Origin of the sequence: Algoriphagus sp. (assembly GCF_029254265.1) — a bacterium.
Lineage (GTDB): Bacteria > Bacteroidota > Bacteroidia > Cytophagales > Cyclobacteriaceae > Algoriphagus.
This window is the reverse complement of the sequence record NZ_JAQWXX010000051.1, coordinates 1-57,671: the sequence shown is the minus strand read 5'-3', so window position 1 is coordinate 57,671 and position 57,671 is coordinate 1. Positions and strand designations below refer to the sequence as shown.

Sequence of the window (57,671 nt, the reverse complement as noted above, 5' to 3'; positions counted from 1 at the left end):
TTAACACCTTTCCATCTGAATGAATTTTACCGATCAAATCCATAGGTTTTTCCACTCCATGAATTTTCATCAAACCAGTGGCTTTTACAGAGTAATCTCCAGGCAAAGAAAAATCATCATTACCAATGATTTTACCTCTAAATGATGCCGTTGGATACTTCTCACTTTCCAAATAATTTTCGTTGAAATGCTCTTGCATCAATTTATTGGGAAATGAAAAATCAGTGATTCGCATTTGAACTGCAACTTCACGCGTATCTGAATTGATGATACTGCCGACTTTTTTATTCACAGCGCTGATATCTTCCACTGGGGTAGAAGAATAAAAAGAGATCTCACCTGTTGAGGTTGAAAAGAGCGTTTGTGCAACAGCACTTCCAATAACAAATTGAGAGCAATAAAGGAATACGAAGAAGAATAGCTTTTTCATATGATTATATTTTTTTTTAGATGTCATATAGCCTGTCCCGAGAATCGGAAAAATACCCTAATCCCGATATTTATCGGGACATTGCCCTGTGTGAGAACTTTTTTTAGGGGCATTTCATTTGATCTTCTTTTTAGCCGACTTATCCAGACTGAATGTTCTGGCAATATTAAATCCATAGAAAATATCCTTGTTTTCCCAAGTACCGATCGTCTGTCCTATAAACTGCTTCTCAATCATTCCTTTTGAATTAGTGAAATGAAGCTGGAATACGTGTCCACCAGTCTCAATATCCACACCCAAAGAAAGGGAGTTGTGAAAAGGATAGGGAAGTCCTGTTTCACTTTGGTATTGGTTTTTATCCACCAAGTTGTAGTAGTATTCTGCCGAAAGCGTAATTCTGTTTGAAAGTTTGTATCTACCCCCACCACCCATGGAAAGCATTGTGTTTTCAATTGAAGCACTTTCCACTCGATTCTGATGTAGAACGGTTGGCATTAGTTGAAGAGAAAGTTTTTCATTGAATTTACGAGCAATTAGTAACTGCCCATGATAGGAGTAGCGCTCAAGGTTATTGAAAAACTTCATTTCAGCACCTGTTTCAGTGATATATCCCGTATTCATGGTATTGATAGCCCAGCCACCCATTGCTGTTACCGTAACCGGAATTTTGTTTGATTGGCGTAGGACTTTATACTTCGAATAGAAATCATAAGTCTTTTCCATTGAACTTCTTCCGGCACCTATTAGCCATTGGTCTGTTATACCATATTCTAATCCCAAGCGGATTTTTGCTTCATCCAGCCCAAAGAAATTATTTATGAATCCACTATTCACAGCTCCGAAACGGTGGGAAATCCAGAAGTTGAGGTGCTTTTTGGAAATAGTTTCTACTGTCTGACCATTGATTAGTCGGGTAGCTTTGAAAGTAGCATATGTATAAACCGGTTCTTTGGAAAGATCCTCATCCAACATTGCCATCAAATCATCTTGAGCAAATGCTCGACCTATTAATCCAAAAAAAAGGATAAATACCAAGAGCGATATAATTTTAATACGCATTGTCGATTATTAAGAGAAAACCCGAAGTAGACTTCCATCAAAAGCTGTCATATAAACCGTCAAGCCATTTTTCCCATTGGAATTAAGTCCTCGACCGTTTACATCATACTTTGCACCATGCTCTGGGCAATAAAACTCAGCATTTCGATAGATTACTTTTGCTTTGTTCTCATGCGAACAAACCTGAGTCACAGCAGCAAAGGTGGTCGAAGAGATTCTTGCGATCACTATTCTATTGGCAATGACATATTTCCCAACAGTTTTTAGCGCAGAATAGGCTGAATCATTAAGATCAAGTGTGAAATCTGTAGTGGAACCACTTCCTCCTGGATCGTTTGGAGAAGGTTCATTGATACAACTGCTTAAAGCAGGTACAGCACAATAGACGGCTAGGAGGGAAGCGCCTTTAAATCCAAGGGATTTTAAGAATGCGTTTCTGGATAGTTTTTCTTCCATTTCTTTAGGGTAGTTAATTCGTGAAACAAGCTAGGAATTTGATTTAGGAGGTTTCCTTAAGCGATTCTTAAGATTTGTTTAAATTATTTCTAACTGAAACAAATTTCACTAAATAAGAACTTGGCCTTTTGTTTATAACTACCTAAAGGTCAAAAAATTGTACTACCATTAATTCCAAACTTTTTAAGGGATTGAATTAAAAAAGTTGATCTGAAAGAAAAGCAACAACAAGCTTTCCAAGTTCAGTATAGCCTTTTTCCGAATAATGGACATCTGCGTTTCCCTGGCCATGTTCTTTGTGAATATCTACTGAGGCGGTATAAATATCATTTACCAAGACTCCATGCCTTTTCATAACTTCTTTTGCAGCAGAATTATATATTTCTACATCAGAACTAACTCGGCCAACCTCTTGTAGAGGGACATAAGTTGTAGTGACAAATACCAATTTGGCATCACTAATTTTTTTGATTTTGGTGATTAATCGATCGAGATTGGCAGCATATTCTTCGACCGTAAATGTGATTTTTCCATTTACTTTATCGCGGTTTCCATATACTTTTGAGTCAGGATGACGATAAGCCAAATCCCATAATCCCCAATTTATTTGAATTAAATCCCAATCCTCATCACCAATCCATTCTTCTATCTTTTCTAGTCCAGTACCAGTATGCTGTCCATTGCCGGGGTTATGGGTCACTAATGCTTTGCCCTGAAAAGACTTCCATACATAAGGTGTGTAGCCCATAGAAATAGAATCTCCAATAATTAGGATTTTCTTTTGCTTCCAGATAAAAGATGATAATCCTATCGAAATCAGTAGTAAAATTGGAATCAGAAACCGTTTCATAAAATAGATTTTAAGGAAAAGGGGGGTACTAGACTTTATTGTAATGAAGTTGAACTAGTCCCTTGTCAAAAGACTTTGAATTGATTAATCGAAGTGATTGCTCAGGTCTACCTCCTTTGAAAAGTGAAACTCCATCTCCAAGAAGAATAGGAATCACAGAAATAATAAATTCATCAATTAAGTTGTTTCTCATCAACTCATTTGCGATTTCGGCACCTCCATCACAATAAATATTTCCTCCGGGTTTTGACTTAAGAATGGCTATCAATTCACTGAGATCTCCAGTATAAAAGTTAAAACTACCAATAGACGCCCTTTTTCTTCTAGTAATGATGAATACATCTTTATCTACATGTGGGTATTCATAACCCATAGAAAGTACTTTCTCGTAGGTTTTTCTACCAATTATTACTGTATCAACAGAAGAAACAAAGTTCGTATAACCATAATCTTCACCTTCCTGAGCAACTGAAGAAAGGAAATCCAAACTATCATCTAGGCTTGCGATATAACCGTCCAAGCTCATGGAGATATATAAAATTATTTTACGATTGTAAGGCATGTAGTTTTAACCAGTTTTGAAGACTAGACCAACCAAACTATTTTTTATCTAAATTTTTTCAATATTATTTGAATAAAGACTGAAAGTTTAGGTTTAAGACTATTCTTAAGATATCACTGCAACTTCGAGGTAATTGGGGGAGGACCATCAGGAATAATTCCCTTGTATACATAGTCTCCTTTTTTAGTCTTGAATTCTGTTTGTATTGATTCAACTAATGCAGGATCTTGATAAAGATCCACCATTGTCATTGCCAATGCCTTTGCAGCATATCCCATTCCTTTGTGCCCGATTGACATACCACCGCATGCTACAACTGCCCAAGAATGCCAAGGAGTACCATTTGGAGCGGTAGTTGCACTCAAACTGATCACCGGAACATTCCAGCTCACATCACCCACATCTGTGCTACCACCCATAGAGTGTTCCAAGGTCTCTTCCAAGGGTTTAATTTCTGATACTAATCCTATTTGAGGCTTATTGACACTTTCTTGAATCTTCTTTGCAAAAACCTGTTCCTCTTCAGTGTAGCTAATTGGACCAAGGGATTCTAAGTTTTTTTGAAGCACTTCAGAACCTTTACGATTGATCAGCATTTCATGAACACCTGAGATTAAGCTCACTTCATAATCTACATTAGCGAGAATCGCTGCGCCCTCAGCCATAGCTTCAACGCGCTCCCAAACCGGTATTAACCCTTCTCGACTGCTATCTCGTACTCGTACCCAAATTCTACTATAATCCGGAACCACATTGACCACTTGACCCGCATCTTGAATATGGTAGTGAATTCTTACCGTAGGCTTGATGTGTTCACGGTAATAGTTGATGCCATTAGCATAAAGCTCCAAGGCATCCGATGCACTTCGACCATTCCAAGGATCCGCTGAAGCATGAGCTGCTTGACCTCTGAATTCGACTTGAAAATCAACTAAAGCCAATCCTTTTTGAGCATTTACTTTGGTCTCATCTGCAGGATGCCAATCCATCATCACATCCACATCATTGAAGAGGCCTGCACGAATCATCCAGAGTTTCCCGAAGAATTTCTCTTCAGCTGGAGTTCCATAGAAACGAATAGTACCTTTTATTTCACCTTTCTCGATTAAATCTTTGATTGAAGCTGCAGCACCTAATGAGGCTACACCAAAAAGATTGTGTCCACATCCATGACCCGGTGCGTCAACGTGTAGTGGATCTTTGTAAGGGACTTTATTTTGCGATAGGCCAGGAAGAGCATCAAATTCTCCCATAATCCCGATGATAGGCTTTCCAGATCCATATTCTGCAACAAATGCTGTGGGTATCTCACCAACGCCTCTCGTCACTTTGAAACCCAATGATTCTGCATAATCGGATAACGCTGCGGCAGATTGAGTTTCTTGGAAAGCGATTTCCTCAAAAGACCAAATTTTATCACTCAAGTCTGTCAAATCCGCATAACGTGTATCAATAGCTTGTTGAACCTCGGTCTTTAGAGGATTTGGTTTGGCTTTTTTTTGAGAAAAAGAAATCGTAGCAAAACATGAGAATAGCACAAAAAACAAAAATCCTTTTTTTGAATATCCTGTGTTTAGGGAATTTGATCTGATCATCTAAGTGTTTTTAAGTTATTTCGTATTTATATTTTTTTGAGATGTTTTATAATTTTAAGCAATCTGCTGCCTAGATCTTGCTTGCAAACTTTATAGAAAAAAAACCTCAAAGATTACCAACCCAAGCTAAAAAGCCATCCTACCAAGCAATTCCATAGTCTTCCCCATAATTGCTTGATCCACCCCAGAAACTTCCGTGTTTCCAGTCAAACCAAATGGCATTAATAGGACCAGAAGTTCTAGGCCAAAAATCCATTAGATATCCTTTTTTAGTCAATTCAGCCCGAATCCAATTTGGGGTGTCTTCTCTCAATGTCATAGCACCTGGTTTTATCTCATGCGCACCAAAGGAGCTTTGCATTTGATAGGAATTCATATTAGCCGCCTCAGCAGCCTGTTGGACGTTCATGTCGAATTCAACCACATTGAGGAAAAACTGAAGTAGGTTTTGATCCTGTGAATCTCCGCCTTGTACCGCGAAGGCCAAGAATGGTTTTCCATCTTTTAGCGCCAAGCTAGGAGTCAAAGTAACTCGTGGTCGTTTGCCAGGCTCCGGTAGATTGTAAGGGTTCAATTTTTCATCCAAAACAAAACTTTGCATTCGTTGACTCAGACCAACTCCAGTGTTTCCAGCGATTACCGCTGGGATCCATCCGCCACTAGGAGTGACAGATACTACCCAGCCCTCAGCATCTGCAGCCTCTATAGAAGTAGTACCGCGCTGGAATTGCTCCAAAAATGGATCATCAAGTCCGCTCAATGGCTGGCCCGGGTTATTAATGGCTACAGCTTTGTTGTTTTGTTCCAATAGATTTTTGAAAGGATTGGTACCGCCTTGGTAAGGGTATGGATCTCCAGGGCCCATGGTAGGATCATTTTTGTCTTTGATCAGTTTGGCTCTGTCTTTGGCATATTCTTTTGAAAGCAACCCCTTAATTGGACTTACAGGATCAAAGGCAGGATCAGAATAGTAAAAATCACGATCTGCAAAGGCCAAATTCATCGCTTGGTAAATAGTGTGTATATAATTCGCAGAGTTATAACCCATGCTTTTCAAATCGAAGTTCTCGAGAATATTCAAGGACTGAAGTAGGGCAGGACCTTGAGTCCATTCCTGAAGTTTGTAAACATCAATACCTTTATAATTTACTGATAGAGGCTCCTCGATTTTGACTTTCCAATTAGCCAAATCTGCTTCCGTAAATAATCCGCCTTGCTCACGGGTACCTCTGACAATCTCTTTTGCAATATCACCTTTATAAAATCGCTCATAAGCAGCATAGATAGCTTCCTTTCGGTTTTTTCCAGCATTTAGGGATGCTTTTTCAGTTTCTACAAGCTTAGATAGTGTTTGATATAAATCCTCCTGAACAAAGATTTCACCAGCCTCAGGAGCTTCTCTTTCCTGACCTAGATGAGGGAGAAATACTTTCTTTGAGTAAGGCCATCCTTTGATTTGATCTTTTCCTTTTTCAATGTTGTTGGCAGTCATTTCCTCAATAGGATATCCCTTGGCAAGTTGCATCGCCGGCGCCAAAACCTGTGCTAAACTCATGGTTCCATACTCAGCCAGCATAGTCATCAATCCACCCGGAGTTCCAGGAGTAGTTGCTGCCAATGGCCCAAAAGCAGGAGGATAGTCCATGTTTTGAGATTTGTAAAAATCTACCGTCGCACCAGTAGGAGCATAGCCCATGGCATTAATTGCAATAACTTTTTTAGTGTTAGGGTTGTAAATCAAGGCTTGCGTTTCTCCTCCCCATGAAAGCACATCCCACATCGTCGCAGTAGCAGCTAGCATTCCGCATGCAGCGTCTACAGCATTGCCTCCTTGTTGAAAAATCTGAGATCCAGCAGTGGCTGCGAGAGGTTTTCCTGTAATTGCAACCCAATTTTTCCCATGGAGTACTGGCTTTTGGGTTTGCTGTGCAAAAGTCAATAGCGGTAAGAACAGTAAAGCAATAAATGTAAATTTCTTAAGCATATAATTAGTTGTTTATTTTTTACTTTTGATCAAGTAACTGACTCATAATTGGTTGGAAGCCATCAAACTGCGAGTTGAAATGTGTGAATATTTGAAACAAGGCGCTAGGTTCTCGAGTAGGGAGGCTGTTTTGATTGACAAATTGTTCCATTTCTTCTGCTTTATCACCAAAAAGAGCAAATAGTTTTTTACGATTAGTTGGAACTTCTATTACATTTTTTCCTTCCAAATAGTAATAGGTATTCCTTTTGAGAATCTGGTGATTTCTATTCCCAACCATCAATGCAGTATTGTAATTGGATTCTTTAAATATGGCCTCAGTTCTTCGCATCAAGGGTAATTCTCCGTCCACCAAGACCTCAAAAAATCCTGATATTGGACTTCCTTCATCCAAAAAATCCATTCCGTTCACAAAATACCTAGGCACTTTGTATGCGGAATCTACCCAAACAAAATTTTGAACCCGAAGTCCCATCATAATCGATATCAGGTTAGACTCAGGTTCCATCAACTCAAACTGATTAGCGACAATATTGTATCGGGCTCTAAAACCCTCCAAAAGTTTCTGATCTCTGTATAGTAGGAGAGAAGCGGTATTCCATTTTTTATCCAGGTAATAATTCCCTTCAACTTTAGCTGGCTCAGGGGCTATCCCATAAACCATATTACCCCCTAACATATTCGGACGATCATTAAAGAGGTTGGTGATATTTGTAGCTCGGATTGTTTTTTGTAATGCTGCACCAGATCCTTCTGCACCATATTTTACAAGATAAATATCTCCAAGATTTATGTTTTTATTAAGTTTAACTACCTGTTCATAAGAATTATAACCTTCAAGATTTAAAGAAAGAATGTATTTGCCTTCAATTACATTTTCAAGTGAAAAATTTCCCCCAGCTACTGATTTCACCCCAAAAGCAGTTCCTCTTAAAGTCACACTTACATCTTCTAAATATTCCTGAGTTTCAGAATCTACAATTCTACCTTTAATTTCAAATACCTGAGCAAACAGCTGATTAGAACCAAGGAAAATTGTGATATAAAGAAAGATGCATAGTCTTAAGTAAAATTTAAAATTCATCGAGTTTTAGGTTGGCTTAGATAAAGATGAAATATAACCTAATTGATGGATTCTTGCCAATTTTGAATACAAATTGGACTTTTAGCAGATTAGAATTTCTATCCAGTTAGCTATAGATTTGGCTTTCTGTTGATTTCGGAGGTATATTTGAGAAGACAAAGTTTTTTTTGTTCTTTACAGAATTTAACAATCCCTTTAATTTTGGAATTCGCAGCATTTAATTTCGAACCTTCGCTTCAGGATGGACTGGACGCCATGGGTTATGAAAAACCTACACCAATTCAGGAAAAAGCAATTCCTGTTATACTTCAAAACAAAGATTTAATCGCCTGTGCCCAAACTGGTACAGGAAAGACAGCAGCTTTTATTCTCCCGATATTAAATAAGATATGCAAATCAGGTTCAAACAGACTCAATACCTTGATTTTAGCACCAACTCGGGAGCTTGCAATTCAAATAGATCAACAGATTCAAGGGTTTTCTTATTTCCTTGGGGTTAGTTCCATTCCAATTTATGGAGGAGGAGATGGGATTGTGTGGGAACAGCAAAAGAAAGCTCTGGAAACAGGAGCGGATATAGTTGTTGCAACACCGGGCAGATTGATCGCGCTATTAGCTGGAGGAAAAATCAATCTTAGCACCCTAGAGCATTTGATTCTAGATGAAGCAGATCGGATGATGGATATGGGATTTTCGGATGATATCCTTAAGATCGTTAATTATCTTCCAAAGGATCGTCAGACAATTCTTTTTTCGGCGACTATGCCTCCGAAGATTCGTCAGTTTAGCATGAAATTTCTAAATAAACCTGAGGAAATTTCCATCGCACTTGGTAAAACAGCAGAAGGAGTTACCCAATCAATGTATTCGGTTTACGATACTCAAAAGGAGGAACTTGTAAAGCATATACTTTCACAGAAGGCTTATGAAGCAGTTATCATTTTTGCATCAACCAAGGAAAAAGTAAAATCATTATTTAAAATCCTTCGAAAGCATTTTGATGTGGAAGCATTTCACTCAGACCTGGAACAGGTAGAGCGGGAAAAAATCATGTCAGCTTTTAAAAATAAAGCTGTAAAAATTCTTGTTGGAACTGATATTATTTCCCGTGGAATCGATGTGGTAGGTATAGAATTGGTGATCAACTATGATACCCCTTCCGATCCGGAGGATTATGTGCATCGTGTGGGACGTACAGCCCGTGCAGATAAAGAAGGGGAAGCTATTACTTTTGTCAATCCAAAAGATCAACACAAATTCGTTCGAATTGAAAAGTTGATTGGCATGAACATAACTCATAATCCCTTACCAGAAGGATTTGAAAAAGGTCCAACCTATACTGGAGAACCAGAAAAAGCGGGAAAATCCAATGCTGGGAAAAAGCCAAACTTTAAAAAAAGGGAAGGGGGACAATCTAAGAATCAGTCAAGACCCAAAACCGACAATTTTAAACAATCAAAAAGCCCTAAAACAAACGAATCAAACATCACTAAGTCTGAGCAAAAACCAGCCTCAATCGAAAAAAAGCCAGGTAAATTTGGTCCTCGAAGGAATGTGATTGATCCAGAATAAGGTTATCAAAGCATTGCATATTTAAAGTACTTCAACTAAATTGAAGTACTTTTTATTTTTAAAGCAGATATTATGCAATACATTAAATTAAGGTCTCGAGGTTCTTCGGTGGCATTTTTACAGGAATTGTTGTTGAAATTGGGTTATCAGATTCCAATCACTTCTTATTTTGGGACTTTGACCGAAGCCGCTGTCAAAGACTTTCAGTCTAAAAACAAATTAGTGATTGACGGAGAGGTTGGGATTAAGACTTGGACCATTCTACTTGAAAAAACCAAACCAGCAGAATCTTTTGGTGACAAATTTTTGGATGAACAGGATCTCATAGATTTCTCTAAAAAGTATGGACTGGAATTAGCTGCAGTGAAAGCAGTAAATGAAGTTGAGAGTTCCGGAAAAGGCTTTTTTATTGATGGTAGACCAAAGATTTTATTTGAGGGCCACATATTTTGGAGGCAATTGAAGGAAAGAGGGATTGATCCTTCCAGTCTATCCAATCCTTCAAATGAAACTGTACTTTACAAAAGTTTCACTCGAAAGCATTATTTAGGTGGAACAAATGAATACCTCCGAATGGAGAAAGCAGCATCTATATCCCCTGATCCAAGGTTTAAAGAAGCCGCACTTGCTTCAGCTTCTTGGGGCAGTTACCAAATTATGGGTTTTCACGCTTTAAAGCTTGGTTATCCCTCCGTACAAAATTTTGTAGATGAGATGTATATCCACGAAAGCAATCAGTTAGATGCCTTTGGAAGATATATCTCCACTTTTGGATGCCTTTCTCATTTGAAAAATAAAGACTGGGCAAAATTTGCAAAGTGCTACAATGGACCAGCTTATGCGCAAAATAAGTACGATATAAAAATGGCGAAGGCTTATCAAAAATACTCTTAATTTTTTTTGATGTTTTAATTTTCATTTATGATTTTAAAAAATTTTATCATGCTTTTTGGGCGTGATTTAGACAGACTTACTCAAGAAATAAAAAGCTATTCTGATGAAAAAAACCTTTGGCTGATAGATGATACTATTAGTAACTCAGCCGGTAATCTAACCTTACATTTGATTGGAAATCTGAATAATTTTATAGGAAAAGAAATTGGTGGATTCGATTATAAAAGGAATCGAGAATTTGAATTTGGAGCAAAAAATGTTCCGAGAGAGGAGCTGATAAATGAACTCAGTAATTGCAAACATAAGCTTATTGTCAGCTTAGAAGGTATGGACATTTCTTTGATTAATAAGGATTACCCACTTGAAATCTTTGGCGAAAAAATGACTCATTGCTTTTTCTTAACACATCTTTATGGCCATCTCAATTATCATCTTGGCCAGATAAATTACCATAGAAGATTTTTAGATATATGATTTTCAGCAAATAAGCCATTGCAAAGAAGGGATTTAAAAGATTAAACATTTTGGTTGCTCTAGAGTTGACAAAGTATGTTTAAAGAGATTTTTTTTAATGTTTCCTTATTTCTTGGAATATTACTTTTAATCAATGTCCCTGCACCATTTTTAGGGATAAAGTTTGAGGGTAATTCTTTGAGGAAAAGACTTTGGTTTGAGCCAGCGGGCTTTGTTATTCCGATTGTTTGGGTGGGTTTGTTTTTGTTTCTGGCATATTTGAGGTATCAACTCATACTTTTAAACGCTTTAGACTTGGCAAGAATGGTAATTGTACTAGCTGTGGTATGTGCTACCTACACTTATTACACTTTAGGCTTAGAAAAATTAACAGGTGTATCAGCGCTTAAATTTGGGCTAATCGGAAATGGATTGATAATTATAAGTGCGATAAAAATAGGAGTGGAAGTGGCAGAAGTTTCCAAATCTCTTTCTTACCTGATTTATCCAATAGTAGTTTGGACATTTTTTGCAAGTATGATTCTGGTTGGACAGCTTAGAATTCAAAAAGCATAAAAAAGCCTCGTTTTCACGAGGCTTGTATCAAATCAATATAACATTCTAAATCTGATTGTTCCTTTAATTGATTTAAGTTCATCAATTGCATCTGGTGAATATGCCTTATCAATATCAGTGATCACATATCCTATTCGTTCGTTTGTCTTCAGATACTGACCAACAATATTGATTTCATAATTAGCCAAAATCTGATTGATTTTTGCCAAGACGCCAGGCTCATTTTGGTGTAAATGGATCAAACGATGCGCATCCTTAAGGAAAGGAAGTTGAATATTTGGAAAATTAACTGAATTATAAGTATTACCTGTATTGATATATTCCATGATTTTACCTGGAACAAATCGGGCGATATTTTCCTGAGCTTCGAGCGTACTACCGCCGATGTGTGGTGTTAGAATCGTATTAGGTAGTCCGATCAATTCAGAGACAAAAGGCTCTGAATTGTTTTTTGGCTCCTCTGGAAAAACATCTACAGCACATCCTGCCAAGTGTCCTGAAAGAATAGCATCCTTAAGTGCAGGGATTTCGACTACATGTCCACGGCTGAGGTTAACCAATATTGCGCCTTTTTTCATTGCAGCAATTTCCTTTTTGCCAATGATATTCTTATTGTCTTTTCTACCATCAACATGAAGAGAAATAATATCACAGGTATTCAATAATTCCTCGAGAGAATTCAGCTTTGTAGCATTTCCCAAAGCTAATTTCTCTATGACGTCGTAGTAAAAAACATTCATCCCCATATTTTCAGCCAATACCGAAAGCTGGGCTCCAATATTGCCATAGCCGATGATACCAAGCTTTTTGCCTCTGATTTCAAAGCTACCAGTTGCAGACTTATCCCATTTTCCCTGATGCATCGCCACAGATTTGTCGGCAAAACTTCTCATCAGAAAAATAATTTCAGCAATGGCCATTTCCACTACTGAGCGAGTATTGCTAAATGGTGCATTAAAGACGGCAATTCCTTTTTCCTGGCAAGTATCCAAATCAATTTGATTAGTACCTATGCAAAAAGCGCCAATCGAAAGTAGACGATTTGCATTATCAAGAACTTTTTTAGTCACATTGGTTTTTGAACGAATCCCGAGAATCGAAATGTTCTTTATTTTCTCGCAGAGTTCCTCTTCACTCATTGCAGAGCTGATTACCTCAACCTCATATCCTTCTTCCTTAAAAAGATCCACTCCGATTTGATGGACATTTTCCAAAAGCAAAACTTTAATCCTGCTTTTCGGATAGCTAAACTTCTTATTCAAATTATTAACGTATAAAATTTCGTCCAAACTAGGCGCAATATGATCTGCTTGCGAGGTGACTCTAGGTCTACTTACATTTTCTGTAAAAGCATAAAATTTATTTGCCAATCCTGAAGCTTTGATTTCATAATCGGTGTAACCGTCACCTATGACATAAATATCTCCCTCAAGATTGATTTGCTTTATTGTTTCTGCTTTTCCGTTATTCTTGGAAAGTGGGTTTTCCCTGTTGAAATCAACAATTCGATCCAACTGATCATAGATAAATTCATTGGCAAACACATTATCCTTTTGAATTCCATAATCTGCCACAATCGGAATAATAAAGTCTTTGAATCCATTCGAAATGATGTAAATATCATTCGAGTTCTCTTGCAAAAACTCCTTGTTACGCTCAAAGGATTTTGAGACTTTCTTTTTTAATGCTTCAATAAGGTCAGAAATTTGGTCTTTGGAAGCATTTAAAATCTCCAATCGCAACTCTAAACTTTCTCTAAAAGTCAGCGAGCCATCCATTCCTTTATCTGTAATATCGACGATTGCTTTGAGTTTTTGGTCTCTTTGAGGATCATTGGCCAAGCTAATTTCTCCAAGTATATCCAAAGCTTCTACTTGTGTGAAAGTACTATCAAAATCAATGATAAATTTTGTGGATTGAGGCATAATTAGGTTTGAAATATAAATTCTTTGGTAAAATTACAGTATTGTTAAAAGATTGGAAGTTTTATTGTGAAAATTGTTTAAAATCTTTTAGCCAATATTTTTTTTTCAACAAATGCTTTTAAAAGTTGAATGAAATTGCTTTTAACTTCTCGGGATAAACTTCAATCAAATTCTTTTTACTTGTGATTCTTAGTCTTATTTTTGAGAGTTAAAATTAACTAAGCTTATGAAAAAGTCCTTACTATTTATCCTTGCTGCTGGTTTTGGTTTATTGGTTTCTTGCCAAGAATCTCCAAAGAAAGAGATGGAAGCTGAAAAAACCACTGACATCATTGCTGGCAATTATGGTGCTTCCGTTTCTGATCAAGAAGTTGTAAATCCTGCAGAGATGGTTTCTTTAGTAATGGAGAACGGTACTTTCGAAGGGAAAATTGAAGGCAAAATCAACGAGGTATGTACCAAAAAAGGCTGTTGGCTTACAATGAATCTTCCTAATGGTGAAAGCATGCGAGTTACCTTTAAGGACTATGGTTTCTTTGTCCCAACTAATTCTCAAGGATTTCCAATCGTTCTTGATGGCGTTGCAACATTGACTACTACTGATGTAGAAACTTTGAGACATTTTGCTGAAGATCAAGGAAAAAGTGACGAAGAAATTGCTGCTATCACCGAACCAAAGAGAGAAATTACTTTTGAGGCTACAGGTGTGATTATTAAGGATAAAGCCTAATGCCTATCGCATTGGATAACCTTCGTGTAGGTAGGAAATATTTACTTGTCAACCAAGGAGAAGTCCGTAAACTGGAAATTGTTTCAAGATTGAGAGGAGCAAATTTTAAAGTAAAAGATCTTGATACATTAGAACTTTACACCATTGAAGAGTTACTGCAGTGGGGGATAGGCAAAGATTATGATCTTGATGAATTATACTTTTGACATAAAGATTCTCCTTCTGTTTGAATAAGTAATTTAAGTCACTAAGAATATACCAAAAGAAGTTTTACTTCGCAGCAAAAATCAAGAATGTCTAAAATCAGCAAGACTCAAGCCATCCTGACGGCCAAATGTCCTAATTGTCGGGAAGGGAATCTTTTCGAAGGCTCTAAAATGAGTTTTAAAAATCTTACCGCCATAAATCATTCTTGCCCTGTTTGTAACGCTAATTTGATGCCTGAACCTGGTTTTTATGATGGTGCTTTATATATCAGCTATGCTTTTTCGGTGGCTTTAGTTATTACAGTTTTAGTCGCCTTGAACGTTTTATTTAAAAGACCTGAGCTTTGGATGTACCTCACCACTATATTTGTAGGAAACGTCTTGTTATTACCATTAATGCTTAGATACTCTAAAGTTCTTTATCTATATCTAGTTAGTAAACTGAAATACAGAGGGTATTGAGATCTCAAGGCAAATGTTTCTTAGGATTTATGAGTAATAATACCAAGCTATAAGTTGCTAGAATAATTAGAAAAAGCGCCGGAAGCCCGCCAATTACAGAGAGCATTCGAACTCCATCTACCCCCGCAAACGTAATCATCACCCAAGCAAGACTTGCCATTAAGGTTCCCCAAAGTACTTTGAGGTTTACATCTGTCTTGAATACATCCTTACCGGCTTTCTTCATACTTATGCTGGCAAGTGCATCTGTACTGGAATCGGCAGCTGTGACAAAGGAAATAAACATAGCCAAAATAAAAAGTTGCGAAAAAAGCTTAAAGTGTCCCATGTCTTTGGAAACCTGGTAAATAATTGACTCTGGACCAGATACTTCTAATAGGTTTTTATAAAAATCAGGGGCTTGTGCTGCAAATTTTAATGTAGCCCCACCAAAAATACTCATCCAAAATGTACAAAATATTGCAGGCAGAAAAAGATTGAAAATCAAGAATTCCCTAACTGTTCGACCAACTGCAATTTTACCAAGAAAAAGAGCTGTAATGGGAGCCCAGGCTGTCCAAATAGCTAAATTAAAAGTAGTCCAATCAAATGTCCATTGATTTCCAGCCCCTGAAATTTGTAAACCCAAATCCAAGAAATAGTGAATATAAGTTTTCAAATTGTCTGCAAATGCCGGAAAAATAGCTAGACCCTGCCCTAGAACAACAAATAATACTAGAAGCAAAACGAAGAATCCGAGGTTGAAAAGTGAGAGACTCCGTATTCCTTTTTCAATTCCAGAAGAGGCGGAAATCAAAAAAGTAAGAAGTATTAAAAGTGTTACTGCAGGCTGAATTATCACAGGACTCCAATCCGGAAAAAAAAATAAAATCCCTCCGGAGAGGCTTAGAATACCAGCTCCTAGCGATGCTGCCATGCCAGTAACTAAAGCAAAAAGACAAATTGAATCTAAAACCCCTGACCAATTTTTACCACTTTTTCTACCTATTATTGGCTTAATGATATTTACCAAAGAATATCTTGGCTTGTCTGAATATAAGATTAAACCGAATACTAGTGCAGGTACAGCATAAATCGCGTAAGGGATAAAACCCCAATGAAAAAATAAGGCACCGAGCGCAAAACTTTTGGCTTCGGTGGATCGTGGTTTCAGATCAAAGAATTCTGGTGGAAAAAAGAAATGGTTTAAAGGCTCGGCACTTCCCCAAAACAAAATTCCTACAGCTATAGTGGTACAAAGTATGATTGCAAACCAGCTTAATTTTGTAAGTCTAGGTTTAGCTTTAGTTCCACCTATTCGGTACTTTCCCAACGGAGAGAAAAACACGATAACCACCAAAAACAGCATCAAAAATGAAATCCAACTGAAACCAATCGAGAAATTAGTTAAAATTGCTTTCTGTAGATTTCTGATCTGATTGGAGAAAACTTCTGGAAAAAAAATACTAGAAATTACAGCAGAAATTAGAAGAATAAATGGTGGCCAAAAAACAAACGGTCTTACGTTGAGCCTAAAAAAAGAGGAATATCTGGACATCGAGCAAACAATATAAAGGCTAAAATCTTTTGAAAAAAGAACGAAAAGAATTTGTTGAGATTCAACGAACTCAATGAATTCTTAAAACAAACAACAAATGAAAAAACAATTACTAAGGGAAATTGGGAAATACCTAATGGCTGCATTCTATTTTTTAGGTGGGATAAATCACTTTTTGCAACCCGAGTTTTATCTCCCATTGATTCCTGAATACTTGCCAGATAAGAACCTTCTAAATGCCCTAGCTGGAATAGCAGAAGTAGTAGGAGCTATCGGTCTTCTAATTCCACAAACAAGAAAGATTGCGGCTTGGGGAATAGTTGCCATGCTTGTCGCCTTTATTCCTTCCCATGTCTATTTTATTCAGATCGGATCCTGTTTAGAGGAGGGGCTTTGCGTTTCAGAATGGATAGGATGGATTCGATTAGTTCTAATTCATCCTTTATTAATATGGTGGGCTTACATTTATACTAAACAAAACTGATCATGGATGGAATAAATCTATTTGGAGAAAAAATTGAACTCTGTAGCAAATCTCCAATGACCGGATATTATAGAACAGGTTGCTGTGAGACTGGACCGGAAGATCTCGGTACACATACAGTTTGTGCAATGATGACAGAAGAGTTTTTAGAGTTTTCAAAATCCAAAGGAAACGATTTAATGACTCCAATCCCCGTCTATGGTTTTCCTGGTCTGAAATCAGGAGACAGATGGTGTCTTTGTGCATTGAGATGGCTAGAAGCATATCGAGCCGGTCTTGCACCTTTAGTGATTCTCGAGGCCACGAATGAAAAGACACTGAAAATCATACCATTAGATATTTTAATAGGCAAGGCTTTTAAACTATAAGTAAGTAAAAGTATTTTTTTTGTTAATATTACTAACAAAAACTGGAGTTTTACTAAACCTAATTCTATTCCTTCCGTTGTATTCTTGTTTTTGAAGGTATATTATGGAAAGTATATTGAGTAAATCTAAAGTAGAAGTCAATGGCAACCTTTATTTAAAGGAACCATTTTCATCAGATTTAGGTGCTGAAATCGTCAGAAAGGGTTGTAAACTTATTCAGGAACTTGGGGTGGAGCAATTCACTTTTAAGAAGCTTGCCACTGAAATTGGAAGTACTGAAGCAGCGATTTACCGCTATTTTGAAAATAAGCATAAGCTATTACTCTATTTGACAGCTTGGTACTGGGGTTGGATGGAGATTAATTTAGTTTATGCTACGGCAAACCTTACTGATCCCGGAGAGCGACTTGGCGTGGCACTCAAATTAATGGTTGATGGTCCCATTTTTACCAAAAATGAATACCTTAATCCCCTAGTCCTTCGATCTTTGGTGGTAAATGAATCGCTTAAGGGCTATTTGACTAAAGCAGTCGACGATGAACATGAGAGTGGGATTTTTGCTCAGGTTTACAAATTTGGAGAGCGTATTTCCTCCATTATTCAAGAGATCAATCCGTATTATGAATATCCTAAAACACTGGTTTCTACTGTGATGGAGTCAAGTCTATTACAATCATTTAATTCACTTCATCTCCCTGGAATGACCGAGCGATCAATAGATTCCTTAGGGAGATATCAATTCTTTCACCAACTCGTAATCAACGCGATCACTAATGAAAAGTAGTAATGGAATGACTCCAGTAGCTAGGCTATTTAGCCTACTGAGGGAGGAGAAAAATCAAGTCTACGCAATTTATTTCTATGCGATTTTGAATGGTATTGTTACCCTTTCATTGCCGCTCGGGATTCAGGCTATTCTGAATTTTATTTTGGGAGGAAGAATATCCACGTCATGGGTCATTCTAGTGATAATTGTTGCTCTTGGTGTAGCTTTTGGGGGTTTTCTTCAGATCTCTCAACTTCAAATTTCGGAAAAATTGCAGCAAAGAATTTTCTCAAAAGCTGGATTAGCTATGGCATATCGGCTTCCAAAAGTAAAATCTGAAATCCTTCATGGAGAATATGCTCCTGAGATTGTCAATCGTTTTTTCGATATAGTTAACCTCCAAAAGGGACTATCCAAAATTTTGATTGATTTTTCCACTGCCTTTCTTCAAGTCTTTTTTGGCCTGCTTTTATTATCCTTCTATCACCCGACTTTCATTCTGTTTGGTTTAGGATTGGTAGGTATATTGACTTTAATATTCTATTTCACCAGTCCAAAAGGAATGGAGACTGCCTTGAAGGAATCAACCTATAAATACCAGACTGCATATTGGTTAGAGGAAGTAGGGCGGACTTTGAATACTTTCAAACTGGTTGGAAATACTCGACTACCCATACTTCGAGCGGATAAATTAATCCAGAAATACGTGGATTTTAGGACGAAGCACTTCTCTGTTTTGATCTTTCAGTACAAGATCATGATTGTATTTAAAGTGCTTATTGTTACGAGCTTACTTCTTGCAGGTAGTTTATTATTGATAAACGATCAGATTAGTATTGGACAATTTGTAGCCGCAGAAGTAATTATTATTCTAGTAGTGAATGCCGTTGAAAAGTTAATTCTTTCTTTGGAAACGGTTTATGACACTTTGGTTTCTGTCGAAAAGATTGGTCACGTGATGGATATGGAATTGGAACATAGATCAGATTCCGAAAAAGTGATTGTATCAAAACCTGAAGGTTTACAATTTGGACTAGAAAATGTGACTTTTCAACCTCAAGATGCTACTGACCCTATACTACAAAACGTTTCTTTATCGATAGATCCTGGGGCTAAGGTAGTTCTGAATGGGAAAAGTGGTAGCGGGAAAAGTGCACTTTTGGCTTTACTCTCGGGATTATATGAAGAGTACGAAGGTGAAGTTAAAGTAAACAATCTCTCTATAGAGATGATCAATCTTGAGAAGTATCGTGGAATGGTTGGTGACTGTCTTGAGACAGAGCAAATTTTTCATGGATCAATCAAGGAAAACATCTTGGTAGGTAGAGATTTTGATGTGGACCAATTGGAGTATATCCTGGACTTGGTTAACCTCAAAGATTATATCTATCAATTACCATCCGATTTGGACACTATACTTCAGCCAGAGGGAAAGGGTCTTTCAAGAAGGCTTGCACAAAGTATTTTACTTGCAAGGGCATTCCTAGGGGAGCCTAAGGCAATAATTATGGAAGATTCTTTGACCCACATAGATGCAAAAACTAAGGCTAGAATCACAGATTTCCTTTTTAACGGGAATTGGACATTGGTATTAATATCTAATGAAGCAGAAATCCTTGCTAGAGCTTCTCAGATCGTTCAATTGGAAAAAGGGAAACTAGTCTTTAATGGAGACCATCAAAGTTATAATTCATTCATAGCTAAGAATTTATAAATACTATGTTAGATATTTCTAATGTTAAAATAAAAGAGTCAATTCCTTTTAGCGGAGCTAAAAGTCTGGTAATGACTTTACCTATCAAGGAAAGTAAGCGAAGAGTAAGAATTCTTACCGGCATTTTGATAGTGATGTTTATCATGCTCTTTTTGCCTTGGACTCAAAATATACGATCCAAAGGGTATGTTACTGCCTTGAAACAAGAGCAGAGACCTCAGACCATACATTCTGTGATAGCAGGGAGAATTGAGAAATGGTATGTTCGTGAAGGTGCATTTGTGCAAAAAGGAGATACAATTTTGCAAATTTCCGAAATCAAAGATGAATACTTTGACTCGATGCTATTGCCAAGAACTCAACTTCAGGTAGATGCAAAATTGTTGTCTGCAGACTCCTATAAAGAGAAAGTGGGACAACTTCAATCACAAATCAAGGCAATCGAGGCGAATAATATTTTGAAGCTAAAGCAAGCTCAGAATAAGCTAAATATGGCTAATCTAAAAGTTCAGTCAGATAGTATATATTTCGAGCAGGCTAAAGTGAATTTTAAGATCGGTGTAGAGCAGCTTACAAGAGCAGAAAAACTATATGAGGAAGGATTAAGATCTTTGACAGACTTGGAGACCCGAAGACTTAAATTTCAAGATGTGCAAGCAAAGTTACTTGCAGCAGAAAATGACTATCTGAGCAGTCAGAATTCCCAGATTACAGCTTTGATTGATCTCGATGCAATCGAAAATGATTTTCGTGACAAATTAGCCAAATCGAGATCTGAGATGTATACAGCTATGTCTTCTCAATACGATGCGGAGGCCACTGCCACAAAGCTTGAAAATCAATACTCCAATTATGAAGCGCGTACAGGTTTCAGACATATCTTAGCTCCACAGGACGGCTATTTGGCTCAGGCTATTCAAGTAGGAATCGGAGAAACGATTAAAGAGGGAGACCAAATTCTCAATATTGTACCATCTAATGCGGAACTCGCTGTAGAAATGTATGTACAGCCAGTTGATTTACCATTGATTAAAGTTGGAAATAGGGTGAGATTCATTTTCGATGGATGGCCTGCGATCGTCTTCTCAGGATGGCCACAGCTTTCTAATGGTACCTTTGGAGGACAGGTAGTTGCGATTGACCAATTTGCAGGGCCAAATAATCAGTATCGTGTGGTGGTTGCAGAAGATCCAGAGGAAGAACCATGGCCTGATTTACTTCGAATGGGTTCCGGTGCTGATGGCATTGCATTGTTGAATGATGTTCCTGTATGGTATGAAATATGGCGGCAGCTCAATGGATTCCCGGCAGATTATTACACACAAGAAGAAAAAGACGGCCTAGCCAAAAATAAAAAATGAAGAAGTTTTCGTTAAGCTTTACCTTTTTTCTTGTTTATCTTATAGGATGGTCCCAGTCACTGGATACGCTTGATTTTGATTCATTTCAGACTTGGGTGAGGTCTTATCATCCAATCGCAGCTCAGGCAGATATCAATCTGAGAATGGGAGATATGGAAGTCCGACAAGCCAGGGGAGGTTTCGACCCTCTATTGTTTGGGACATTGGATAAGAAAGAATTTAAAGAGAATACCTATTACGACAAGCAAGAGGCAGGAATCAGTATTCCTACCTGGGCTGGAATTGAGTTAAATGGTACCTTTGAAAGGAATACAGGACAATTTCTTAATCCTGAAGGATCAGTGCCTATTGATGGGTTATTTGCTGCCGGAGCTTCTGTAAACCTTGGACAAGGATTGATTTTGGATGAGCGAAGAGCCGCCTTACGGCAAGCACAGATTTATCAGGAATCCACCGTTTCTCAACGTGAGCAATTACTTAATGAACTCTATTTTAATGCTTCAGAATCCTATTGGAAATGGGCAGTAGCCCATGAAAATGTTAAGGTTTTGAATGAAGGTGTTGAACTTGCAAAAATTAGATTCGATGCAATCAAAATTGCCTACCAACAAGGTGATTTGCCTGCAATCGATACGGTAGAAGCGTTTGCTATTTTACTCAATAGACAATATAGTCTTCAATCTGCAGAAAATGCATTCTTTGGCGCATCTCAACTTTTGAATACCTTTCTTTGGGATGAAGATGGTAATCCAATGTTGTTGGAGAACGATGTAATTCCTCAAGGCTTATATGATGAATTTGCTCCAATTTTAGAAAAAGAAGATCTTAGGGTGGCTGTTTCGTCCCATCCTTTATTACAAATTGCAGACTTTGAATTGGCTAGTTTAGGGGTGGAGCGTAAGTTAAAAGGTCAACAAATACTCCCTGTAGTAAAACTTAAATACAACTTTCTAACAGAGAATCTGGGGGAGTTTAACTCTCCATTCTTTGAAAACAATTATAAATGGGGTGTATCAGTGTACACACCATTACTTTGGAGAAAAAGTAGAGGAGCTCTTGGTTTGGCAAATGCTAAAATTGATTTCAAACAAAATTCTCGAGATTTAAAAGAGGTAGAACTCCGAACCAAATTGGAGGCAGAGATCAATAGTTTTGAAGTTATAAATACTCAGATAGTCACCTTTTCCCAGAATGTCACTAGTTTGGAATCTTTACTTCAAGGAGAAATTAGAAGATTTGAGATAGGTGAAAGCAGTTTATTCTTAATAAACGCTCGTGAAGTTTCCCTTTTTAGTTCGAAACTGACGCTCAATGACTTAGTGTCTAAGCGGAGGATAAATTTCGCAAAAAGCCGCTTTGCAGCAGGACTAGGTTTTGATGAATAACTTATGGGAGCAATTGTATTAGTACAAGTAGATATCCACGATTACGAATTATACGAAGAGTATAAAAAACTAACACCTGCAACCGTGGCAGCTTTTGGTGGAAAATTTCTGGTTCGTGGTGCCGAAGTTTTGGTGTTGGAAGGGGAGTGGAATCATGATAGGTTAGTAATGCTGGAATTTCCGGATAAAGATTCTGCAATGAAATGGTACTATTCTAAGGATTATGAAAAAGCACGTATGATTCGTTCAAAAGCTGCAAAAGCAAAATTTTTTATTCTAGAATTTTAATAATTGGCACTTTTATTGGTTTGAAAAGCAAATTAATCGGTATGTATTTTTCCGTATCGGTTAGTTATATTTGTAACCTAAAAAAACATTATTAAAAAAAAACAATCATCCTTAAAATTATTTAAATGAAAAAAACACTAATTACCAACCGCTTAGCAATTCTTGGAATAGCTTTTACATTTCTTTGGTCATGTTCGCAAGATCTGACTCAAGAACAAATAATTCCAGAGCAGGAACTCGCAGATCCAACTTTAGAACAGGCCTTAAGTGCTTGGGAAAAACTTGATATTGATGCAGGATATTCAATAAATTCAAGAAAAAAAGTTGATTACAATTACTTTGAAGTCTTTAAAAACAAACTCTTTTTTGTACCGGCTGAAGGTTATATAGGAGGTCCTGCTCCTGCATTTTATCCAGGTACTGGAGAAGGTATAGCCACGAAAATGAGTAAACCAACCTCTTTTATAAATCAGTTAGCTCAAATTCAAAACAACGAATTAATAACTTTAGGTGCGCCAGTATCAATGTTTTTTGCAAATGAATTGAGTGCATTTGGTATTTCTGGACTTCCAGAAAATGTGAGTTCAATTACTGTTGATAGAAAAGGAAATTCTATTTGGTATAAGAATGTTAAAAATATCGTTACATCCGTGAACGAGACTTTATCTTCTTTTACTGCTGAAATTGAAATAATCGGCGGAACAGGCAAATTTAAAGGCGCAACTGGATCTGGAGTTGTGAGAGGTAATTTCAACCCTTTAAGTGGAGATGGATCATCTGTAACTATGGCTACTATTGACAAGAAGGATGATCGAGATGACGACGACGACGATCGAAAAGACAAAAAGGATAAAAAAGATAAAGACAAAAAGGATAGGGATTAAATTCTATTCCTTCTACATATCAAAAGAGCGGTCTGTTAATCAGAACCGCTCTTTTTTTATAAGGAAACTCCTCTTTTCCATGGAATAAAATCAAAATTCCTTTTTTGATCTGCTTTTACAATCATTTCTCCACTAGCTACTTTTAGGACAAGTTCAAGTAAATCATCTCCGCATTCTTCGATCGTCTGATCGCCTGAAATAACACTTCCTGCATCAAAATCAATAATATCAGACATTCTTGAAGTCAACTTATGATTTGTAGCAACTTTAATTACAGGACAAATTGGATTTCCTGTTGGGGTACCAAGACCAGTCGTGAAGAGAATGATATTTGCTCCACTACCGGCAAGACCTGTAGTACTTTCGACATCATTTCCTGGAGTGCACAATAGATTTAATCCTGGAGAAGTCAAATATTCGGTATAATCCAAGACTCCTGAAATAGGAGCAGTACCTCCTTTTTTTGCCGCTCCACAGGATTTTATCGCATCTGTTAGTAGTCCGTCCTTGATATTTCCAGGGCTTGGATTCATATCAAATCCAGATCCTACTCGATCAGCGGCGGCAGCATATTCTTCCATCAATCGAATGAATTTTTGAGCGATCTCCGGTGTCTTACAGCGATCAATGAGGTTCTGCTCTGCTCCACAAAGTTCAGGAAACTCTGAAAGTATAGCACTTCCTCCGCTAGTCACCACTAAATCAGAAACTCTACCAAGTGCTGGATTTGCCGAAATACCGGAGAAACCATCAGATCCACCACACTCTAGACCGATAACTAGTTTACTGATTGGCTGAGGAGATCTTTTACTTTTATTTGCCACCTTCAAACCTTCCCAAGTTTGGGCAATCACTTTAGTGATATAATCATCTGTAGTTCCTTCCTGCTGTTGATCAAAAATAATCACAGGCTTTGGATTCCCCTTTTGAAGATCCTGAAGTTTTCGTTCCAAAATTTTTGCTTCCGCATTTTGACAACCAAGCGATAGGACGGTGGCTCCTGCTACGTTGGGATGATGAATGTATCCAGCCAATAGTGCACATAGTGTTTCAGCATCATTTCTAGTGCCACCGCATCCACCATTATGAGTTAAAAATCGAATCCCATCTAGATTTTCAAATACCCGATTGTCTTTTTCATTTATTTCTAGCGTAACCGTTTCCGTACTTTTTTGTACCACATCATTACCCAAGCCAGAAATAAGATTTCTAATTTGACGCTCGTAAGGATTGACCTTGGCAAATCCTAAAGCATTTTCGAAAGCCTCTTGTAATAATTTTATATTGGTATTCTCACAAAAAACCAGTGGAAGCACCAACCAATAATTTGCTGTTCCCACTTGACCATCTTCCCTTAAGTAACCTTGGAAAGTCTTGTATTTCCAGTAATTAATATCAGGAGGATTCCAGGAATAGGTTTGAGAAGTAGTTCGATACTTATGGGTTTTATGACGAATATTAGCCAGAGTAATAGCTCCTCCAGCTGGTATGGATCGCGTAGCTTCTCCTACAATGGTTCCATACATCAGGATGTCATCGCCAGCAGAAAAGTTTTTCAGCGCATATTTATGCTTTGCAGAGATATCGTCTTGAATCTTAACTGTATTTTCAGAATCTTTGATAAGTTCTCCAATTGATAAATCTGTCAAGGCAACTCCGACATTATCATGAGGATGGAGGACCAAAGTTTTATTTCGCATAAAATAGGGCGTGAGCAGACATAAATTTGATTCAAATTAGAAAAAAAACAGTGACTGATGAAAAAAATTGTGACACTTGGTGAAGTAATGCTCAGACTTTCCCCTCCTGGAAATGAGCGATTTTTTCAAACCAATTCCTATGATGTGGAATTTGGTGGTTCTGAAGCCAATGTAGGGGCTTCTTTAGCTTTTTGGGGAAATGACGTATACCACTTAACTGCATTTCCAGATCAAGAAATTGGTTGGGCAGCTTCCGCAAGACTACGAAGAAATGGAATCAAAACTGATTTTGTGAAATATTATCCAGGGAGAATGGGGATTTACTTTCTGGAGCAAGGAGCAATGCAGCGGAGTTCACAAGTGATCTACGACCGCACTGATTCTGTATTTGCAAACTTTGATGGAAATGATCTAAACTGGGATAATGTATTTGCTGATGCAGATTGGTTTCATTGGTCGGGGATAAGTCCAGCGATATCTAAAGAGTCTGCAACTTTAACTTTAAAGGCTCTCCAAGAGGCTAAACAAAGAGGTGTTCCAACTAGCGGTGATTTGAACTACCGCAGCAATTTGTGGCAATTTGGAAAAAAACCTCATGAAGTGATGCCTGAGTTGATGGAACTCACCCAAGTCATGATCGCTGGGAAACGTGATTTTTCAGCTTGCTTGAATATGGAATTTGATGATTTTGAACATGCAAAAGGCTACATGTTTAATAAATTTCCAAATCTGAAATACATTTCTAAGACAGAACGAACTTCCCATAGCTCTTCACATAATACTCTAATCGGAGATTTGATCAGTGCTGATGAGTGGTTTACTTCTAAAAGCTACGACCTGACCCATATCGTGGATCGCGTAGGCACTGGAGATGCGTTTGCCGGTGGACTAATTCAAGGATTGTTGTATTTAGCTCCTCAGGATTCGATAAATTTTGCAGTAGCAGCTGGAGCAATTAAACACAGTGTTCCGGGTGATGTCTTACTTTGCAGTTTGGCTGAAGTTCATGAGTTAGTAGTTGGAGAGTCTATAGGTAAAATCAAAAGATAATGAGAAACCCCACCCCATTTATCCAGAAAATGGATCAAGCTGGCATAATGCCAATTTTTTTTAATCCAGATGAAACAATTTGTCTTAAACTTTTGGAAGCTGCTTATGAAGGTGGAATCCGAGTAATAGAAATGGTGAACCGAGGTAAAGAAGCTCCTTCTATTTTTCCAGCTCTTCGAAAATTGGCTGATCAAATGCCTGGACTTTCTTTAGGAATTGGTACAATTTATCATCCTTGGGAAGCGGAGATTTTTTTGGATATGGGAACAGAGTTTATTGTTGCGCCTGTGATGAATCCCAAGCTCGGTGAATATTGCCAAAAAACCGAGACACCATGGATTCCAGGTTGCGGAACAGTTTCTGAGGTATTTTTCGCTCAAGAACTTGGAGCAGAGTTAGTAAAAATATATCCTGCAAATGTCTTGACACCTGAATTTGTAAAGGCTGTCCATGCGGTTCTTCCAAAAGTTGAAATCATCCCAACAGGAGGAGTCGAACCAACTGCAGAAAGTATTAAAACTTGGTTTGGTTCAGGGGTTCTTTGTGTAGGGATGGGCTCTCAACTTTTTAAAAAAGAGCTAATCGCAAAAGGTGCATATGTAGAAATCAAAGAAACTATTGCTGATGCTCTGGCAATAATCAAGTCTCTTAAAAAATAAAAAAGGCTCCTAATGGAGCCTTTACTGGTCTGAAAGCAATCTTATAAATCTGGTTGAGGAGTTGTTCTCAAATACGGCTTGATCACTTTATGACCTTTGGGAAATTTAGCTGGTATGTCTTCTGTTTTGATTGAAGGAGACACTACCACGTCTTCACCTTGTTTCCAATTAGCAGGAGTGGCCACCGAATAGTTAGCAGTAAGCTGCAAAGAGTCGATCACCCGTAAGAGCTCATCGAAGTTTCTACCAGTACTAGCTGGATAGGTAATCATAAGCTTAATTTTTTTATCGTTACCAATCACAAAAACTGACCGGACGGTAAAGTTTTCATTGGAATTAGGATGTATCATATCATAGAGCTCAGATACTTTTTTGTCCTTATCAGCAATGATTGGAAAATTCACCTCAGTTCCTTGTGTCTCATTGATATCTGCTATCCAACCTTTGTGGCTTTCCAATCCATCCACACTTAGAGCCATAACTTTAGTATTTCGTTTTGCAAATTCTTCCTTGAGCTTTGCAACGGCTCCAAGTTCGGTAGTACAAACTGGGGTATAATCAGCGGGATGCGAAAAAAGAATCCCCCAACCATCTCCTAAATACTCATAGAAATCAATTTTTCCCATTGAGGTTTCTGCTTGGAAATTGGGCGCAATATCGCCTAAACGTAGTGACATAATTTATAAGGATTAAAGTCTATAGATTTAATAGAGTAATGTACGAATCCTTTAACATAGAGTTTGGTTTAAAATCATTTTTTAGATGAAAAGGGAGAAATTATAAAAATTTGTCTTCTTATTTAAGATTCTAAAAAGTTGAAAACGATTCTATATTTTCAAGAAATGAATAAAAACGCATTAATTATTTTTCAAAAGAATGAAATTCCTGGAAAAGTTAAAACCAGATTGGCAGCTTCAATTGGTGATGAAAGCGCCCTAAAAATTTACAGAATTCTTATTCAACATACCCATTCAATTCTAAAGGAAATTGTTGCAGACCAATTTATTTTTTATTCCGATTTCATCCCAGAAATAAGAATTGAAAGTGGAAGAATAGTACATGAAAGAATACAAACTGGTAAAGATCTTGGTGAACGAATGCGAAATGCATTTGAGACCGTATTCTCAGAAGGTTATGATCATGTTGTAATTATCGGAACAGACTGTGTTGATCTTAAGCCTGCTCATATTCAAAAAGCATTCAAAAAATTAAGTCAAAACGATGCAGTTTTAGGTCCAGCCTTGGATGGAGGGTATTATTTACTTGGATTAAAAAAGTTGATCCCCGAAATTTTCGAAGAGATTGATTGGAGTACTAACCAAGTATTAAATCAAACTAAATCAAAACTCCAGGAGTTAAACTTTTCGATAGGAATTATTGATACTTTATCAGATATAGACAACATAGCTGATTGGGAAAAAGTGAAGGGTAGGTTTGATTCTGAACTTAATTCAAAACATTGAACAATGTCATTTTTCCTTTAGAAATGAAACTCTTCAATTCTACATCAAGAATTAATACCTATTATGCATGATGAAATTTATTTCAAAAAGGACTTTTGAAATCCGACTGTTTTTAATCCTTACAGGAATCATCATTTTCGGAAGTGTCACTGCTCAAACAACAACAAAATCTTACTCTATTGAATTGGCTGGTTTTCAGATCGGCGATATGAAAGTTGAGGAAATCAAAAGGAATGAGATAATCGAATACAACCTTAAAAGTTTGGTGAGTTTCTGGTTTTTTGGAAAGATCAATGTCGAATTGACTATTAATTCGATTTACAAAAATGGAAAGTTGATTAGTTCGGATTCAAAATCCATTTCAAATCGGGGGTCGTTTTACAGTAAAATTAAGTGGAATGGAACATCTTATTTGGTTGATTCACATTCTTATAAGTTTGATAATAAAACCTCTATTCAGAATCTAGTCCCATTTTCAATTGTCAAATTTTATTTTCAGGAACCAAATCCTCAACAAATGATGATTTCTGAAACTTTTGGATTGACTAGTTTAATATCCAAAAAGGAGCAAGGAGTTTACCAAATTGAAATCAATGGCAATCGTAACAAGTTTGTATTTAAAAATGGGGACCTCGATCATGCATTGATCCAAAATCCCATTAAAAACTATATGATAAAGCGAATTTATTGAGTTCGGCAAACACCATATCGATAATTATTCCTGTTTGGAATGAAGCAAATAATTTAGAAGAACTCCTTCCAATTCTTCTTGAATCAAAAAGGCAAAAAGTCTTAGAAGTTTTAGTGGTCGATGGAGGAAGTGTAGATGATTCAATAGATATCGCAAAGCGATCAAATGCCAGGGTAATTTCAAGCCCATTGAAATCCCGAGCGGTACAGCTAAATCTCGGAGCACAACATGCCAACGGGGATATCCTATACTTTATTCATGCAGATACTCGTCCATTAATGAGTTTTGATGAAGATATTCTTCAAGAAGTTTCCTACGGAATTGAAGCAGGCTGTTATCGTTATAAATTTGATTCTACCAGTAGATTGCTCAAGATCAACAGTTGGTTCACTCGATTCAATGGGATATTTGCCGGTGGGGGAGATCAAACACTTTTTATATCCAAGTCATTGATCAATCATCTTGGAGGCTATAATGAGCGATTTACAATAATGGAAGATTTTGAACTTGTTAAGCGAATCAGAAAAATCACCAAATTCAAAGTTATTCAAAAGTCTATTTTAGTTTCTGCCAGAAAATATGAAACCAATAGTTGGCTTTCAGTTCAATGGGCCAACTTTTTAGCGATCATGGCTTTTAGAATTGGAGTTCATCCAGAAACAATAAAAACTTTATATTCAAATAGATTGAATAAGAACTTAAATCAAAAAAAGTAAATGAATCAGGTTCAAATTAATGGAATCCAACAAGTTGGGATAGGAGTTTCAAATGCAAATGAAGCATGGAAATGGTATAGAAAAGCATTCAAATTTGATGTTCCAATCTTTCAAGACAGCGCCGAAGCAAAATTAATGACTCGATATACATCAAATAAAGTCGAAAGCCGTCATGCGATTCTAGCTATGAATATGCAAGGGGGAGGAGGCTTTGAAATTTGGCAATACACCTCCAAAAAACCTTTAGCATCCAAAGAAAAATTAAAATGGACTGATCTTGGAATCTTGGCAGTGAAAATCCGAAGTAAAGATATTTACAAAACATATGATCACTTAAAGACATTTGGAGCTACTATTCTTGGAAAACCAGAGCCAAACCCAGTGGGAGTGATGCACTTTTTCATTAAAGATCCCGACGGAAATATTTTTGAAATTATTGAAAACGATTCTTGGTGTTTCAAGAATAAAGATCTCACCGGAGGAGTATTAGGCGTAGTAATGGGGGTAAGCTCAATTGATAAAGTGCTTCCAATCTATCAACAACATTTCCAACAAGTTGAAATATTGGCAGATGAAAAACAAAGCTGGGCGGATTTTAAACAGGTTGGAAATGAAAAAACTGAATTCCGAAGAGTAATTCTACAAGCATCTGAAAAAGCTACAGGAGCATTTGGAAAGCTACTTTGTCAAACACAAATAGAATTAATCGAAACTGACTATCCTTCAAGGAATGTGATATTTAAAGATCGAAATTGGGGGGATTTAGGATTTATCCATGTGTGTTTTGATGTCAATGGAATGCATGAATTAAAACGCAACCTCAAAGAGATTGGCGTAGAATTTACAGTGGATAGCGAAAATGAATTTGACATGGGAAAGGCTGCCGGGAGATTCGCTTATATTGAAGATCCGGATGGAACCTTGATAGAAATGGTAGAAACCTACAAAATCCCCATTATTGAAAAGATTGGCTGGAATTTGAATCTTCGTAACCGAAACCCTCAATCAACATTACCTGATCTGGTTTTAAAGGCTTTAACTCTGAACCGTGTCAAGGATTAGTTTTTGCTTATTTTCTTAGCAAGATCGACAAGTCGGTTTGCGTACCCGGCTTCATTGTCATACCAGCCTACCAATTTGACCATTTTACCTTTGGCAGAGGTTAAAGCAGCATCAATTATACAAGAATGAGGATTTCCAATGATATCAATAGAAACAATTGGCTCATCTTCTACTTCCAAAAATCCCTTTAAATCTTTATTGCTCGCTTTTCTGAATGCATCATTTATCATTTCAACAGTTACTTCCTGTTCAAGTTCTACGATCAAATCTGTCAAAGATCCATCAGGAACTGGTACACGCATCGCAGAAGCCTCAATTTTCCCAGCTAATTTAGGAACCACGATATCCAAGGCTTTTCCTGCGTTGGTGGTAGTAGGAATGATTGAATATGCCGCTGCTCGTGCTCTTCTCAGATCCCGATGTGGTGCATCATGAAGGTTTTGATCGTTGGTATAAGAATGGACTGTAGAGGCAAAACCTTTTACAACTCCAAAGTTTTTATCCAAGACTGCTACCATTGGAGCAAGGCAATTTGTAGTACAAGAAGCATTTGAAACAATTTTTTCATTGCCCGATAGAATTTTATCGTTGACACCCAAGACAACCATCTTAATGGTAGGGTCTAGCGAAGGAGCGGAGATTATTACTTTTTTTGCTCCAGCACTTAAATGTTTTTCAGCTCCGGAACGCTCAGTAAATCTACCGGTACATTCAATCACAAGATCAATATCCAATTCCTTCCATGGAAGAAGTTCCGGATCTGAAATGCCAAATAATTTGATTGATTGATCATTATAAGTCAATTCATTTGAATTTAAGGCAATATTCTTCTCTAATTTCCCATGGATTGAGTCATATTTCAATAAATGCGCAATCGCTTTTGGCTCAGCTAAATCATTGATTGCCACAAGTTTTAAATCCTTATTTTCCAATATTAATTTGGCAGTATATCTTCCTATTCTTCCAAATCCATTAATAGCAATTCGGATTTCTTTAGTTGGTTTCATTCGCTCTTTTCTAATTCAACTCAAAAATAGATAATTCATCTTCAATCTCTTCAAAGAATATTTTCTTCCTTTAATTCAGCATTTTAAATGTTAAACCAAATAAATTTTGGTAGCCTAATTGGTATTATAATCTTAACCCTCTATATTTGCACAACCTTTCAGAAAAGCACGTTTTCAAGGGTAGTAATGGTCGGTTCGTCTAGGGGTTAGGACGTATCCCTTTCACGGATAAAACACGGGTTCGATTCCCGTACCGACTACATATTTTACTGATAATCAATCTATTAAAAGTAAAATTTTGAAATTTTTAGAATATGGTCGGTTCGTCTAGGGGTTAGGACGTATCCCTTTCACGGATAAAACACGGGTTCGATTCCCGTACCGACTACTAAACTCATATTTTGAGTTTTATTTATTTTTGTTTTATGGTTGTTAGTGGTTAAAGTGAACAAAATCCCGATCTATGGTCGGGATTTTTGTTTTTATACCAGCTTTTTACCAAAGGCAATTAGATAGAAATCATTTTATTTATCTTAAGGTTTGATTTTAACAATTAAACCTATGCCCAAAATCTTTTCACTATCAAACTCTTCGCTTTTTCTGATTGCTTCTTTTGCTTTTTCTTGTCAAAAAAGTACTGAAGACCTTCGGATGAAAAGCTTGACCAAAGAGGAAGTTCAGATTCAAGTCAAAGCAATCGAAGCTCAAGTTACACCTGTCCTGGAAGATGGATTAAAATTATCCCTATGGGGTGTGGATTCCCTGGTCTATGATCCTATTTCTATACAGGTTCTTGATAATGGTGATCTAATTTATTCAAGAACAAACCGTCAAAAAGATTCGGAATTTGACATTAGAGGTCATCAGGATTGGGAGATCAGGTCGATATCTCTTCAGAATATAGAAGACAAACGTGCTTTCCTCAGATCAGAACTTTCGCCGGAACGATCTTCTGAAAACACCTGGCTCGCAGATTTAAACGGAGACGGTTCCCATGATTGGCGAGATATGACAGTTCAAAAAGAGGAAATATATTCCTTGAAAGATACTGATGGAGATGGATATGCTGACCAATCTCAAATAATCGTACAAGATTTCAATGATGAAGTCACTGATGTAGCAGGGGCAGTGATGATGGGGGAAGATGCACTTTTTGTAGGAGTCGGGCCAGATATGTGGCGATTAGTTGATAAAAATGGGGACGGATTGATGGATGAAAAAACATCTATCTCACACGGTTATGGAATTCATATTGGTTTTGGTGCTCATGGAATGTCAGGTTTGGAAATGGGGCCTGATGGACGTGTGTATTGGGGAATAGGGGACATTGGATTTAATGGAACAGGTCCTGATGGAAAAGAATGGAAGTACCCGAACAGAGGTGTAATAGCAAGGGCAAATCCTGATGGAAGTGATTTTGAAATTTATGCGATGGGTGTTAGAAATACCCATGAATTCGTTTTTGATGCTTACAACAATTTGATTTCTGTTGACAATGATGGTGATCATCCAGGTGAAAAAGAGCGCTTGGTTTACCTCACCAATGGATCAGACTCCGGTTGGAGAACTAATTGGCAATTTGGGAAATACCGCGACCCTGATAATAATCCATACAAGGTATGGATGGATGAAAAACTCTTTCTCCCAAGGTGGGAGGGACAAGCTGCATTTATTACTCCATGTATTCAAAACTATATTTCAGGGCCAACTGGTATGGTTTATAACCCAGGTACAGCCTTAGGATCTAAATGGAAAGACAGTTTTTTTGTAGTTGAATTTGTAGGCAATCCTTCTCAATCAGGAATTCATGCATTCCAACTTCAACAGAAAGGGGCAAGTTTTGAAATGACAAAAACCGAAAGAATTCTATCTGGTGTTTTGCCAACAGGATTAGATTTTGGACCGGATGGTGCATTGTATATAGCTGATTGGATTGACGGATGGGGAACAAAAAATTATGGGAGAATCTGGAAATTAGAAGAAGAGAATAGTGATTTGAAAGATATTCAAGCAGAGACGGAACAGAAGTTAAAATCGGACTTCAAAAAGTTAAGTTCTGCTAGTCTAAAGAAAGAACTTTATCACCCTGATCTTAGAATCAGAAGAAAAGCTCAATTCGAGCTTGCCAAAAGAGGAAATGATGGAATGGAAATCTTTCAAGAGGTCATTGTTGATAAAAGTAATCAACTCGCAAGGATACACGCAATTGTAGGGATCAGTCAATTAGCGAGAATGGATGATATGAGTCATGCTGATGCATTGGTGCCATTATTGGAAGACTCAGATCCGGAGATCAAAGCACAAGCCGCAAAATGGCTTGGAGATATCAGATATGCCAATGCCTCAGAAAAATTAATTAAGAATCTTAGTGATGCAAACTCAAGAGTTCAATTTTTTGCAGCTGAGGCTTTGGGCAGAACGGAAGACTCAAAAGCCATACAACCTTTAATTTCTTTAATTGAATCAAATAATGATGAAGATGCTTATATCCGACATGCTGCTACACTGGCTTTGGCACGAATCGGAAAAGTCGAGCCTCTTGCAAACTTGTCTAATCATCCTTCAAAGGCAGTTAGACTTGGGGCAGTTATCGCATTAAGAAGATTGGAATCTCCTGAATTAGCCCGTTTTTTATCCGACTCTGATGAGTTTATTGTAACTGAAGCTGCTCGAGCTATTCATGACGATTTTTCAGTTCCTGAAGCCTTACCTGAATTAGCGAAATTAATTGGAACGACCACTTTTAGAAATGAACCTTTGGTCAGAAGAATAATCAGTGCAAATCAAAGAATAGGCAATGAAGAGAATTTAACAGGTTTATTACAGTTTATAAACAAAGCTGATGTCCCATTGGCACTTCAGGAAGAAGCTATTGCTGCTGTAGGAACCTGGTCCAAGCCATCTTTGGTAGATCGAGTAGATGGAAGATATCGTGGAGAAGTCACCAGAGAGCCTGCGCTGATTCGCGAAATTTCAAAAAATGATCTAGTTGCCCAGCTCAATTCAAAAGAGCCAAGTATTCGGCTTGAATCTGCAAAAGCACTTGGTAAACTTAAAGTCTTGGATGCAGATCAAGCACTATTTACCAAGTTGAAAAATGATCCTTCTTCTATAGTAAAGGTGGAATCGCTTAACTCGCTTAAGGCTATGAATTCTCCAATCTTAGGACAGGCGATCACGCAGGCAATGAAAGACTCTGAACAGTCCGTTCGAGTGGCGGGGCTTTCTTATTTATCAGAGACGGACTTACCAAAAGACCAAAAGGTGGCTCTATTGAATGAAATAATAAATAAACGTACTATCCCCGAAAAACAAACTGCGCTATTAACTTTAGGAGGATTGGATGGAAGTGGATCACTGAAAGAATGGAATACAATCTTAAGTGATTTCGAAAGTGGGAAACTACCTGATGGCACATGGGTAGAATTGGAAGAGGCAATCAAGAGTACAGATTCAAATACATTGACAGAAAGATTCACTACAATTTTAAACGCTAAGGCAAATGGAGAGGAATGGAAAAAATACTCTGGAGCGTTAGCCGAAGGTAGCGTAAGGCTTGGAAGGGGGATATTTTTTGAAAATCAAACCGCACAATGTATTCGATGTCATGCTTATGATGATATGGGTGGAAATGCTGGTCCGAGGCTTTCAGGGATAGCTAATACCTTGAGTAGAGAGGACCTTTTGATCGCGCTTGTTGAACCCAGCAAGCGTCTTGCACCAGGTTATGGTACAATTGCGTTAGAGCTCAATTCAGGAGAAAAAGTGAGTGGAATGCTTATGGAAGATTCTGAAGAAGCTGTCGTAGTAAAAATAGGTTCTGAACCCGAACGCAAAATCCAAAAGTCAGAGGTCAAAGAATCAAAAATGGCTATGTCTAGTATGCCTCCGATGGGAACTCTTTTGTCAAAAAGAGAACTGCGAGACTTAGTCAGTTTCTTAAGTACTTTAACAAGAGAATAAGAATGAAAAAATTCTTTTTTTGGGTGATCGGTATCATGTTTTTGATGCTGATCACCCTTCCTTTTGTCTTAATCCTGATCGGAAAAGACAAGCTTCATGATTCTGATATTCCTCAGAAAAATAGCTTATTCATTAGTGAACAACCTCAAAAGATACTGGCATTTTTTCCACATCCAGATGATGAAGTGACAGTTTCAGGAACACTTATGAATCTTTTGGAAAATGGAAATGAGGTTTATTTAGTCACCTTGACAAAAGGAGAAGCGGGAAATTCCATGGGTGAGCACACTAAATCTGAACTTGCTCAATTACGCACGTTGGAAATGGAGCGATCAGCAGAATTAATTGGAGTCACTCAATTGAACCTTTTAAATTATCCCGACAGCGGATTAGAAAATCTTGGGCTTGATAGTTTAAAGCAAATAGCTTTAGAATGGATTGAGAAGATCAATCCGGATATTCTAGTTTCTTATGACAGTAAAGTTGGACTATATGGTCATCCCGATCATCGATTAAGTGGACTAGCTTTAGAACAAGTGTTTTTGGAAAATAGAGGAAAGCAGAATTTTTCACCTGTTAAACTTTTCCAAATAACTCTTTCCCCAAAACAGATTGAGGTTGCACTTCAACTTTCCTCTGGTTTCCAAAGGAACTATCCAAGAGATAGGGAAGAGGGATTACCAAAACCGGATTTTTCAGTTTATACCCAACCGTATTTTGAGCGGGTTTTGGCCGTGATGAAATCACATGAAACTCAACAAGATGTCTTAAAGGATTTGATGCCCTATCACGATAAGATTCCTTCATGGATTTATTCGCGGATTTTTGATCGAGAGTATTTTCATGAAGTGAAATAAGATATTCTCTTTAGATGATTACTTTCATGTGTACGCGTATCTATGAAAAAATGATCATTTCTAATTGATTTGTCTTAGCCTTAGTTTATGTCCTGCATCAGGGATTCGATTTTTTACTAGGCTAGGTTTGTTTCTGAATTGATAACCTACATTTCGTATTTCCAAGTCTTTAAAAAAAGAAAAAGCCATCTCAAATTGAGATGGCTTTAGGTATTATAAAGTTATACTTTTAGATTAATTCAAGAACTCGTCAAAAGTCAAGCTTACGAAATACATCGTTCCAACAGTTGGGTTACCCCAAGCTTGTCTATATCCATCGTTAAATAGGTTTGATCCACCTACTTTCAAGATTGACTTCAAGCTCTTAAGCTTATAGCTCACTTGAGCGTCAAATGTACCGAATGCCGGCATCACTGATAGTTGCTGAGTTGAAACTGAAGGACCTACGAAAGAAGACTGCCAAGCAAATTCACCCTGCCATCTGTAAGCCAATGCAAAACCTAGATTTTTGACTACTTCTCTGTTCGCAAAATTCAATACATATCGATATTCAGGAGTATTGAAGCTTGGCTGGAAACCAGTCTCAGCTAATTCTTCCAAATTTGTCAAGGTATTGAAAGAGACATTACCACCAATTGTATAATTCTTTGGCAATTTATAATCCAAGCCTAAAGCCCAACCCCAAGACTTGATAGTCTCTGTTCTATTGGTAGGAAGTGAATAAACGTTTCTTGTATTAGAACTCAATAAGTTAAGTCCAAGAGCAGAAGCTGGATTTTGAGGATTTGGATTTCTGTCCTGTACTATTACTTGACCACCGATGAAATTCTCAAATCGGTTGAAGTAAGCATAGGCATCAACAAGTAGTTTATTTGACCAAAGTCCTTTGTAACCTACTTCAAATGACTTTACTCTTTCAGGCTTGAACTCTGTTAATTCAAATGGCTGTAAAAGGGATTGGCTATTCTGAGCTGCGATTACAGGAACTAATTGAGGAACTAATGCTGCTATGGCTCCTGGAGCTGCACTTGGAGGAATTAACCCCGCTTGTACCTGTTGAGTGACAATTTGAGTAGCCTGAGCAATTGCAGCTTGAAGAACAGCAGGATCCTGCGTACCTGCAAGCACAGCTCCTCCAAACTGGGTGACTGTTGCTAAGGAGTAAACCGGATTATTATTAAAGTTATACCGATCTCTAAATAAAGGAAGACCACCAATCAATCTAGCTTGAGGAGTTACAAGGTCAATAAACTGATCTTGCGTGGTAGGGATTCTGAAACCTGTCTGATAAGAAGCTCTGAAGTTATGATTTCCCTGAGTAAAGACTCCAGAAACTCTAGGAGACCACTGACCAGCAAAATTTTCGTTTTTATCATAACGTACAGAGGCTGTCAATTTAAATTTATCATTGAAAAGTTTCTTAGAACCCTGAGCATACCCTCCATATTCTGCGATTGTAAACTCATCACCATTTTCATCTGTTGCAAATAGTGTTCCTTCAGAATTCAATTGATATATTCTATAATTTGCACCTATTACAAAATCAGCAAATTTGATTTGATCAGACAGGTTATAAGAACCTTCAAAGTGATACAGGTTTGTTTTGTCTACAAACTGAGCGCCAACACCATTAGCATCACCTGGAATTGGTCTACTTACAACTCCAGCTAATGCCTGATTAAATTGAGTAGAACCAGGAACGAAACGGCCTTGATCTGCAAAACCTCTAGCTAAACCATGGGCAGCTTCAGGATTTGCACCACCTTGGATTGCTTGGGCATAAGCTCCTACATATTCTCCAAACCATTGTTGACTTGGTTTCCATGCTTCATTGACTCCTTGAGCTGCAATGCCAACTGCAAATGCATCACCTGATCGCTCTTGAGTTGTATAAGCTCTTACGTACCAATTAGAACCTCTCAGTTCTGCTTTGTACTGTCCAAGTTTGAAATTCGCAATAGAATATCTATCAGCTCCTGTATAAACTGTAGTACCAAAACCATAATTACCTTGAAGAATAGCCTCTACTCTGTCATTTAATCTCCAATGGATAGCTGCGTTTAATTTCAAAGATTTAGTACCATAATCTGCAAGGTCTCTTTCCGCATATCCAGTTCTGGAAACGAATGTATTTGGAATAATTGCTAAAGCACCAGCAGGAAGTAATCCTGCAGAAATCAAAGATTGTGCAACACTATTCATATTTACGTTAGTTTCATCTCCGTAAATATTCACTCCATTGTAGCCAGGGTTATTTTCTCTTGTTCCACCTGCGATTGAAGAACCGTTTAGAAGAGACTGATCTCTAAAATCATTTGCTTGCCAATCATCAGCTTCTAAATATTGCACGTTTACTTTGAATGCAACTTTATCATTAATAGCTTTTGCATAACGCGCGCTAAAGTCATAAAAACCTGTTGTTGGAGTACTTCTTCCACTTTCATCCATGATACCAGTTTTTACACTTGCTGAAAGTCCCTGATATTGAAATGGATTTTTAGAATTCATCAATAGAATACCATTAATAGCATTAGGGCCATAAAGAGCAGAAGAAGCACCAGGAAGTAATTCCATACTTTCTAAATCCAATTCTGAAATACCAACAATGTTTCCAACTGCGAAATTCAAACCAGGAGCCTGGTTATCCATTCCGTCAATCATTTGCACAGTTCTTACGTTACCATTGGCATTGAAACCTCTCGTGTTGAAAGATTTGAATGTCAAGGACTGAGTGCTCATTTCAACTCCCTTAAGGTTATTCAAGGCATCATAGAAACTTGCTTGAGGTGCATCTCGAATCGCAATAATGTCCATTTTCTCAATGGAAACAGGAGATTGTAAAACTCCTTCCTCAACTCTGGAAGCTGATACAACCACTTCCTGACCTAAAATGGATGTTTCGGTCAATGCCATGTCTAGGGTAGTCATGCCATTTGTAATTTCTACTTCCTTAGTATTATAACCTACCATGGAAAAGACTAAGGTGAAAGGAGGCTCTTGATTTACACTAAGCGTGTATTTTCCCGATAAATCTGTAATAGTTCCTATCACTTTTCCTTTTACCAAGATATTTACTCCCACTAGAGTTTCTTTTGTCTCAGCATCGATTATTGTTCCTTTTACTACGGTTTGTCCAAATGCTTGTACCGAAATTAAGGAAACTAGAAGGGTGAACAGGAATACTGACCCCTTCATTCTTGAAGTAATATTGCTCATAGGCTTACTTTTATTTTGGGATTAATGTGATAATTGATTGGGTGTTATTGTCCGAAATTTAGCCTAAATAGCGAATAAAAAAATATTTGAACCCAAATTTTAATCACAAAACTAAAATCTAAAAATAAACTAATTCTGGAAACTGAGGTAGTTTATTATTGATTTTCAATTTTTTATGGCATGCAATTAGTTTTAAAAGAATGAATTAACCGGTTTATTACAAAATTGAAAAATGAAGATTTTTTTTTGAAAAATTTACAATAAAAAAAACCTGATGAACATCAGGTTTTTTTTGATCTTAATCAAAAACGTCATTTTTTACTATTCTCTTCATTTACATGTCTTACGAGGCGATCACAAAGATCTTTCATCTCTTCTGACATGAACTCGTCTCCTGTACTGTTCAGAATTGTCTGAGCCATTCCTCCAAGAATATCAATATAAAAACGCTTCATCTCTGCCACGGACATTTCTTCAGTCCAAAGATCAATTCTGAGTGTACTATGATTCAAATTGTCCCAAACATTCAAACTGATGCTTTTTGTGGACTCTAAACCTTCGCCTTCTTTATCTGAAGCATCCCATCGAATAGCTTTTGGTAAACTATTTTCGTCTAGTTCTACCTGAAAATGGATATCTGATTTTTTCATTCAATTTATGTTAACTCTCTTATATACTCTGATTTCAAAATTATTCAGCAAACTTCAAGATTGTTCTTTGAGTTCATTTTAATCGAAAATCATCTCTGGAATCTCTCCCTCAATGATCAATTTACCAGCCGTTTTTGACTTTATTTCCTCAACTGAAACTCCGGGTGCCCGCTCTTTTAGTAAGAAGCCACCTTCAGGCAATACTTCCAATACCGCTAAATCCGACACTATTTTTTTGACACATCGAATTCCAGTGATTGGTAAGGAGCAAGCTGAGAGCAATTTTGATTCACCACTTTTTGAACAATGCTGCATAGCTACTATAATATTGTCTGCAGAAGCTACCAGATCCATTGCGCCACCCATTCCCTTTACCATTTTGCCAGGGATCTTCCAGTTTGCGATGTCACCGTTTTCAGAGACTTCCATTGCTCCTAGAATGGTAAGATGCACATGCCCACCTCTGATCATTGCAAAAGACTCAGCAGAATTGAAAAGGGCTGACCCTTTTGCCAAGGTTATTGTTTGTTTACCTGCATTTATTAAGTCAGGATCTACTTCAGCTTCAGTAGGGAAGGGGCCAATTCCCAAAAGTCCATTTTCAGATTGGAGCACTACATCCAGATCTTCCGGGATATAGTTTGCCACCAGAGTAGGAATACCAATTCCAAGATTGATGTATTGCCCATTTTTTACCTCTTTGGCGATTCGCTGTGCGATTTGATCTTTAGTTAGCATAGTGGGTTTATTTGGAAATGGTTCGTTGTTCGATTCTTTTTTCATAATTAACCCCTTGGAATATCCGTTGAACGTAAATTCCGGGCGTATGAATTTCATTAGGATCCAACTCCCCAGCCGGCACAAGTTCTTCTACCTCTGCAATACAGATTTTTCCTGCAGTTGCCATGATTGGGTTGAAATTCCTGGCTGTTCCTTTATAAATCAGGTTTCCGGCAGTATCACCTTTCCAGGCTTTTACAATAGAGAAATCGGCTTTAAGCCAATTTTCCATCAAATATGTTTTCCCCTCGAATACCCTTGTTTCTTTTCCCTCAGCAACTTCAGTCCCAACACCTGCAGGAGTAAAGAAAGCCGGAATGCCGGCACCACCAGCCCTGACACGTTCAGCCAAAGTCCCCTGTGGAATTAAATCTACTTCAAGCTCACCGTTTAACAATTGCCTTTCAAACTCTGCATTTTCGCCGACATAGCTTGAAATCATTTTCTTGACCATCCGCTTTTTAAGCAATAGTCCTATTCCAAAATCATCTACTCCTGCGTTATTTGACACAATTGTCAATCCGTTGATGTCCCGCTCTAACAAAGCGGAAATACAGTTCTCAGGTATCCCCGACAGGCCAAAACCTCCCATCATAAGCATACAATTACTTGGGATATCAGCCACTGCGACTTGGGCATTTTTTACAGTTTTATCAATCATATATTTGGGTTTAAAGCAATTTTTTAGCATTAACTTGATCCAGACTTAACTGAGCTTTCAAGGCTTCCAATCCTTCAAATTTTCGCTCATCTCTTAAGAATGCCTTGAAATAAATAGTGATCTGTTTATCATACAAATCACCTTGAAAATCGAACAAATGAGCTTCAACAGTTTTTTTATGACCATCTACAGTTGGTCTATTTCCGATATTGAGCATGGCTTTGTAAATTTTTTCATTTACCATTGCCTCTACAGCATAAACACCGTCTTTGGGGATTAGTTTGTAATCATTAGGGATGTGGATATTTGCTGTAGGAAATCCAATTGATCTACCAATTTGTTGCCCTTTTATTACCAAACCATTTAACTCGTAGGCTCTCCCCAAATAATTAATAGCGGTAATCACATCTCCTGCCTCCAGTGCTTTTCTTATTTTGGTGCTTGAAACACCAATATCATCCACATCCTGACGGGATATTTCCTCCAATTCAAATCCAAATTTGGCATGATTCGCCTGAAGATATTCAAAGCTTCCTTCACGATTTTTTCCAAATCTGTGATCATATCCAATGACTAGTTTCTTGCATCGGATCTTATCCACTAACACATTTTGAATAAATTCTTCTGAACTCAATTCAGAAAACTCCTTCGTAAAGGGAATAGAAACCAGATGATCAACACCAAACTGTCTTAGGAGCTTTGTCTTTTCCTCAAATGTGCTAAGAAGTCTTAGATTATGTTCATTAGGAAAAAGAACCAATCTTGGATGGGGCCAAAAAGTAATTAAAACCGTTTCTCCATCAATACTTTTGGCAATTTCCCGAATCCGTTGTAAGATTTTTTGATGACCGAGATGAACTCCATCAAAGGTCCCACTTGTAACCACTGCATTTTTAAGCTTTGGAAAGTCAGCTAAGCCCTCATAGATTTTCATCGGATCTTAATTTGATTTCTTCGATAAGATTATCCAAATTCTTGCTTTGAGCTAAAGTGAATCCCCCAATTCGAGTTCGACAAAGCGAACTCATGTAAGCACCAACTCCAAGTTTATCTCCAAGGTCTCGAGCTAGGCTTCGAATATAAGTTCCCTTTGAACAGACTATTCGAAATTCAACGGTAGGGTTTTCAAATCTGGTTATTTCAAACTCACTGACAGTAACCGGTCTTGGCTCCATTTTTACATCAATGCCTTTTCTGGCAGATTCATATACCCGTTTGCCATCTACTTTAATTGCAGAGTGCATGGGAGGAACCTGTAAAATATCTCCCGTAAGTTCTTTCACAGCAGCTTCCACATCACTCAATGAAATCCCAGAAGAATCAGCTACTTGAATTACAGGTTGTTCCAAATCAAATGAATCTGTTGTAGCTCCAATCTCAAAAGTACCGGTGTACTCTTTTTCCTGACCCATGAACGTATCAATCTGTTTGGTCATTTTGCCCGCACAAACGATGAGAAGTCCAGTAGCTAAAGGATCCAAAGTACCAGCATGACCTACTTTTTTTATTTTTAGCGTATTTCTAACTTTTCGAACTACGTCAAAAGAAGTCCACTTAAAGGGCTTATCAATTAAAAATAACTCAGCGTATGGCTCTTGTTCCATCTATTTTGGCAGAAAAGGAAAATATCCTATTCTCCTTGAAATTCATGATAATTAATTAGAATCAGTTTTTGCGAAAATCGCATAGAATTCAAAAATAAATCCTGCCAGAGTCACAATGGGACCGATTGTAAGACCAAGTATGCCATTACCATGAGGCTGGCCGTCTAAACTAATCAGGACAAAACCCAAGATGATCATTGCGATACCGATTAACATCAGTTTATAATTTTTTCTAGAAAAGGGAAAAGAAGATTTGCTCATTATTAATAGAGTTCGTCCAAAGACATGTTCAAATATTTATTCACTGCACGCAAGGTACTCAGTACCGAGAGAATTCCTCCTACCAAAATCAGAACACCAAACAATAGAAAAAGAAGGTTTTGATTCTGAAGCATTGCAAATCCCTCGATTGAGGATTGGGTATATTTCACTAGAAGGAATAAAATCAGTGAAGCAAATCCACCTGCTAGCATTCCGAAAATAATTGCTCTGGAAAGAAATGGTTTACGGATAAATCCTCTCGTGGCTCCAACCAATTGCATGGATCGAATCAAAAACCGCTGAGAAAACAAGGCCAACCTGATTGTATTATTGATCAGCATCACTACGGTGATAATTAAAATCAAAATAAAACCCCCGAGCACTAAACTTACTTTGAGTAGATTCTTATTGATTGAATCTACAAGGTCAGTCATATAAGAGACCTCAAATATTCCAGGGATTTCCTCCAACTCTGCTACGATTGCTTCCAGCTGTTCTCCGGTTTGGAATTCCTCCGCAATAGAAATCACAAAACTATCTCTAAGCGGATTATCTTCTAAAAACTTGGTAAAATCTTCTCCTGTACTCTCTATAAAAGTTGCTGCAGCTTCTTCATCTGTAACAAATCGCAAAGCCAGCGTATCCGCTTTCCTCAATACAAATGATCTATCCGCAAGGTTAGACTCGATTGCTTTGATTTCGCTTTCCTCTAAATTTTTATCCAAAAAAACCTGCACCTCAATATTTTCCCGAATAAGGCTGGTGAGTGTTTTTGCTTGAATCAAGATCACTCCGAAGAGTCCCACAATGAAAAGCGATAATGTAGTACTGAATAAAACACTTCCAAATTTGAAGTGCCCCAGCGTTTTTTTCTTACGTGGATGATTTGCCATAATTGATTTCTTCATTCAAAATTAACTTTCCCCAAGGATATTGCCAATCTTATTCTGTTAAAGGATTTGAATGATTTTTTTTCCAGTCACCCCAAAGATTTGATCGCCTGCTTTAGGAGTGATAAGTGCCAAACCTGTAAAATTCCCAAAAGCCGGAAGCGTAAGCTGATTTCCACTCAAATGAAAAACCGGAATCCGAACAGATTGCCTAGCCTTCCCAACTAATCTGATTCCGGGATGAATATGTCCGCATAAATTCAATTGATCTACCGAAACGCTTTCAAGGGGTTCGTGCGAAAGTAGCAAATTTCCTAATTCGAGCGGTTGCAAATGGATCTGAAAAGATGATCTAGTGTAAGCAATGGGGGAGAGTACATCATGGTTTCCCTTGATCAGATGAAATTTTGTTTCCGTAAAATTCTTTAAAAACTGATTCAAAACTTCCCATTGCTCATTCCAATCACTATGGAATAAATCCCCTAAAAAGTAAAAATCATTGGGTTGGTACTTTAAAATTAGATTTGTAATTTGGTTTAAATCCTCCTGATGAATAGGCTCAGGTATTGGAATTCCAGATTTTCTGAAATGCGCTGCTTTACCAAAATGCAAATCGGCAAGGAAAATTGCTGATATATTTGGTTCCCAAATTGCTTTTTCCGGAAGTAATTTAAGGGGGTGATTTTTATATATTATATCCGAAATCATTAAATTTATAGCCTAAGGCCTTATTATAATCAAATCCAAAGCTAGTTCAATAAGTATTTTATGAAGTCAATTTTTATCAAAATTTGTTAACTTACTTCGGTAATCTTTCTTTTTACCATTACCCTTTCCCCTTCAGTTCAGGCGCAAAGTGAAGGAGCGATCTTAGGAACTTGGTTCAATACCGAGAAATCAGCTAAAATCGAAATCATTAAAAATGGTTCTGAATTTATGGGGAAAATTATTTGGCTTGAGCCAGAGGGAAATGGTGAGGAAACTATCCTTGATAGTGAAAATTCCGATCCTAAACTTAGAGAAAGACCAATAATGGGACTTACAATTCTTCAAGGATTGAAATATGGTGATGGAATCTGGAAGGATGGAAAAATCTACGATCCAGAATCAGGTAAAACTTACTCCTGCGAATTAAAATTGAAGAACAATAACATCTTGGAGGTTAAAGGATACCTTGGATTTTCATGGGTGGGAAGGACTGTAGAGTGGACAAAAGCATACTAGGAAAGCTTGATAAAGCCTTCCTAGTGTTGCAAATAAAATGACTTTAGGATATAGACTAGCTGCTCAAACTCGATCAGAAAAGCATCATGACCTGCTGTGGAATGTATTTCCTTATAAGTCCCCCGTTTTACATTTTTGGAAATAAATTGAGATTCTGAAGCCAAGAATAGCAAGTCAGAGTCTACTCCAACTGTCAATACATTCGCTTCAATTTCATGTAGAGCAGATTCCAAACTCTCCCTTTTCCTACTTAAATCATGACTATCCATTGTCTTGCTTAATGTCCAGTAGGACAATGCATTAAAGCGATTAGAAAGTTTACGCCCTTGATACCTCAAATAACTTGCTGCCTTGAAATTATCAAGCTTTGAATCCGTCTCTTGCTGTTTTCGACTAATGTCTTCCGGATGTCTATAGCTAAGCATTGCTATTGCCCTAGCTGTTTCTAAACCTTTTTTTCCTGCTTTTTCGTCTTCATTTCCCCAAGAACAATCTGACTCAATTGCCATACGTTGTGTTTCATTGAATCCAATTACCCATGGGGATGACTTTGCTGTGGATGCAAGAATTATGGCATTAGATAATTTTCCTCCTAGAATAATAGCCCATTCCAGTCCTACTTGACCTCCAAGTGATCCACCAATCAAAGTATTGATTTGAGTAATTCCTAAATGAGTTCGCAAACGCTCCAAGGCATTAGCCTGATCTCGAGTAGTTAATTGTGGGAAATCATAATAGTATGGTTTTCCGGAAACAGGATTGACACTGAGCGGGTTCGTTGAACCATAACAGGAACCAATCAAATTCGCACAAATGATATAATGCGAACTAGGGTCGAAGAATTTATCCTCCCCAATAAGCCCGTTCCACCAATCTGTCACATTACTATCTCCCGTCAATGCATGAATCACCCAGACTACATTGGATTTACTTTCATTTAATTGGCCATAAGTAGTGTAAAACAACTCGAACTCGGGGAGGCTTTCCCCGGATTCGAGTGATAAAGAAGAATTAGAATGAAACAACTCTTGAATCATAGAAATAGATGCGTATTCACTTTTGAGGTTCATTTATATGCTTAAAGTTTATCAAAAGCCTGCTGAAGATCTTCTTTAATATCCTCAATATGCTCTATCCCACAGGAGATTCTTAACAAATTTGGAGTAACTCCAGATGCCAATTGCTCCTCATCCGAAAGTTGCTGATGGGTGGTAGCGGATGGTTGAATAATCAATGTTTTTGCATCTCCTACATTTGCCAAATGGGATATCAGCTTTAGATTATTGATCAATGAAGAAGTAGTCTCTTTATCTCCTTTGATTTCAAAACTCAATACTCCGCCAAACCCGTTCTTCAAATATTTCTTAGCTACCTGATGATAAGGTGATGATTCCAGTCCAGGATAGTTTACTTTTTGAACTTTGGGATGTGATTCAAGCCATTTTGCAAGTGAAAGTGCATTATCAACCGTTCTTTGGACACGAAGCGAGAGAGTTTCTACGCCTTGCAAAAGCTGAAATGAATTAAAGGGACTTATAGCTGGGCCAAAATCTCGGAGCCCTTCCACTCTTGCTCTGATAGCAAAAGCAATATTCGGCAGACCTAGAGGGTTATTTTCTCCAAATACCTCCCAAAAATTCAAACCATGATATCCTTCCGAAGGCTCTGAAAATTGCTTGAATTTTCCATTCCCCCAGTTGAAATTACCTCCATCAACTATGATTCCACCAATAGATGTCCCATGACCTCCAATCCACTTAGTGGCTGAGCTGGTTACAATATTAGCTCCATGAGCAAGTGGCTGGAATAAATATCCGCCTGCTCCAAAAGTATTATCTACTACTAGAGGAATATCATATTTTTTTGCCACAGCAGCGATTGCCTCAAAGTCAGGGACATTAAATTCAGGGTTACCGATTGTTTCAATGTAAATGGCTTTAGTCCGATCATCAATCAGAGCTTCAAAAGCTTCTGGAGAATGACCTTTGGTAAAGCGAGCCTCAATTCCTATTCTCTTGAAAGCAACCTTAAATTGATTATAAGTACCTCCATAGAGATATGTAGTTGAAACCAAATTATCACCCGCTTCCAAAATATTATTCAAAGCTAGAAACTGGGCGGCTTGTCCTGAACTAGTAGCAACTGCCGCAACTCCACCTTCCAAAGCTGCAATTCGCTTTTCAAACACATCGGTAGTGGGATTCATAATTCGAGTATAGATATTTCCAAACTCCTTCAAGCCGAAAAGATTTGCGCCGTGCTCAGCAGAGTTGAACACATAGGAAGTTGTTTGATAAATAGGAACTGCTCTTGAGTTGGTTGTAGGATCAGGTTCCTGTCCAGCATGCAGCTGTAATGTTTCGAAACGATAGTTAGTTGACATGGTATAAAGGGATTTGATTTTAGAATATTGAAAACAGGATTAGAGATTGAAATAGTCTTAAGACTGAATCAAAGGCATAAAAACAGCCGATAATTTATAATCGGGGAGAAATCTGGAAGAAAGAAATCTAGTGGAAAATCCAATGTGCATATTGCAAAGAATTTATAGTTCCAAATAAGAATAGCTTACTTGGCAGGAATTGGCACCTTGGACTTTCCAGGTTGCCAGAGGGTCATAGAGCCTGTCTCTCGCCTCTTCTTTATAAATCCCAGCACAAAAAGTGAAAGAACTCTGCAAATAAAAGCAGGAGTCCTTTCAAATCAAAATCATTTTTCAAAAAGATGGAAAATTACTTTTTCGGATTTTAAAAATATGAACAAAATGTAAAATTTAAATATGAATGATATCACCTTTAAAAAATTATTCTTTGAAATTATATCAATTCAAAGAATAATATATAACCCTATAATATTTGTGAGGAATTATTTTTCCTTAACTCAGAAGGCTCATAATCGCTTTATCAATTTCTTCAAATCTAAATTGCCGAATCGCCTGATTCATTTTTTCTTGAATCTCCTTGAGATTTAAATTACCGATACTTCCTTCGTGCGTATGATTCAAATTAGTCTGGTCAGGTGCAAACTCCCCCTTTTCTATATCCAATCCTACCTTTTTATAGGCGTCACGAAAGGGGATACCTTTTAATACCAACTCATTGACTACTTCTACTGAAAAGAGGTGCTTATAGAAAGGGTCTAATAGAATGTTCTCCTTGATACGGATAGATTTGAGCATAAAAGTGCTCATCTCAAGACAAGATTTCAAAGTGGCTAATCCTGGAAAAATCTCTTCTTTAAGTAATTGTAAATCTCTGTGATAACCGGTTGTGGTATTGGTAAGTAGGAGATTTACAGTATTTGGAATAGCCTGAATTTGATTGGTTTTTGCACGAATCAGTTCAAATACATCCGGGTTTTTCTTATGCGGCATAATACTACTTCCAGTGGTGAGTTCATCCGGAAAAGAAACAAAAGCAAAATGCTGATTCATGAAAATACAGATGTCAGCAGCCATCCGATTCAAAGTTCCTGCTAAACCAGCCATTGCAAATCCAAGGGTACGCTCAGTCTTACCTCTGCTGTTTTGTGCGTTGATCACATTGTGGTGAAGATCTGCAAAACCAAGTAATTGAGTAGTCAAGGTTCGATCTAATGGAAAGCTAGAACCATAACCCGCAGCAGATCCTAGAGGATTTTTATTAGAAAGATCGAATGCAGCTTTTAACAAACCTAGATCTTCACTCAATCCTTCTGCAATCGATCCAAACCAAAGGCCAAAAGAAGAGGGCATAGCAAGCTGGGTATGTGTATAGCCTGGCATTAAATCGGATTTATGTTTTTCGGCCAGTTTTAAAAGTAAATCGAATAATTCAGATGAATCATTGACCAGTTCCCGGATCGCTGCCCGATAGTACAATTTCAAATCCACCAAAACTTGATCATTTCGACTTCTCCCACTGTGAAGTTTTTTTCCTACATCCCCAAAGCGCTCTGTAAGTAAAAACTCCACTTGAGAATGAACATCTTCAACACCTTCTTCAATTTGAAATTCACCTCTTTCTATTTCGTAGTAAATAGCCCGAAGTCCCTTTTGTAGAATTTGGTTCTCTTCTTTCGTCAATAGGCCAATCTTGCTAAGCATCTCTGCGTGAGCCATAGAACCCAAAACATCAAATGGGGCAAGGCTCAAATCAAATTCAGGATCTCTACCGATTGTGAATGATTCAACTTCCTTTTTGCTTCCTGTATCCTTTTGCCAAAGTTTCATTTCAAATTTTTGTATTAAGTAAGTCAGAATAGGCATCCAGAAGTTGGATATAGCCATTAATTCCTTCTTGAATTTCGTTCAAATAAATAAATTCATTTGCAGTATGTGATCTTGCTGAGTCTCCGGGGCCTATTTTGATTGATGGGTAGGGGATCAATGCCTGATCAGATAAAGTCGGGCTTCCATAAGTTTTAAGCTTAAGATTTTCAATTAACTTCCAACCAAAATGGCCTTTGGGAAGCCTTGAAGATTGGAGCCGCATTGATCTAGGCTTAAGTTCTGCTGATAATTGATCTTTCAACTCTTCGAACGCTTCTTCAAGCGAGTAGGCGTCAGTTACTCGAACATCCAGAACAAATTCACAGACATCAGGAACGACATTGTGTTGCTGTCCAGCATGTATTACCGTCGCAGAAACTTTGGATTTACCCAAAAACTCCGAGACTCTCGAAAATTCAAAGGATTTGATTTTTTGAAGATCGTCTAATGCCAAATAAATTGCATTTTCCCCTTCCTCTCTTGCTGCATGGCCAGCCTTTCCGAATGTCTTGGCATCAATTACTAGTAGTCCTTTTTCAGCTACTGCTACAGCCATTCCAGTAGGTTCTCCAACAATCGCGAGGTCACAAGGAGGTAATTGGCTTATAATTGAAGCAATCCCATCTTTTCCGGAAATCTCTTCTTCTGCTGAAGCAATCATGACCAAGTTGAAAGGAAGGTCTCGCTCTGCAAAGTGAACAAAGGTCGAAAGCAGGCAGACCAATGAAGCTCCTGCATCGTTACTCCCAAGCCCAAAAAGTTTATTTTCTTGAATTAGTGGATGAAATGGATCAATCGTATAACCTGAATTTGGTTTTACAGTATCATGGTGTGAATTTAACCAAACAGTGGGCTTTTTGTGATCAAAAGGGGAGGCAAAAGCCCATACATTATTTCCGGATCGTTCTACTACACATGCTCTTTCAATCAAAAAATCCTCAATAATGCCGGAAGTATGCTTTTCCTCGCGCGAAAAGGAAGGCGTTTCAATTAATTGGGATAGGAGCGCAACAGCTTCTTGATATAAGATTAGATTATTTTTCACTTAATCAGATTAATAAAGGTCATATCGCTGCTGCTCGATAATGGTCCCGGATAGCTTACCCTTGGCGGCTAGATGCAGATTTTCAGCTTTACCAATCCAAACATAATTAACCCCTTTTCGGAGTGCTTCAAATGCATTGTCCAACTTTGGAATCATTCCGGAATGGATCACCTTTTCCTTCTTCAGCTCTTTGTAGATATCCTCATTTATTAAGGGGATAATTGAATTCTCGTTTTTTTCATCAATCAAAACGCCGCTTTTATTAAAGCAAAAATAAAGATTGACTTGGTGATCCACTGCCAGACTTGTAGCTAATGCTGAAGCAATACTGTCAGCATTGGTATTGAGTAATTGACCTTTTCCATCATGGGTGATCGCATTGATCACAGGCAACAAATCACCATTAAGTAAATGATCAATTAGAGTAGTATTAACCTCTTGAATATCACCTACAAAACCATAATCAATTTCTTTCACTGGACGCTTTTTGGATCGAATAATATTACCATCAGCACCTGTCATTCCTATTGCATTTACATGTAAGGCTTGAAGCTTGGCAACAATGTTTTTATTAATCAAACCAGCATATACCATGGTAACCACATCCAATGTGTCTTTGTCAGTGATTCTTCTTCCGTCAACCATTTCAGGCATCACACCTAATGATTCACCAAATCTGGATGCCATGACCCCACCACCGTGTACAAGTATCTTATGGCCTGGGAATTTCGCAAAAAGCACCAAAAACTCTTCCAGCTTGTCGGGATAATCAATTACGTTTCCTCCAATTTTTATAATACTGATTTTCATCATTGGACTGTTTATTGGTCTAATAAAGAACTGATTGCCGCCTGAGCTGCAAAAATTCTGTTTTTAGCCTGCTCTTGAACCAAGGAACGATTCCCGTCAAGAATCTCATCGGATAGTTCTACATTTCTTCTCACAGGCAGGCAATGCATCACTTTTGCATTAGGCGCATTATTTAAGTGAGATTCTGTGAGCATCCAGCTCGGATCCGTCTGCAGAATCTTTCCATATTCATTAAAAGAAGACCAGTTTTTAACATACACAAAATCTGCATCTTCAAGAGCCTTATTCTGATTAAACTCAATTTTTGCTCCTCTGGTAAATTGCTCATCAAGTTCGTATCCTTCAGGGTGAGTTATAGTCAAATCATGATTCATTCCCAAAGTCCACTCTGCAAAACTATTCGCTACAGCGTGCGGAATGGCTTTTATATGAGGCGCCCAGGTGAGCACTATTTTAGGGTTCTTTTTTCCTTTTGCTTGCTCTTTCATTGTAATCTGATCTGCCAAACTCTGAAGGGGATGACGAATTGCAGACTCAAGACTAATAACTGGCTTTCCGGAATATTTCAAAAACTGATTAAATACAAAATCATTAATATCTTCCTCCCGATTAGTCAAAGAAGGAAAAGCCCGAATCGCCAAAATGTCAAAATATGAACCAAGTACAGCTGCGGCATCTTTGATATGCTCCACAGTTCCCTTGTTCATTATAGCCCCTTCATTCATTTCCAGTGCCCAACCTTCCTTATCCATATTGAGGACAATTGGTTCTAAACCCAAATTTAATGCAGCCAATTGGGTACTGACACGTGTTCTGAGTGATGGATTAAGAAAAACACATCCAATTCGTTTTCCTTTTCCTTTTAATTGATCAAGGGCCGGATTTGATTTGTAATTCAATGCCAAATCAATCAACTGATTTCCAACTTCAAAAGATTCAAATTTTGTAAAATGCGATATTGGCTTAATAATATTTGCCATTTAATTCAAATTGAAAATGATTAGCTAAGTATTTCTTTTAATGCGACTATAAACGAATTTAACTGATTCCACTCGATATTTAAAGGAGGAAGAAGTCTAATGGTATTCTTTCCAGCTGCACTTCCGGTAAAAATATGATACTTCTGAACCAACTCTGTCCGTACGGGTCCTGCCTCCCGATCTAAGTCTATTCCTATCATCAGTCCCAAACCTCGCACATCAGTCACACCTGGAATCTCTTTTAATTCATCCATTAAGCGACTTCCAAGATCTGTAGCCTGTGATATCAATTTTTCGGATTCCAAAACTTCCAAAACTGCAAGTCCAGCAGCACAGGCCAAATGATTGCCACCAAAAGTGGTTCCAAGCATTCCGTAGGCAGACTTGAATTGAGGTGAAATTAGAATTCCACCGATAGGGAAACCATTTCCCATTCCTTTTGCCATACTGATCAAGTCCGGCATAATTCCTTCTACCCATTGATGTGCAAAGAATCTTCCTGTACGACCATATCCAGATTGAACTTCATCTAAAATCAATTTTGCTTCATACTTTTTTGCTAGTGCCGAAATACCCTGCAAAAAAACGGAAGAAGGAACCTGAATTCCTCCCACACCTTGAATACCTTCGATGATAATCCCAGCAATATTCCTTTCCTTTAAGATTTCTTCGGTTGCCTTTAAATCCTCCCAAGGAAGAATATGAAAATCTTCTCGAGCATTACAAGGAGCAATGATTTTCGGATTATCAGTTAAGGCAACTGCTCCTGAAGTGCGACCATGAAATGCGCCTGAATATGAAATAAAACCAGGTTTATTCGTGGCAAATGAGGCCATTTTCATAGCATTCTCATTGGCCTCTGCTCCTGAATTGCAAAGGAAAAGTTGGTATTCGTGCAAGCAAGACAACTCCGCTAATTTTGCCGCAAATTCCTTTTGAATTGGGATTTGAACCGAATTTGAATAAAAAGCAATTTGATCCAACTGCTCTTTGATCCGCTTCACAAAGTGAGGGTGAGTATGTCCGATGGATATCACTGCATGTCCACCATATAAATCCAAATATTCCTGCCCCTGATCATCCCAAAGTTTTGCACCCGCAGCTTTGGTAATTGTGACAGGCATTAGTGGATAAACATCAAATAATTTCATTTCTAATTACGATTTACGAGAATTGATTTCTGACTTCAGTTTTCTGAATTAAAATGCGATACTTTTCAATCTTAATCCTTCTTTTTCATCCAATCCAAAGGCAAGATTAAAATTCTGAACAGCCTGACCTGAAGCCCCTTTCAGAAGATTGTCTATTGCTGAATAGATCACCAATTGACCCTTTTTCACTTGAAGATGAATGATACATTTGTTGCTATTGATCACTTGCTTTAAATCAATATCCTGATCGGAAATATGGGTAAATGCTGCACCAACATAAAATTCTCGATAACCACTCAAAGCTTCTTCAATCGTACCCTCAAATGGTAAATAAGCAGTTATCCAAATTCCTCTTGAGAAATTACCGCGGTAGGGAACAAAGAGCAGTTCCGAATCAAAGTCAGTATAAACTTTGGAAAACGTTTGTGAAATCTCCGATAGATGTTGGTGATCAAACAGATTGTAAACAGACATATTGCCTGTTCTATAGCTAAAATGTGAAGTTTCAGCTAACTTTTTTCCGGCTCCAGTACTTCCAGTTATTCCTGATATATGGATTTGATTTTTCGCCCAACCTTTTGCTATTGCAGGTAATAGCGCCAATTGAATTGCTGTGGCAAAACAGCCAGGATTTGCTATTCGCTTGGACTTTCTAATCTTTGATTTATTAACCTCTGGCAGTCCATAAACAAATCCATTCGATTCATTTCGGAAATCTGTTGATAAATCTATAATGACAGTTTCTGAATTGAACGGATGCTTTTCAAGGAAGTCTTTCGTTTCTCCGTGAGGAAGGCCCAGGAAAACTGCTTCAATACCTTCCGTTTGAACCTCGTCAGTAAAAATCAATTCACAATCTCCGATAAGGTCTGGATGAACCTCGGATACTTTTTTACCTTTCTGACTATTGCTATGCACATATACCAATTCGCAAGCAGGATGATGAACCAAAAGACGAAGTAATTCTCCTCCTGTATATCCAGCTGCTCCGATGATGGCTGTTTTAATTTGCTTCATCAGAATTATTTACTTTATGGAAAATTGAAGTTTGGTTACCCAAAATCCGTGTAAATCCTTTAACATCTTCAGCAGTATAGCCTTTGTTCATTTCTCCATAACTTCCAAATTTATTGGACATTAGGTCATTTTCTGAAGTAATTCCAAGAAGTGTGAATCGATAAGGATGAAGCATCACTCTGACATCACCATTTACAAAAGTCTGGGTATCGGCTAGGAAGGCCTCCAAATTTCGCATTACAGGATCTAGGTAATGACCTTCGTGAAGATGATTTCCATAGAATTCAGCCAATTGATTTTTCCAGAACAGCTGCCATTTAGTTAAAGTATGCTTCTCAAGTAATTGATGACCTTTTATAATTATCAAGGGTGCGGCTGCTTCAAATCCTACACGGCCTTTGATTCCGATAATTGTATCGCCAACGTGGATATCACGGCCGATTCCATAAGGAGCAGCTTGCGCCTGAACTTCCTGTATTGCAGCGGTAGGAGATTCAAATTTCTTTCCATTGACGGCTATTAATTCTCCTTGAACAAAAGTCAAAGTCAATTCCTTTGGATCATGCTCAGTCACCTGAGTTGGCCAAGCTTCTTCAGGAAGATAATCAGAGGATGTCAAGGTTTCTTTTCCTCCTACGGAAGTTCCCCAAATACCCTTATTGATAGAATATGCAGCTTTTTCGAAGTTCATTGCTACTCCATGCTTTTTCAAGTACTCGATTTCTTCCTGACGTGAAAGCTTCAAATCCCGGATAGGAGTAATAATCTCGATATCTGGCACAATAGTCTGAAAAATCATATCAAATCGAACCTGATCGTTTCCTGCTCCAGTCGATCCATGAGCAACAGCTTTTGCTCCGATAGATTTCGCATATTCTGCCAGAGATTTTGCCTGAAGAATTCGCTCAGCTGAAACTGATAGGGGATAAGTCTGGTTTTTCAGGACATTTCCAAAGACCAAATATTTGATCACTTCCTCATAATAGGTTTCTACCACATCCAAAATGTGGAAAGAAGCTACTCCGAGACCATTTGCTCTTGTTTCGATTGCTTTTAGTTCTTCCTCAGAAAAACCACCTGTATTTACGATTACTGCATGAACCTCATAGCCAAGATCTCTGGAAAGGTGTAATGCACAAAATGTGGTATCAAGGCCTCCACTATAAGCCAATACAATCTTTTTCATCTTTAATTGGTTTACCCGTTTGAGTTAGGGAAATTTTATAAAAAGAAGCTATTAATTGAGTCCTTAGACTTGGTCAATTTAAGCATCACATATTTCTTAAGTCTTACCCAGCGGTTAAACAGATTGATCTCCTTTTTGAAATCATCCCGTAATGCCAGGTCCTCCGTATTGTTTTTCTTTGCCTGTGGATCAAAAAGCATCGCTGTACAAATACAGTTTTGCCTGCTTTTACTCATCAGGATTTCATAATTAACACAACTTTGACAGCCTTTCCAAAAGGCTTCGTCATCTGTCAAGTCAGAATAGGATACAGGGATATATCCCAATTCCGAATTAATTTTCATTACAGCCGCTCCGGTAGTCAATCCAAAAATCTTGGATTCAGGATATTTTAAACGGCTAAGTTTAAATATCTCACGCTTGATTTTTCTCGCCAAACCGTATTTCCGAAACTCAGGAGCTACAATCAAACCTGAATTGGCGACATATTTTCCATGCCCCCAAGCTTCGATGTAGCAAAATCCCGCCCAAGTGCCATCCTGTGTCAGAGCGATAATTGCCTTACCTTCCTCCATTTTGGTCTCGACATATTCAGGAGTCCGCTTGGCGATTCCTGTTCCTCGAGCTTTTGCAGAATTTTCCATCTCATCAGTAATTGTGGATGAGTATTTCTTATGAGAAGGATTGGCAATTATAATTTGAAATGAAATATTATCCATGGATAAATGCATGTATAAGTCCGAACTCTTCGGGGGATTAGAAATAAATCAATGAAATAAATAATGGGCGAGAAAATTTTCCGCGCAGGAAAATCAAAATATTATAAGGGTCAAGCCCTAATAAAAAAACTATGTCTCCTAACTAAAGGAGATAAAAAAGCAATAGTCAACAATCCAAGGCCTTTTTTTGAAGGTTGAGTGAATGTTTGCGCTATCTGTGTTTTGAAATTCATTTGAGCCAGTAAAATTCAATGGTTTGAAAACGAATTGCAAGAAAATTTGCAAAAAAAACATCCAACAGCTTATTTATTATAAATTTTATGTATATCCGCAATCTTGCCAGTATGATTAAATCGAAGCAATGATGAGTCTGTCAAAGAGTTTTTGACCGAAGTATCTTCTGTTGAGCTTGTAACAAAACTCGTCCAGGTAATT

General features: G+C 37.7%; 56 protein-coding genes, 2 tRNA genes and 1 riboswitch (1 of these 59 running past the window's edge). Of the genes, 26 read left to right on the top strand and 32 right to left on the bottom strand.

What is annotated here, in order from left to right:
• The 8 genes from P8O16_RS08180 to P8O16_RS08145 all read right to left on the bottom strand — a co-directional run.
• Positions 1-430, bottom strand: partial view of a YceI family protein gene (locus P8O16_RS08180; RefSeq protein ID WP_300313097.1) — the 5' portion only. The gene continues 122 nt to the left of window position 1, outside the view; 430 of the gene's 552 nt are visible here — the first part of the coding sequence; its start codon is at positions 428-430; the stop codon falls past the left edge of the window.
• A 114-nt stretch (positions 431-544) separates the two neighbouring features.
• A complete protein-coding gene (locus tag P8O16_RS08175) occupies positions 545-1,489 on the bottom strand; it encodes a DUF5777 family beta-barrel protein (protein ID WP_300313094.1) in 945 nt (314 codons plus the stop codon).
• Positions 1,490-1,498: 9 nt separating this feature from the next.
• On the bottom strand, positions 1,499-1,945 hold the full coding sequence (locus P8O16_RS08170; protein WP_300313091.1) for a Rieske 2Fe-2S domain-containing protein: 447 nt from the start codon (positions 1,943-1,945) through the stop codon (positions 1,499-1,501).
• Between the two features lie 196 nt (positions 1,946-2,141).
• Positions 2,142-2,795 carry an SGNH/GDSL hydrolase family protein gene (locus tag P8O16_RS08165; protein ID WP_300313089.1) on the bottom strand — a complete coding sequence of 218 codons (654 nt, stop codon included), beginning with the start codon at positions 2,793-2,795 and terminating at the stop codon, positions 2,142-2,144.
• Between the two features lie 28 nt (positions 2,796-2,823).
• Entirely contained in the window at positions 2,824-3,357 is a 534-nt protein-coding gene (locus tag P8O16_RS08160) for a dihydrofolate reductase family protein (protein WP_300313086.1), read from the bottom strand.
• Positions 3,358-3,470: 113 nt separating this feature from the next.
• Complete coding sequence (locus tag P8O16_RS08155) at positions 3,471-4,952, bottom strand: amidohydrolase (protein ID WP_300313083.1); 1,482 nt, start codon at positions 4,950-4,952, stop codon at positions 3,471-3,473.
• 139 nt (positions 4,953-5,091) lie between these two features.
• The gene (locus P8O16_RS08150) at positions 5,092-6,936 is read right to left on the bottom strand and encodes a gamma-glutamyltransferase family protein (RefSeq protein WP_300313080.1); all 1,845 of its coding nucleotides are present in this window, start codon (positions 6,934-6,936) and stop codon (positions 5,092-5,094) included.
• Between the two features lie 19 nt (positions 6,937-6,955).
• Complete coding sequence (locus P8O16_RS08145) at positions 6,956-8,020, bottom strand: carboxypeptidase-like regulatory domain-containing protein (RefSeq protein WP_300313077.1); 1,065 nt, start codon at positions 8,018-8,020, stop codon at positions 6,956-6,958.
• A gap of 201 nt (positions 8,021-8,221) precedes the next feature.
• Between P8O16_RS08145 and P8O16_RS08140 the strand changes: the two genes are divergently transcribed.
• From P8O16_RS08140 to P8O16_RS08125, 4 genes are all read left to right on the top strand, one after another.
• Positions 8,222-9,592 carry a DEAD/DEAH box helicase gene (locus P8O16_RS08140; RefSeq protein ID WP_300313075.1) on the top strand — a complete coding sequence of 457 codons (1,371 nt, stop codon included), beginning with the start codon at positions 8,222-8,224 and terminating at the stop codon, positions 9,590-9,592.
• 72 nt (positions 9,593-9,664) lie between these two features.
• Positions 9,665-10,486 carry an N-acetylmuramidase family protein gene (locus tag P8O16_RS08135; protein WP_300313072.1) on the top strand — a complete coding sequence of 274 codons (822 nt, stop codon included), beginning with the start codon at positions 9,665-9,667 and terminating at the stop codon, positions 10,484-10,486.
• Positions 10,487-10,513: 27 nt separating this feature from the next.
• Positions 10,514-10,960 (top strand): DUF1572 family protein, encoded by a 447-nt coding sequence (locus P8O16_RS08130; protein ID WP_300313070.1) that lies wholly within the window; start codon positions 10,514-10,516, stop codon positions 10,958-10,960.
• Between the two features lie 75 nt (positions 10,961-11,035).
• The gene (locus tag P8O16_RS08125; protein ID WP_300313067.1) at positions 11,036-11,515 is read left to right on the top strand and encodes a tryptophan-rich sensory protein; all 480 of its coding nucleotides are present in this window, start codon (positions 11,036-11,038) and stop codon (positions 11,513-11,515) included.
• A 32-nt stretch (positions 11,516-11,547) separates the two neighbouring features.
• Here the strand turns inward: P8O16_RS08125 and serA are convergent, their stop codons facing one another.
• Positions 11,548-13,440, bottom strand: a complete 1,893-nt coding sequence (gene serA / locus P8O16_RS08120) for a phosphoglycerate dehydrogenase (protein WP_300313065.1) — start codon at positions 13,438-13,440, stop codon at positions 11,548-11,550.
• A 226-nt stretch (positions 13,441-13,666) separates the two neighbouring features.
• On the opposite strand from serA, the gene P8O16_RS08115 reads away from it, so the two are divergent.
• From P8O16_RS08115 to P8O16_RS08105, 3 genes are all read left to right on the top strand, one after another.
• Entirely contained in the window at positions 13,667-14,170 is a 504-nt protein-coding gene (locus P8O16_RS08115; protein WP_300313062.1) for a DUF4920 domain-containing protein, read from the top strand.
• Complete coding sequence (locus tag P8O16_RS08110) at positions 14,170-14,376, top strand: hypothetical protein (protein WP_300313059.1); 207 nt, start codon at positions 14,170-14,172, stop codon at positions 14,374-14,376. Before P8O16_RS08115 ends, P8O16_RS08110 begins: the two co-directional genes overlap by 1 nt.
• Positions 14,377-14,463: 87 nt before the next feature.
• Entirely contained in the window at positions 14,464-14,838 is a 375-nt protein-coding gene (locus P8O16_RS08105) for a DUF983 domain-containing protein (protein ID WP_300313056.1), read from the top strand.
• 4 nt (positions 14,839-14,842) lie between these two features.
• Here the strand turns inward: P8O16_RS08105 and P8O16_RS08100 are convergent, their stop codons facing one another.
• A complete protein-coding gene (locus P8O16_RS08100; protein WP_300313053.1) occupies positions 14,843-16,375 on the bottom strand; it encodes a BCCT family transporter in 1,533 nt (510 codons plus the stop codon).
• Between the two features lie 97 nt (positions 16,376-16,472).
• Here P8O16_RS08100 and P8O16_RS08095 point away from each other — a divergent pair, with 97 nt between their 5' ends.
• The 8 genes from P8O16_RS08095 (at position 16,473) to P8O16_RS08060 (ending at position 23,625) form a co-directional block, all read left to right on the top strand.
• Complete coding sequence (locus P8O16_RS08095; RefSeq protein WP_300313051.1) at positions 16,473-16,859, top strand: DoxX family protein; 387 nt, start codon at positions 16,473-16,475, stop codon at positions 16,857-16,859.
• A gap of 2 nt (positions 16,860-16,861) precedes the next feature.
• Positions 16,862-17,227, top strand: a complete 366-nt coding sequence (locus P8O16_RS08090; protein ID WP_300313048.1) for a DUF2237 domain-containing protein — start codon at positions 16,862-16,864, stop codon at positions 17,225-17,227.
• A 103-nt stretch (positions 17,228-17,330) separates the two neighbouring features.
• Positions 17,331-18,011, top strand: coding sequence for a TetR/AcrR family transcriptional regulator (locus P8O16_RS08085; RefSeq protein WP_300313045.1), 681 nt, complete (start codon positions 17,331-17,333; stop codon positions 18,009-18,011).
• Positions 18,001-19,707 (top strand): peptidase domain-containing ABC transporter, encoded by a 1,707-nt coding sequence (locus P8O16_RS08080; protein ID WP_300313042.1) that lies wholly within the window; start codon positions 18,001-18,003, stop codon positions 19,705-19,707. The genes P8O16_RS08085 and P8O16_RS08080 overlap by 11 nt, the downstream gene beginning before the upstream one ends.
• A gap of 5 nt (positions 19,708-19,712) precedes the next feature.
• Entirely contained in the window at positions 19,713-21,068 is a 1,356-nt protein-coding gene (locus P8O16_RS08075; RefSeq protein WP_300313038.1) for an HlyD family efflux transporter periplasmic adaptor subunit, read from the top strand.
• Complete coding sequence (locus tag P8O16_RS08070) at positions 21,065-22,453, top strand: TolC family protein (RefSeq protein WP_300313035.1); 1,389 nt, start codon at positions 21,065-21,067, stop codon at positions 22,451-22,453. Before P8O16_RS08075 ends, P8O16_RS08070 begins: the two co-directional genes overlap by 4 nt.
• Positions 22,454-22,456: 3 nt before the next feature.
• Complete coding sequence (locus P8O16_RS08065) at positions 22,457-22,741, top strand: DUF1330 domain-containing protein (RefSeq protein ID WP_300313032.1); 285 nt, start codon at positions 22,457-22,459, stop codon at positions 22,739-22,741.
• A 125-nt stretch (positions 22,742-22,866) separates the two neighbouring features.
• Complete coding sequence (locus P8O16_RS08060; RefSeq protein ID WP_300313029.1) at positions 22,867-23,625, top strand: hypothetical protein; 759 nt, start codon at positions 22,867-22,869, stop codon at positions 23,623-23,625.
• A gap of 56 nt (positions 23,626-23,681) precedes the next feature.
• Here the strand turns inward: P8O16_RS08060 and P8O16_RS08055 are convergent, their stop codons facing one another.
• Positions 23,682-25,325 carry a UxaA family hydrolase gene (locus tag P8O16_RS08055; RefSeq protein ID WP_300313026.1) on the bottom strand — a complete coding sequence of 548 codons (1,644 nt, stop codon included), beginning with the start codon at positions 25,323-25,325 and terminating at the stop codon, positions 23,682-23,684.
• A gap of 57 nt (positions 25,326-25,382) precedes the next feature.
• Between P8O16_RS08055 and P8O16_RS08050 the strand changes: the two genes are divergently transcribed.
• Both P8O16_RS08050 and P8O16_RS08045 read left to right on the top strand, forming a co-directional pair.
• Positions 25,383-26,375: a PfkB family carbohydrate kinase gene (locus P8O16_RS08050; protein ID WP_367182804.1), complete on the top strand. Its 993-nt coding sequence runs from the start codon at positions 25,383-25,385 to the stop codon at positions 26,373-26,375.
• Positions 26,375-27,034 (top strand): bifunctional 4-hydroxy-2-oxoglutarate aldolase/2-dehydro-3-deoxy-phosphogluconate aldolase, encoded by a 660-nt coding sequence (locus tag P8O16_RS08045; RefSeq protein ID WP_300313024.1) that lies wholly within the window; start codon positions 26,375-26,377, stop codon positions 27,032-27,034. Before P8O16_RS08050 ends, P8O16_RS08045 begins: the two co-directional genes overlap by 1 nt.
• A gap of 41 nt (positions 27,035-27,075) precedes the next feature.
• Here P8O16_RS08045 and P8O16_RS08040 read toward each other — a convergent pair whose 3' ends face one another.
• The gene (locus P8O16_RS08040) at positions 27,076-27,711 is read right to left on the bottom strand and encodes a peroxiredoxin (protein WP_300313022.1); all 636 of its coding nucleotides are present in this window, start codon (positions 27,709-27,711) and stop codon (positions 27,076-27,078) included.
• Between the two features lie 165 nt (positions 27,712-27,876).
• Between P8O16_RS08040 and P8O16_RS08035 the strand changes: the two genes are divergently transcribed.
• The 4 genes from P8O16_RS08035 to P8O16_RS08020 all read left to right on the top strand — a co-directional run bounded on the left by P8O16_RS08035 (position 27,877) and on the right by P8O16_RS08020 (position 30,966).
• Positions 27,877-28,497, top strand: a complete 621-nt coding sequence (locus tag P8O16_RS08035) for a TIGR04282 family arsenosugar biosynthesis glycosyltransferase (RefSeq protein ID WP_300313020.1) — start codon at positions 27,877-27,879, stop codon at positions 28,495-28,497.
• Positions 28,498-28,564: 67 nt separating this feature from the next.
• Positions 28,565-29,188: a DUF6134 family protein gene (locus tag P8O16_RS08030; RefSeq protein ID WP_300313018.1), complete on the top strand. Its 624-nt coding sequence runs from the start codon at positions 28,565-28,567 to the stop codon at positions 29,186-29,188.
• Positions 29,185-29,904, top strand: a complete 720-nt coding sequence (locus tag P8O16_RS08025) for a TIGR04283 family arsenosugar biosynthesis glycosyltransferase (protein ID WP_300313015.1) — start codon at positions 29,185-29,187, stop codon at positions 29,902-29,904. The genes P8O16_RS08030 and P8O16_RS08025 overlap by 4 nt, the downstream gene beginning before the upstream one ends.
• Positions 29,905-30,966 (top strand): VOC family protein, encoded by a 1,062-nt coding sequence (locus tag P8O16_RS08020; RefSeq protein ID WP_300313012.1) that lies wholly within the window; start codon positions 29,905-29,907, stop codon positions 30,964-30,966.
• Here the strand turns inward: P8O16_RS08020 and gap are convergent.
• Complete coding sequence (gene gap / locus P8O16_RS08015; protein WP_300313009.1) at positions 30,963-31,973, bottom strand: type I glyceraldehyde-3-phosphate dehydrogenase; 1,011 nt, start codon at positions 31,971-31,973, stop codon at positions 30,963-30,965. The two genes, P8O16_RS08020 and gap, sit on opposite strands and share 4 nt — an antisense overlap.
• Before the next feature lie 188 nt (positions 31,974-32,161).
• Between gap and P8O16_RS08010 the strand changes: the two genes are divergently transcribed.
• The 4 genes from P8O16_RS08010 (at position 32,162) to P8O16_RS07995 (ending at position 36,793) form a co-directional block, all read left to right on the top strand.
• A tRNA-Glu gene (locus tag P8O16_RS08010) sits at positions 32,162-32,233 on the top strand.
• Positions 32,234-32,289: 56 nt separating this feature from the next.
• Positions 32,290-32,361, top strand: a tRNA-Glu gene (locus tag P8O16_RS08005).
• 173 nt (positions 32,362-32,534) lie between these two features.
• Positions 32,535-35,936, top strand: a complete 3,402-nt coding sequence (locus tag P8O16_RS08000; protein ID WP_300313006.1) for a HEAT repeat domain-containing protein — start codon at positions 32,535-32,537, stop codon at positions 35,934-35,936.
• 2 nt (positions 35,937-35,938) lie between these two features.
• On the top strand, positions 35,939-36,793 hold the full coding sequence (locus P8O16_RS07995) for a PIG-L family deacetylase (RefSeq protein ID WP_300313003.1): 855 nt from the start codon (positions 35,939-35,941) through the stop codon (positions 36,791-36,793).
• Between the two features lie 234 nt (positions 36,794-37,027).
• Here the strand turns inward: P8O16_RS07995 and P8O16_RS07990 are convergent, their stop codons facing one another.
• The 9 genes from P8O16_RS07990 to pdeM all read right to left on the bottom strand — a co-directional run bounded on the left by P8O16_RS07990 (position 37,028) and on the right by pdeM (position 45,563).
• Positions 37,028-40,009 (bottom strand): TonB-dependent receptor, encoded by a 2,982-nt coding sequence (locus tag P8O16_RS07990; RefSeq protein WP_300313000.1) that lies wholly within the window; start codon positions 40,007-40,009, stop codon positions 37,028-37,030.
• Positions 40,010-40,320: 311 nt separating this feature from the next.
• Positions 40,321-40,659 (bottom strand): gliding motility protein GldC, encoded by a 339-nt coding sequence (gldC, locus tag P8O16_RS07985; RefSeq protein WP_300312997.1) that lies wholly within the window; start codon positions 40,657-40,659, stop codon positions 40,321-40,323.
• A 78-nt stretch (positions 40,660-40,737) separates the two neighbouring features.
• Positions 40,738-41,397 carry a 3-oxoacid CoA-transferase subunit B gene (locus P8O16_RS07980; protein WP_300312994.1) on the bottom strand — a complete coding sequence of 220 codons (660 nt, stop codon included), beginning with the start codon at positions 41,395-41,397 and terminating at the stop codon, positions 40,738-40,740.
• A 7-nt stretch (positions 41,398-41,404) separates the two neighbouring features.
• Positions 41,405-42,100: a CoA transferase subunit A gene (locus P8O16_RS07975; RefSeq protein ID WP_075351305.1), complete on the bottom strand. Its 696-nt coding sequence runs from the start codon at positions 42,098-42,100 to the stop codon at positions 41,405-41,407.
• Between the two features lie 10 nt (positions 42,101-42,110).
• A complete protein-coding gene (locus tag P8O16_RS07970; RefSeq protein WP_300312990.1) occupies positions 42,111-43,034 on the bottom strand; it encodes a bifunctional riboflavin kinase/FAD synthetase in 924 nt (307 codons plus the stop codon).
• Positions 43,021-43,704 (bottom strand): tRNA pseudouridine(55) synthase TruB, encoded by a 684-nt coding sequence (truB, locus tag P8O16_RS07965; RefSeq protein WP_300312987.1) that lies wholly within the window; start codon positions 43,702-43,704, stop codon positions 43,021-43,023. Before truB ends, P8O16_RS07970 begins: the two co-directional genes overlap by 14 nt.
• Positions 43,705-43,755: 51 nt before the next feature.
• Positions 43,756-43,965: a DUF3098 domain-containing protein gene (locus tag P8O16_RS07960; RefSeq protein WP_300312985.1), complete on the bottom strand. Its 210-nt coding sequence runs from the start codon at positions 43,963-43,965 to the stop codon at positions 43,756-43,758.
• A 2-nt stretch (positions 43,966-43,967) separates the two neighbouring features.
• Positions 43,968-44,858 carry a permease-like cell division protein FtsX gene (locus P8O16_RS07955; protein ID WP_300313129.1) on the bottom strand — a complete coding sequence of 297 codons (891 nt, stop codon included), beginning with the start codon at positions 44,856-44,858 and terminating at the stop codon, positions 43,968-43,970.
• 57 nt (positions 44,859-44,915) lie between these two features.
• Complete coding sequence (gene pdeM, locus P8O16_RS07950; protein ID WP_300312983.1) at positions 44,916-45,563, bottom strand: ligase-associated DNA damage response endonuclease PdeM; 648 nt, start codon at positions 45,561-45,563, stop codon at positions 44,916-44,918.
• Between the two features lie 102 nt (positions 45,564-45,665).
• On the opposite strand from pdeM, the gene P8O16_RS07945 reads away from it, so the two are divergent.
• The gene (locus P8O16_RS07945) at positions 45,666-46,079 is read left to right on the top strand and encodes a DUF2147 domain-containing protein (RefSeq protein ID WP_367182805.1); all 414 of its coding nucleotides are present in this window, start codon (positions 45,666-45,668) and stop codon (positions 46,077-46,079) included.
• Positions 46,080-46,099: 20 nt separating this feature from the next.
• On the opposite strand, the gene metX is transcribed toward P8O16_RS07945, so the two are convergent.
• The 10 genes from metX to P8O16_RS07895 form a co-directional block, all read right to left on the bottom strand.
• Complete coding sequence (gene metX / locus P8O16_RS07940) at positions 46,100-47,149, bottom strand: homoserine O-acetyltransferase (protein ID WP_300312980.1); 1,050 nt, start codon at positions 47,147-47,149, stop codon at positions 46,100-46,102.
• Positions 47,150-47,157: 8 nt separating this feature from the next.
• Positions 47,158-48,462: an O-acetylhomoserine aminocarboxypropyltransferase/cysteine synthase family protein gene (locus tag P8O16_RS07935; protein WP_300312977.1), complete on the bottom strand. Its 1,305-nt coding sequence runs from the start codon at positions 48,460-48,462 to the stop codon at positions 47,158-47,160.
• Between the two features lie 159 nt (positions 48,463-48,621).
• Positions 48,622-48,730, bottom strand: a riboswitch (SAM riboswitch).
• 224 nt (positions 48,731-48,954) lie between these two features.
• A complete protein-coding gene (gene argH / locus P8O16_RS07930; RefSeq protein WP_300312975.1) occupies positions 48,955-50,289 on the bottom strand; it encodes an argininosuccinate lyase in 1,335 nt (444 codons plus the stop codon).
• Between the two features lies 1 nt (position 50,290).
• The gene (locus P8O16_RS07925) at positions 50,291-51,373 is read right to left on the bottom strand and encodes a M20 family metallo-hydrolase (protein WP_300312972.1); all 1,083 of its coding nucleotides are present in this window, start codon (positions 51,371-51,373) and stop codon (positions 50,291-50,293) included.
• 9 nt (positions 51,374-51,382) lie between these two features.
• Positions 51,383-52,183, bottom strand: a complete 801-nt coding sequence (gene argB / locus P8O16_RS07920; protein WP_300312969.1) for an acetylglutamate kinase — start codon at positions 52,181-52,183, stop codon at positions 51,383-51,385.
• Positions 52,184-52,194: 11 nt separating this feature from the next.
• Positions 52,195-53,142: an acetylornithine carbamoyltransferase gene (locus tag P8O16_RS07915; RefSeq protein ID WP_300313122.1), complete on the bottom strand. Its 948-nt coding sequence runs from the start codon at positions 53,140-53,142 to the stop codon at positions 52,195-52,197.
• 41 nt (positions 53,143-53,183) lie between these two features.
• Positions 53,184-54,314: an aminotransferase class III-fold pyridoxal phosphate-dependent enzyme gene (locus P8O16_RS07910; RefSeq protein ID WP_300312966.1), complete on the bottom strand. Its 1,131-nt coding sequence runs from the start codon at positions 54,312-54,314 to the stop codon at positions 53,184-53,186.
• 48 nt (positions 54,315-54,362) lie between these two features.
• Complete coding sequence (gene argC, locus P8O16_RS07905) at positions 54,363-55,331, bottom strand: N-acetyl-gamma-glutamyl-phosphate reductase (protein ID WP_300312963.1); 969 nt, start codon at positions 55,329-55,331, stop codon at positions 54,363-54,365.
• Positions 55,318-56,517, bottom strand: a complete 1,200-nt coding sequence (locus tag P8O16_RS07900) for an argininosuccinate synthase domain-containing protein (protein WP_300312961.1) — start codon at positions 56,515-56,517, stop codon at positions 55,318-55,320. The genes argC and P8O16_RS07900 overlap by 14 nt, the downstream gene beginning before the upstream one ends.
• A gap of 35 nt (positions 56,518-56,552) precedes the next feature.
• Positions 56,553-57,236 (bottom strand): GNAT family N-acetyltransferase, encoded by a 684-nt coding sequence (locus P8O16_RS07895; protein ID WP_300312956.1) that lies wholly within the window; start codon positions 57,234-57,236, stop codon positions 56,553-56,555.
• Between the last annotated feature and the right edge of the window lie 435 nt (positions 57,237-57,671).

Coding starts and splice junctions, on each gene's coding strand:
- P8O16_RS08075 (WP_300313038.1), top strand. CDS start 19,713: ATGTTAGATATTTCTAATGTTAAAATAAAAGAGTCAATTCCTTTTAGC.
- P8O16_RS08105 (WP_300313056.1), top strand. CDS start 14,464: ATGTCTAAAATCAGCAAGACTCAAGCCATCCTGACGGCCAAATGTCCT.
- P8O16_RS08155 (WP_300313083.1), bottom strand. CDS start 4,952: ATGATCAGATCAAATTCCCTAAACACAGGATATTCAAAAAAAGGATTT.
- P8O16_RS07990 (WP_300313000.1), bottom strand. CDS start 40,009: ATGAGCAATATTACTTCAAGAATGAAGGGGTCAGTATTCCTGTTCACC.
- P8O16_RS08125 (WP_300313067.1), top strand. CDS start 11,036: ATGTTTAAAGAGATTTTTTTTAATGTTTCCTTATTTCTTGGAATATTA.
- P8O16_RS08150 (WP_300313080.1), bottom strand. CDS start 6,936: ATGCTTAAGAAATTTACATTTATTGCTTTACTGTTCTTACCGCTATTG.
- truB (WP_300312987.1), bottom strand. CDS start 43,704: ATGGAACAAGAGCCATACGCTGAGTTATTTTTAATTGATAAGCCCTTT.
- P8O16_RS08130 (WP_300313070.1), top strand. CDS start 10,514: ATGATTTTAAAAAATTTTATCATGCTTTTTGGGCGTGATTTAGACAGA.
- P8O16_RS08100 (WP_300313053.1), bottom strand. CDS start 16,375: ATGTCCAGATATTCCTCTTTTTTTAGGCTCAACGTAAGACCGTTTGTT.
- P8O16_RS07955 (WP_300313129.1), bottom strand. CDS start 44,858: ATGGCAAATCATCCACGTAAGAAAAAAACGCTGGGGCACTTCAAATTT.
- P8O16_RS08115 (WP_300313062.1), top strand. CDS start 13,667: ATGAAAAAGTCCTTACTATTTATCCTTGCTGCTGGTTTTGGTTTATTG.
- P8O16_RS08020 (WP_300313012.1), top strand. CDS start 29,905: ATGAATCAGGTTCAAATTAATGGAATCCAACAAGTTGGGATAGGAGTT.
- P8O16_RS07980 (WP_300312994.1), bottom strand. CDS start 41,397: ATGCTAACTAAAGATCAAATCGCACAGCGAATCGCCAAAGAGGTAAAA.
- P8O16_RS08145 (WP_300313077.1), bottom strand. CDS start 8,020: ATGAATTTTAAATTTTACTTAAGACTATGCATCTTTCTTTATATCACA.
- P8O16_RS07895 (WP_300312956.1), bottom strand. CDS start 57,236: ATGGATAATATTTCATTTCAAATTATAATTGCCAATCCTTCTCATAAG.
- P8O16_RS08095 (WP_300313051.1), top strand. CDS start 16,473: ATGAAAAAACAATTACTAAGGGAAATTGGGAAATACCTAATGGCTGCA.
- P8O16_RS08165 (WP_300313089.1), bottom strand. CDS start 2,795: ATGAAACGGTTTCTGATTCCAATTTTACTACTGATTTCGATAGGATTA.
- P8O16_RS08070 (WP_300313035.1), top strand. CDS start 21,065: ATGAAGAAGTTTTCGTTAAGCTTTACCTTTTTTCTTGTTTATCTTATA.
- P8O16_RS07960 (WP_300312985.1), bottom strand. CDS start 43,965: ATGAGCAAATCTTCTTTTCCCTTTTCTAGAAAAAATTATAAACTGATG.
- P8O16_RS08065 (WP_300313032.1), top strand. CDS start 22,457: ATGGGAGCAATTGTATTAGTACAAGTAGATATCCACGATTACGAATTA.
- P8O16_RS08045 (WP_300313024.1), top strand. CDS start 26,375: ATGAGAAACCCCACCCCATTTATCCAGAAAATGGATCAAGCTGGCATA.
- P8O16_RS08090 (WP_300313048.1), top strand. CDS start 16,862: ATGGATGGAATAAATCTATTTGGAGAAAAAATTGAACTCTGTAGCAAA.
- pdeM (WP_300312983.1), bottom strand. CDS start 45,563: ATGATTTCGGATATAATATATAAAAATCACCCCCTTAAATTACTTCCG.
- P8O16_RS08175 (WP_300313094.1), bottom strand. CDS start 1,489: ATGCGTATTAAAATTATATCGCTCTTGGTATTTATCCTTTTTTTTGGA.
- P8O16_RS07975 (WP_075351305.1), bottom strand. CDS start 42,100: ATGATTGATAAAACTGTAAAAAATGCCCAAGTCGCAGTGGCTGATATC.
- P8O16_RS08040 (WP_300313022.1), bottom strand. CDS start 27,711: ATGTCACTACGTTTAGGCGATATTGCGCCCAATTTCCAAGCAGAAACC.
- P8O16_RS07970 (WP_300312990.1), bottom strand. CDS start 43,034: ATGAAAATCTATGAGGGCTTAGCTGACTTTCCAAAGCTTAAAAATGCA.
- P8O16_RS08050 (WP_367182804.1), top strand. CDS start 25,383: ATGAAAAAAATTGTGACACTTGGTGAAGTAATGCTCAGACTTTCCCCT.
- P8O16_RS08135 (WP_300313072.1), top strand. CDS start 9,665: ATGCAATACATTAAATTAAGGTCTCGAGGTTCTTCGGTGGCATTTTTA.
- metX (WP_300312980.1), bottom strand. CDS start 47,149: ATGAACCTCAAAAGTGAATACGCATCTATTTCTATGATTCAAGAGTTG.
- P8O16_RS08030 (WP_300313018.1), top strand. CDS start 28,565: ATGATGAAATTTATTTCAAAAAGGACTTTTGAAATCCGACTGTTTTTA.
- P8O16_RS08080 (WP_300313042.1), top strand. CDS start 18,001: ATGAAAAGTAGTAATGGAATGACTCCAGTAGCTAGGCTATTTAGCCTA.
- P8O16_RS08060 (WP_300313029.1), top strand. CDS start 22,867: ATGAAAAAAACACTAATTACCAACCGCTTAGCAATTCTTGGAATAGCT.
- P8O16_RS08085 (WP_300313045.1), top strand. CDS start 17,331: ATGGAAAGTATATTGAGTAAATCTAAAGTAGAAGTCAATGGCAACCTT.
- serA (WP_300313065.1), bottom strand. CDS start 13,440: ATGCCTCAATCCACAAAATTTATCATTGATTTTGATAGTACTTTCACA.
- argB (WP_300312969.1), bottom strand. CDS start 52,183: ATGAAAATCAGTATTATAAAAATTGGAGGAAACGTAATTGATTATCCC.
- P8O16_RS08000 (WP_300313006.1), top strand. CDS start 32,535: ATGCCCAAAATCTTTTCACTATCAAACTCTTCGCTTTTTCTGATTGCT.
- P8O16_RS07935 (WP_300312977.1), bottom strand. CDS start 48,462: ATGTCAACTAACTATCGTTTCGAAACATTACAGCTGCATGCTGGACAG.
- P8O16_RS07900 (WP_300312961.1), bottom strand. CDS start 56,517: ATGAAAAAGATTGTATTGGCTTATAGTGGAGGCCTTGATACCACATTT.
- gldC (WP_300312997.1), bottom strand. CDS start 40,659: ATGAAAAAATCAGATATCCATTTTCAGGTAGAACTAGACGAAAATAGT.
- P8O16_RS08170 (WP_300313091.1), bottom strand. CDS start 1,945: ATGGAAGAAAAACTATCCAGAAACGCATTCTTAAAATCCCTTGGATTT.
- gap (WP_300313009.1), bottom strand. CDS start 31,973: ATGAAACCAACTAAAGAAATCCGAATTGCTATTAATGGATTTGGAAGA.
- P8O16_RS07995 (WP_300313003.1), top strand. CDS start 35,939: ATGAAAAAATTCTTTTTTTGGGTGATCGGTATCATGTTTTTGATGCTG.
- P8O16_RS08110 (WP_300313059.1), top strand. CDS start 14,170: ATGCCTATCGCATTGGATAACCTTCGTGTAGGTAGGAAATATTTACTT.
- P8O16_RS07910 (WP_300312966.1), bottom strand. CDS start 54,314: ATGAAATTATTTGATGTTTATCCACTAATGCCTGTCACAATTACCAAA.
- P8O16_RS08035 (WP_300313020.1), top strand. CDS start 27,877: ATGAATAAAAACGCATTAATTATTTTTCAAAAGAATGAAATTCCTGGA.
- argC (WP_300312963.1), bottom strand. CDS start 55,331: ATGAAGCAAATTAAAACAGCCATCATCGGAGCAGCTGGATATACAGGA.
- P8O16_RS08160 (WP_300313086.1), bottom strand. CDS start 3,357: ATGCCTTACAATCGTAAAATAATTTTATATATCTCCATGAGCTTGGAC.
- argH (WP_300312975.1), bottom strand. CDS start 50,289: ATGAAACTTTGGCAAAAGGATACAGGAAGCAAAAAGGAAGTTGAATCA.
- P8O16_RS08055 (WP_300313026.1), bottom strand. CDS start 25,325: ATGCGAAATAAAACTTTGGTCCTCCATCCTCATGATAATGTCGGAGTT.